The 56,229-nt window shown below is 58.5% G+C and carries 53 protein-coding genes and 2 tRNA genes (2 of these 55 running past the window's edge); 38 read left to right on the top strand and 17 right to left on the bottom strand.

Annotated features, from left to right (window positions below; all coding sequences use genetic code 11):
- Window positions 1-49, bottom strand: partial view of an OapA family protein gene (locus HWW83_RS13230; protein WP_176589357.1) — the beginning only. Its footprint begins 626 nt before the window's first position; 49 of the gene's 675 nt are visible here — the first part of the coding sequence; the start codon lies at window positions 47-49; its stop codon lies beyond the left edge, outside the window.
- Between the two features lie 267 nt (window positions 50-316).
- On the opposite strand from HWW83_RS13230, the gene bamJ reads away from it, so the two are divergent.
- Window positions 317-937, top strand: a complete 621-nt coding sequence (gene bamJ, locus HWW83_RS13225) for a BamJ family beta-barrel-assembly machinery protein (RefSeq protein WP_004933618.1) — start codon at window positions 317-319, stop codon at window positions 935-937.
- 100 nt (window positions 938-1,037) lie between these two features.
- Here bamJ and HWW83_RS13220 read toward each other — a convergent pair whose 3' ends face one another.
- Window positions 1,038-2,990 carry a bifunctional 2',3'-cyclic-nucleotide 2'-phosphodiesterase/3'-nucleotidase gene (locus tag HWW83_RS13220; protein ID WP_176589356.1) on the bottom strand — a complete coding sequence of 651 codons (1,953 nt, stop codon included), beginning with the start codon at window positions 2,988-2,990 and terminating at the stop codon, window positions 1,038-1,040.
- A gap of 255 nt (window positions 2,991-3,245) precedes the next feature.
- Here HWW83_RS13220 and cysQ point away from each other — a divergent pair, with 255 nt between their 5' ends.
- A complete protein-coding gene (gene cysQ, locus HWW83_RS13215; protein WP_168177224.1) occupies window positions 3,246-3,986 on the top strand; it encodes a 3'(2'),5'-bisphosphate nucleotidase CysQ in 741 nt (246 codons plus the stop codon).
- Window position 3,987: 1 nt separating this feature from the next.
- Here the strand turns inward: cysQ and HWW83_RS13210 are convergent, their stop codons facing one another.
- Window positions 3,988-4,545, bottom strand: coding sequence for a YtfJ family protein (locus HWW83_RS13210; protein WP_033641638.1), 558 nt, complete (start codon window positions 4,543-4,545; stop codon window positions 3,988-3,990).
- Between the two features lie 330 nt (window positions 4,546-4,875).
- On the opposite strand from HWW83_RS13210, the gene HWW83_RS13205 reads away from it, so the two are divergent.
- Window positions 4,876-5,082, top strand: coding sequence for a DUF1107 domain-containing protein (locus tag HWW83_RS13205; RefSeq protein ID WP_033641639.1), 207 nt, complete (start codon window positions 4,876-4,878; stop codon window positions 5,080-5,082).
- Window positions 5,083-5,151: 69 nt separating this feature from the next.
- Here the strand turns inward: HWW83_RS13205 and paeA are convergent, their stop codons facing one another.
- Together paeA and msrA are read right to left on the bottom strand one after the other, a co-directional pair.
- Window positions 5,152-6,483: a polyamine export protein PaeA gene (paeA, locus tag HWW83_RS13200; protein ID WP_033641641.1), complete on the bottom strand. Its 1,332-nt coding sequence runs from the start codon at window positions 6,481-6,483 to the stop codon at window positions 5,152-5,154.
- A gap of 180 nt (window positions 6,484-6,663) precedes the next feature.
- Window positions 6,664-7,302 (bottom strand): peptide-methionine (S)-S-oxide reductase MsrA, encoded by a 639-nt coding sequence (gene msrA, locus HWW83_RS13195; RefSeq protein ID WP_089195519.1) that lies wholly within the window; start codon window positions 7,300-7,302, stop codon window positions 6,664-6,666.
- 304 nt (window positions 7,303-7,606) lie between these two features.
- On the opposite strand from msrA, the gene tamA reads away from it, so the two are divergent.
- Genes tamA through HWW83_RS13180 form a run of 3 tightly spaced genes read left to right on the top strand, consistent with a single transcriptional unit; the run spans window position 7,607 to window position 13,490 of the window.
- Window positions 7,607-9,325 (top strand): autotransporter assembly complex protein TamA, encoded by a 1,719-nt coding sequence (gene tamA, locus HWW83_RS13190; protein ID WP_169539905.1) that lies wholly within the window; start codon window positions 7,607-7,609, stop codon window positions 9,323-9,325.
- Window positions 9,322-13,140, top strand: a complete 3,819-nt coding sequence (tamB, locus tag HWW83_RS13185) for an autotransporter assembly complex protein TamB (RefSeq protein ID WP_069100491.1) — start codon at window positions 9,322-9,324, stop codon at window positions 13,138-13,140. Before tamA ends, tamB begins: the two co-directional genes overlap by 4 nt.
- 2 nt (window positions 13,141-13,142) lie before the next feature.
- Window positions 13,143-13,490: a gamma-glutamylcyclotransferase family protein gene (locus tag HWW83_RS13180; RefSeq protein ID WP_025159589.1), complete on the top strand. Its 348-nt coding sequence runs from the start codon at window positions 13,143-13,145 to the stop codon at window positions 13,488-13,490.
- Between the two features lie 53 nt (window positions 13,491-13,543).
- Here the strand turns inward: HWW83_RS13180 and ppa are convergent, their stop codons facing one another.
- On the bottom strand, window positions 13,544-14,074 hold the full coding sequence (ppa, locus tag HWW83_RS13175) for an inorganic diphosphatase (RefSeq protein WP_004933594.1): 531 nt from the start codon (window positions 14,072-14,074) through the stop codon (window positions 13,544-13,546).
- Window positions 14,075-14,334: 260 nt separating this feature from the next.
- Between ppa and HWW83_RS13170 the strand changes: the two genes are divergently transcribed.
- A complete protein-coding gene (locus tag HWW83_RS13170; RefSeq protein WP_033651483.1) occupies window positions 14,335-15,888 on the top strand; it encodes a methyl-accepting chemotaxis protein in 1,554 nt (517 codons plus the stop codon).
- A 45-nt stretch (window positions 15,889-15,933) separates the two neighbouring features.
- Here the strand turns inward: HWW83_RS13170 and fbp are convergent, their stop codons facing one another.
- Window positions 15,934-16,938 carry a class 1 fructose-bisphosphatase gene (gene fbp / locus HWW83_RS13165; protein WP_004933587.1) on the bottom strand — a complete coding sequence of 335 codons (1,005 nt, stop codon included), beginning with the start codon at window positions 16,936-16,938 and terminating at the stop codon, window positions 15,934-15,936.
- Between the two features lie 169 nt (window positions 16,939-17,107).
- Here fbp and mpl point away from each other — a divergent pair, with 169 nt between their 5' ends.
- A complete protein-coding gene (mpl, locus tag HWW83_RS13160; protein WP_033651482.1) occupies window positions 17,108-18,487 on the top strand; it encodes a UDP-N-acetylmuramate:L-alanyl-gamma-D-glutamyl-meso-diaminopimelate ligase in 1,380 nt (459 codons plus the stop codon).
- A gap of 197 nt (window positions 18,488-18,684) precedes the next feature.
- Here the strand turns inward: mpl and yhcN (HWW83_RS13155) are convergent, their stop codons facing one another.
- The 3 genes from yhcN (HWW83_RS13155) to argR all read right to left on the bottom strand — a co-directional run bounded on the left by yhcN (HWW83_RS13155) (window position 18,685) and on the right by argR (window position 20,206).
- Entirely contained in the window at window positions 18,685-18,948 is a 264-nt protein-coding gene (gene yhcN / locus HWW83_RS13155) for a peroxide/acid stress response protein YhcN (RefSeq protein WP_025305042.1), read from the bottom strand.
- 120 nt (window positions 18,949-19,068) lie between these two features.
- On the bottom strand, window positions 19,069-19,332 hold the full coding sequence (yhcN, locus tag HWW83_RS13150; protein ID WP_004933574.1) for a peroxide/acid stress response protein YhcN: 264 nt from the start codon (window positions 19,330-19,332) through the stop codon (window positions 19,069-19,071).
- A gap of 403 nt (window positions 19,333-19,735) precedes the next feature.
- Window positions 19,736-20,206, bottom strand: a complete 471-nt coding sequence (gene argR / locus HWW83_RS13145) for a transcriptional regulator ArgR (RefSeq protein WP_016929335.1) — start codon at window positions 20,204-20,206, stop codon at window positions 19,736-19,738.
- A gap of 464 nt (window positions 20,207-20,670) precedes the next feature.
- Between argR and mdh the strand changes: the two genes are divergently transcribed.
- Entirely contained in the window at window positions 20,671-21,609 is a 939-nt protein-coding gene (gene mdh / locus HWW83_RS13140) for a malate dehydrogenase (protein ID WP_033636811.1), read from the top strand.
- Window positions 21,610-21,680: 71 nt separating this feature from the next.
- Here mdh and HWW83_RS13135 read toward each other — a convergent pair whose 3' ends face one another.
- Window positions 21,681-21,941 (bottom strand): helix-turn-helix domain-containing protein, encoded by a 261-nt coding sequence (locus HWW83_RS13135; RefSeq protein WP_004933567.1) that lies wholly within the window; start codon window positions 21,939-21,941, stop codon window positions 21,681-21,683.
- Between the two features lie 180 nt (window positions 21,942-22,121).
- On the opposite strand from HWW83_RS13135, the gene HWW83_RS13130 reads away from it, so the two are divergent.
- A complete protein-coding gene (locus tag HWW83_RS13130) occupies window positions 22,122-22,478 on the top strand; it encodes a DNA-binding protein (protein ID WP_033651481.1) in 357 nt (118 codons plus the stop codon).
- A gap of 50 nt (window positions 22,479-22,528) precedes the next feature.
- Here the strand turns inward: HWW83_RS13130 and ispB are convergent, their stop codons facing one another.
- Entirely contained in the window at window positions 22,529-23,500 is a 972-nt protein-coding gene (ispB, locus tag HWW83_RS13125) for an octaprenyl diphosphate synthase (RefSeq protein WP_033641648.1), read from the bottom strand.
- A gap of 270 nt (window positions 23,501-23,770) precedes the next feature.
- Here ispB and rplU point away from each other — a divergent pair, with 270 nt between their 5' ends.
- The 4 genes from rplU (at window position 23,771) to cgtA (ending at window position 26,623) form a co-directional block, all read left to right on the top strand.
- Window positions 23,771-24,082 carry a 50S ribosomal protein L21 gene (gene rplU, locus HWW83_RS13120; protein ID WP_004933561.1) on the top strand — a complete coding sequence of 104 codons (312 nt, stop codon included), beginning with the start codon at window positions 23,771-23,773 and terminating at the stop codon, window positions 24,080-24,082.
- Window positions 24,083-24,099: 17 nt separating this feature from the next.
- Entirely contained in the window at window positions 24,100-24,357 is a 258-nt protein-coding gene (gene rpmA / locus HWW83_RS13115; protein ID WP_004933559.1) for a 50S ribosomal protein L27, read from the top strand.
- 105 nt (window positions 24,358-24,462) lie between these two features.
- Complete coding sequence (locus HWW83_RS13110; protein WP_033641649.1) at window positions 24,463-25,434, top strand: DMT family transporter; 972 nt, start codon at window positions 24,463-24,465, stop codon at window positions 25,432-25,434.
- Between the two features lie 16 nt (window positions 25,435-25,450).
- Window positions 25,451-26,623 carry an Obg family GTPase CgtA gene (gene cgtA / locus HWW83_RS13105; RefSeq protein WP_033641651.1) on the top strand — a complete coding sequence of 391 codons (1,173 nt, stop codon included), beginning with the start codon at window positions 25,451-25,453 and terminating at the stop codon, window positions 26,621-26,623.
- 36 nt (window positions 26,624-26,659) lie between these two features.
- Here the strand turns inward: cgtA and pmrB are convergent, their stop codons facing one another.
- The 3 genes from pmrB to dacB are packed head-to-tail and all read right to left on the bottom strand — an operon-like array spanning window position 26,660 to window position 29,822.
- On the bottom strand, window positions 26,660-27,721 hold the full coding sequence (gene pmrB, locus HWW83_RS13100; RefSeq protein ID WP_033641653.1) for a two-component system sensor histidine kinase PmrB: 1,062 nt from the start codon (window positions 27,719-27,721) through the stop codon (window positions 26,660-26,662).
- Window positions 27,718-28,380: a two-component system response regulator PmrA gene (gene pmrA, locus HWW83_RS13095; protein ID WP_033641655.1), complete on the bottom strand. Its 663-nt coding sequence runs from the start codon at window positions 28,378-28,380 to the stop codon at window positions 27,718-27,720. Before pmrA ends, pmrB begins: the two co-directional genes overlap by 4 nt.
- Window positions 28,381-28,388: 8 nt before the next feature.
- Window positions 28,389-29,822 carry a serine-type D-Ala-D-Ala carboxypeptidase gene (gene dacB, locus HWW83_RS13090; protein WP_176589355.1) on the bottom strand — a complete coding sequence of 478 codons (1,434 nt, stop codon included), beginning with the start codon at window positions 29,820-29,822 and terminating at the stop codon, window positions 28,389-28,391.
- A 256-nt stretch (window positions 29,823-30,078) separates the two neighbouring features.
- On the opposite strand from dacB, the gene greA reads away from it, so the two are divergent.
- Complete coding sequence (greA, locus tag HWW83_RS13085; RefSeq protein ID WP_004933539.1) at window positions 30,079-30,555, top strand: transcription elongation factor GreA; 477 nt, start codon at window positions 30,079-30,081, stop codon at window positions 30,553-30,555.
- A 112-nt stretch (window positions 30,556-30,667) separates the two neighbouring features.
- Here the strand turns inward: greA and yhbY are convergent, their stop codons facing one another.
- Window positions 30,668-30,961, bottom strand: coding sequence for a ribosome assembly RNA-binding protein YhbY (gene yhbY / locus HWW83_RS13080; RefSeq protein ID WP_004933536.1), 294 nt, complete (start codon window positions 30,959-30,961; stop codon window positions 30,668-30,670).
- Between the two features lie 143 nt (window positions 30,962-31,104).
- Here yhbY and rlmE point away from each other — a divergent pair, with 143 nt between their 5' ends.
- The 19 genes from rlmE to yedF all read left to right on the top strand — a co-directional run bounded on the left by rlmE (window position 31,105) and on the right by yedF (window position 50,668).
- Window positions 31,105-31,734 carry a 23S rRNA (uridine(2552)-2'-O)-methyltransferase RlmE gene (rlmE, locus tag HWW83_RS13075; RefSeq protein ID WP_004933533.1) on the top strand — a complete coding sequence of 210 codons (630 nt, stop codon included), beginning with the start codon at window positions 31,105-31,107 and terminating at the stop codon, window positions 31,732-31,734.
- A gap of 56 nt (window positions 31,735-31,790) precedes the next feature.
- On the top strand, window positions 31,791-33,722 hold the full coding sequence (gene ftsH, locus HWW83_RS13070; RefSeq protein ID WP_004933529.1) for an ATP-dependent zinc metalloprotease FtsH: 1,932 nt from the start codon (window positions 31,791-31,793) through the stop codon (window positions 33,720-33,722).
- Between the two features lie 92 nt (window positions 33,723-33,814).
- Window positions 33,815-34,651, top strand: a complete 837-nt coding sequence (folP, locus tag HWW83_RS13065; RefSeq protein WP_042783532.1) for a dihydropteroate synthase — start codon at window positions 33,815-33,817, stop codon at window positions 34,649-34,651.
- A gap of 4 nt (window positions 34,652-34,655) precedes the next feature.
- Complete coding sequence (gene glmM / locus HWW83_RS13060) at window positions 34,656-35,993, top strand: phosphoglucosamine mutase (RefSeq protein WP_033648671.1); 1,338 nt, start codon at window positions 34,656-34,658, stop codon at window positions 35,991-35,993.
- 220 nt (window positions 35,994-36,213) lie between these two features.
- The gene (gene secG / locus HWW83_RS13055; RefSeq protein ID WP_004933519.1) at window positions 36,214-36,549 is read left to right on the top strand and encodes a preprotein translocase subunit SecG; all 336 of its coding nucleotides are present in this window, start codon (window positions 36,214-36,216) and stop codon (window positions 36,547-36,549) included.
- A 70-nt stretch (window positions 36,550-36,619) separates the two neighbouring features.
- Window positions 36,620-36,706: transfer RNA gene (locus HWW83_RS13050), tRNA-Leu, on the top strand.
- A 60-nt stretch (window positions 36,707-36,766) separates the two neighbouring features.
- A tRNA-Met gene (locus HWW83_RS13045) sits at window positions 36,767-36,843 on the top strand.
- A gap of 217 nt (window positions 36,844-37,060) precedes the next feature.
- On the top strand, window positions 37,061-37,513 hold the full coding sequence (gene rimP / locus HWW83_RS13040; RefSeq protein WP_033644179.1) for a ribosome maturation factor RimP: 453 nt from the start codon (window positions 37,061-37,063) through the stop codon (window positions 37,511-37,513).
- A gap of 21 nt (window positions 37,514-37,534) precedes the next feature.
- On the top strand, window positions 37,535-39,043 hold the full coding sequence (nusA, locus tag HWW83_RS13035) for a transcription termination factor NusA (RefSeq protein ID WP_004933514.1): 1,509 nt from the start codon (window positions 37,535-37,537) through the stop codon (window positions 39,041-39,043).
- A gap of 23 nt (window positions 39,044-39,066) precedes the next feature.
- A complete protein-coding gene (infB, locus tag HWW83_RS13030; RefSeq protein ID WP_019453339.1) occupies window positions 39,067-41,757 on the top strand; it encodes a translation initiation factor IF-2 in 2,691 nt (896 codons plus the stop codon).
- Between the two features lie 70 nt (window positions 41,758-41,827).
- On the top strand, window positions 41,828-42,238 hold the full coding sequence (gene rbfA / locus HWW83_RS13025; RefSeq protein ID WP_004933508.1) for a 30S ribosome-binding factor RbfA: 411 nt from the start codon (window positions 41,828-41,830) through the stop codon (window positions 42,236-42,238).
- Complete coding sequence (gene truB / locus HWW83_RS13020; RefSeq protein ID WP_025305054.1) at window positions 42,238-43,182, top strand: tRNA pseudouridine(55) synthase TruB; 945 nt, start codon at window positions 42,238-42,240, stop codon at window positions 43,180-43,182. Before rbfA ends, truB begins: the two co-directional genes overlap by 1 nt.
- 124 nt (window positions 43,183-43,306) lie before the next feature.
- On the top strand, window positions 43,307-43,576 hold the full coding sequence (gene rpsO, locus HWW83_RS13015; RefSeq protein ID WP_004933502.1) for a 30S ribosomal protein S15: 270 nt from the start codon (window positions 43,307-43,309) through the stop codon (window positions 43,574-43,576).
- Window positions 43,577-43,832: 256 nt separating this feature from the next.
- Window positions 43,833-45,950, top strand: a complete 2,118-nt coding sequence (gene pnp / locus HWW83_RS13010) for a polyribonucleotide nucleotidyltransferase (RefSeq protein ID WP_016929321.1) — start codon at window positions 43,833-43,835, stop codon at window positions 45,948-45,950.
- Window positions 45,951-46,078: 128 nt separating this feature from the next.
- Window positions 46,079-46,963 (top strand): lipoprotein NlpI, encoded by an 885-nt coding sequence (gene nlpI / locus HWW83_RS13005; protein WP_004933495.1) that lies wholly within the window; start codon window positions 46,079-46,081, stop codon window positions 46,961-46,963.
- Between the two features lie 116 nt (window positions 46,964-47,079).
- On the top strand, window positions 47,080-47,160 hold the full coding sequence (gene yrbN / locus HWW83_RS25795) for a protein YrbN (RefSeq protein WP_099032700.1): 81 nt from the start codon (window positions 47,080-47,082) through the stop codon (window positions 47,158-47,160).
- Window positions 47,150-49,072: a DEAD/DEAH family ATP-dependent RNA helicase gene (locus HWW83_RS12995; RefSeq protein WP_033641661.1), complete on the top strand. Its 1,923-nt coding sequence runs from the start codon at window positions 47,150-47,152 to the stop codon at window positions 49,070-49,072. Before yrbN ends, HWW83_RS12995 begins: the two co-directional genes overlap by 11 nt.
- Before the next feature lie 145 nt (window positions 49,073-49,217).
- A complete protein-coding gene (gene yedE, locus HWW83_RS12990) occupies window positions 49,218-50,432 on the top strand; it encodes a selenium metabolism membrane protein YedE/FdhT (protein WP_016929320.1) in 1,215 nt (404 codons plus the stop codon).
- The gene (gene yedF, locus HWW83_RS12985) at window positions 50,429-50,668 is read left to right on the top strand and encodes a sulfurtransferase-like selenium metabolism protein YedF (protein ID WP_033641662.1); all 240 of its coding nucleotides are present in this window, start codon (window positions 50,429-50,431) and stop codon (window positions 50,666-50,668) included. The genes yedE and yedF overlap by 4 nt, the downstream gene beginning before the upstream one ends.
- Window positions 50,669-50,705: 37 nt before the next feature.
- Here yedF and HWW83_RS12980 read toward each other — a convergent pair whose 3' ends face one another.
- Window positions 50,706-51,719, bottom strand: a complete 1,014-nt coding sequence (locus tag HWW83_RS12980; RefSeq protein ID WP_033633542.1) for a luciferase-like monooxygenase — start codon at window positions 51,717-51,719, stop codon at window positions 50,706-50,708.
- Window positions 51,720-51,951: 232 nt separating this feature from the next.
- Between HWW83_RS12980 and HWW83_RS12975 the strand changes: the two genes are divergently transcribed.
- The 4 genes from HWW83_RS12975 to HWW83_RS12960 all read left to right on the top strand — a co-directional run.
- Complete coding sequence (locus tag HWW83_RS12975; RefSeq protein WP_033638900.1) at window positions 51,952-52,923, top strand: HlyD family secretion protein; 972 nt, start codon at window positions 51,952-51,954, stop codon at window positions 52,921-52,923.
- On the top strand, window positions 52,905-54,059 hold the full coding sequence (locus HWW83_RS12970; RefSeq protein WP_033651473.1) for an ABC transporter permease: 1,155 nt from the start codon (window positions 52,905-52,907) through the stop codon (window positions 54,057-54,059). The genes HWW83_RS12975 and HWW83_RS12970 overlap by 19 nt, the downstream gene beginning before the upstream one ends.
- The gene (locus HWW83_RS12965; RefSeq protein WP_016929316.1) at window positions 54,056-55,195 is read left to right on the top strand and encodes an ABC transporter permease; all 1,140 of its coding nucleotides are present in this window, start codon (window positions 54,056-54,058) and stop codon (window positions 55,193-55,195) included. Before HWW83_RS12970 ends, HWW83_RS12965 begins: the two co-directional genes overlap by 4 nt.
- 568 nt (window positions 55,196-55,763) lie before the next feature.
- On the top strand, window positions 55,764-56,229 hold the 5' portion of the coding sequence (locus HWW83_RS12960) for an alpha/beta hydrolase (protein WP_060660030.1). It continues 323 nt past the right edge of the window; the window shows 466 of its 789 coding nt (coding positions 1-466); the start codon lies at window positions 55,764-55,766; the stop codon falls past the right edge of the window.

The raw sequence follows: 56,229 nt of genomic DNA, 5'->3' as shown, positions 1-56,229 counted from the left end.
GCTGGTAGATGCGGGTGGTTTTCCTTTTCCTGGGCGCGATTCTGCCCATGGTGACCTCTCTTCGACGGCGTAATAATAAGCGCGGCGCGGCAAGCGCGTCGCCTGCCCGATATCCTGCTTTCAGTATAGTCCGCTAACTGATTGAAGTGAAAGGCGGCTGAGCGGCAGGGCCGGGGTTTGCGGCTGCGGGCGTTAACAGAAGGTTATTGTTTCTTTTTCTACGACAAAAGTCATCATTCTCCACACAAGATTTTACCCGGCATTGACGCGCTGTTATGCTGCGCTTTCGACTTTTTACAGACTTAAGGAAAACCCCATGACAACCCCTTCTTTTGACAGCGTTGAAGCGCAAGCAAGTTACGGGATTGGTTTACAGGTCGGCCAGCAGCTGCAAGAGTCCGGGCTGGAAGGTTTGCAACCGGAAGCTTTGCTGGCGGGTCTGCGCGACGCGCTGGAAGGGAATGCCCCGGCGGTTCCGGTAGACGTGGTGCACCGTGCGCTGCGTGAAATCCACGAGCGTGCGGATGCGGTGCGCCGCGAGCGCCAGCAGGCGATGGCCGTTGAAGGCCAGAAGTTCCTGGACGACAACGCCAAGCGCGACGACGTGACGCTGACCGAGTCTGGCCTGCAGTTCTCCGTACTGGAGCAGGGCAACGGCCCAATCCCGTCCCGTCAGGATCGCGTGCGTGTGCACTACACCGGCCGTCTTATCAACGGCGACGTGTTCGACAGCTCGGTTGAACGCGGCCAGCCGGCAGAATTCCCGGTCAGCGGCGTGATCCCAGGCTGGATCGAAGCGCTGACCCTGATGCCGGTCGGTTCCAAATGGCAGCTGTATATCCCGCACAACCTGGCCTACGGCGAGCGTGGCGCAGGCGCGTCCATCCCGCCGTTCAGCGCGCTGGTGTTCGACGTCGAGCTGCTGGAAATCCTGTAATTCCACCGAGGATTACTCTGGGCGCCTTCGTGGCGCCCTTATTTTATGCGCCGCGCAGACGGGCGATGAATGGCCGGGCGAGCCGGCCAGTGACAGTGAGTTACTTACCGCTTAAATCGATGCGATAAACCGCGAAGCCGATGCTGTCGCTGTCTGCGGCGCTCATCGGGTATTGGGCGTGCTCTTTGATAAACTTCGTCGCTTTGTCCGAAGGCGAGGTCTCGAAGCGGATATCCAGCGGCTGCTTGCTGCTGAAGTTAGCCAAACGCCAATTGTTGTCCGCCTGCGGGCGCACCGCGCCATGCCGCTGGGTTTCGGCGGTGATGTAGGCCGCCAGCACCGAGCGGTTTTCATCCGGCGAAGCGAAGGCGATATGTTTGTCGCCGGTGCCGGCAAACTTGCCGCCGTAGGCGCGGTAGTTGTTGGTGGCAACCAGGAAGGTGGCGTTCGGATCGATCGGCTTGCCGTTGAAGGTCAGCTGCTTGATGCGCTCCGCCTTAGCGTTGATCAGCTGGCATTCGCCGTCGTAGCGCGCCGGTTGGCTGACGTCGATCTGGTAGTTGACGCCGTCGATCACGTCGAAGTTATAGGTGCGGAAGCCGTCCCAGTTGATCAAGCCTTGCGGCTTGGCGCTGTTGACGTCGATCTGGTTGAACTGGCCGGCGGAGCACTCCAGCCACTCTTTCACCTCTTTGCCGCTGGCCTTCACCACCACCAGCGTATTGGGATAGAGATAGAGATCGGCGGCGTTGCGGAAGGTGAGCTGGCCTTTTTCCACTTCGACGAAGCTAGCGGGGTCGTTCTTGCGGCCGCCGACCTTGAACGGGGCCGCCGCGGACAGCACCGGCAGATCGGCCAGGTCCGGGTCGCCCTGGATGTAATGTTCGACGTAGGCCTTCTGCGCATTGTTGACGATCTGCACCGTCGGATCGTCCTGCACCAGCGCCAGGTAGCTGTACATGTTGCCGTCGGATTTACCGATCGGCTGGCTGACGAACTCGCGCGTGCCTTTGTGATCGTCCGCCAACACCTTCGCCAGCGCGGCATCTTCCGCCGCCAGCGATTTCTTGTTCTCTTTGTCGTAGATCGGCCGCGCTTCCGCTTTGGCGGCGGTCACTTTCCAACTGCCGCCATCGTTGTTGAGCTGCAGATCGACCACGCCGAGATGGTCGCCCCATTGGCCCGGCATCACCGCCGGTACGCCATTCAGCAGGCCTTTGTCGATATCCGCGCCTTTGATGTTGGCGAAGTCCTTGCTCGGGAACACCGCGTGGGCGTGGCCGAACATGATGGCGTCGATGCCGGGCACCTGGCTGAGGTAATAGACCGAGTTTTCCGCCATCGCCTTGTAAGGCTCGCTGGACAACCCGGAATGCGGGATTGCCACCACCAGATCGGCGCCCTGTTTACGCATCTGCGGCACGTAGCGCTTGGCGGTGGCGGTGATGTCGTCCACCGTCACTTTGCCCTGCAGGTTGGCTTTGTCCCACACCAGGATCTGCGGCGGCACGAAGCCGATGTAGCCGATGCGCAGCGTATGCGCCTTGCCATCGCGATCCTTCACCGGGGTATCGACGATGATGTATGGCGTGAACAGCGGTTTTTGCGTTTTGGCGTCGATGACGTTGGCGTTGATGTACGGGAATTTGGCGCCGGCGATGGCGTTCTTCAGGTAGTCCAGCCCGTAGTTGAACTCATGGTTGCCGATGTTGCCGACCACATAGTCCAGCGTGTTCATCGCCTTATAGACCGGGTGCACGTCGCCCGGTTTCAGCCCCTTGGCCGCCATGTAATCGCCGAGCGGGCTGCCCTGAATGATGTCGCCGTTATCCACCAACACCGCGTTGGCGGCCTGCTGGCGCGCCTGTTGGATCAGGCTGGCGGTGCGCACCAGGCCGAACTTGTCGGTCGGCGTGTCCTTGTAGTAATCGAAGTCCATCATGTTGCTGTGCAGATCGGTGGTTTCCAGCACGCGCAGATCGACGGTGGCCGCCTGCGCCGAGGCGCATACCAGCAGCGCAAGCGCGGACAGCGTTAGTGGATGCTTCATCATTTGGGGTTCTCTCCATTCCATTATTCGAGTGTTATCGCAGAGGGAAATGTAATTAACACTGCTTGCCACAGTAAACTGTGAAGTGTGGCAGAAAACGGCGGCGGGTAACGCGGGGAAGTTCACAGTTGTGCCCAACAAGATCTGAGGAATTCCCGTAGCTTAGCCGGTTGAGATGGATATTCGGCGTAAAAAAAACTAGTCTGCTAGCAGAGACAGAGGGAAATTTCCCACGGAGATGCAGAGTTGAGGTGCATGATGTTAGAGCGAATTTGCCAACTGTCCCGCGAGGCGGGGGCGGCGATCATGGCGGTGTACGACGGTGAACAACCGCTTGATGTCGCAAAGAAAAAAGATGACTCACCGGTGACGGCGGCCGATCTGGCGGCGCATCACATCATCAAGCGCGGCCTGGCGGCGTTGACGCCGGAGGTGCCGCTGCTGTCGGAAGAGGATCCGCCGGCGTGGGAAGAGCGCCGCAACTGGACGCGCTACTGGCTGGTCGATCCGCTGGACGGCACCAAAGAGTTCTTGCATCGCAATGGCGAGTTCACGGTCAATATCGCCCTGATTGAAGACGGGCAGGCGGTGATGGGCGTGGTGTACGCCCCGGCGATCGACGTGTTGTATCTGGCGGAGCGCGGCAAGGCCTGGAAAGAAGAGAAGGGCGTGCGGCAGGCGATCGGCGTCAGCAACGCGCATCCGCCGCTGGTGGTGGTGAGCCGCTCGCATATCGACGACGAATTGAAAGACTATCTGCAGCAGCTGGGCGAGCACCAGACCGTGTCCGTCGGTTCCTCACTGAAGTTCTGCCTGGTGGCGGAAGGCAAGGCGCAGCTCTATCCGCGCTTCGGGCCAACCAATATTTGGGATACCGCCGCAGGACACGCGGTGGCGGTGGCCGCCGGGGCGCAAATTCACGATTGGCAGGGCAAGCCGTTGCTCTATACCCCGCGTGAATCTTTCCTCAACCCCGGCTTCCGGGTTTCGCTGTTCTGAGTCAGTTCGCCAACAGCTGGTGCAGCTTGGACATCACCTGCTGCACCTCTTCCGGCGTCAGCGCGCCGTCTTTGGCGAACTGAATGCGCCCTTGCTTATCCAGCACCACGATGGCGGAACCTTTCGGCTGCAGATCCCAGGCTTTGCGCACGTTGCCGTCGCTGTCGACGATAAACTGCGACCACGGGAACTCTTTCTTGCTGTCTTCGATGCTGCTGCGCACGAACATGGCGGTGCCCATCAGGGCATCGTCGGTGTTGACGATTGTCGTCGTTTGGTAACGATCGTGTGGTAGCTTCGCCTTCTTAATCGCTTCAATCAGTGGGTCGTTCATGTCTTTGGCGGAGCTGCGGCCGGCAATGTGCTGTATCACCCGCACTTTTCCACTGAGCTGCGCGCTGTTCCAATTCTGGTAGCTAAAATTACCGTCAGCGTAATTGAGCTCTCCTTTATCGCTGACGCCAACCGGCGCCACGCGCTGTTGGAGCTGGAAGTTGTGCGCGGAAGCGAAAAGCGGGGCGAGCAGCAGGGTTACCATCAGCATGCGACTTGTTTTCATGCTTTCTCCTTGTAAATGGGGGAATTTGTGCGACAGCACTTCGACAGCCTAAAGCATAGGATGTGATAAGAGGTCTGTCCTGTTAACCGGATCGCAGTTTTTCCCTTGGTTCGCTAATCATCAGATTTTGAAGGGATATCCTGAAAACGTTATAAATCATCATATACAATTCTGTCAAAAAGTGTAAATCCAGTGCAGATCACCGGGCGGAAGTGAACGATCTGGTCTTTACTGGGTCTACTACATGCAATCAAGTTGCGTTCTGAATTTCGAGGCTGCCACCTTTGGCGGCTCGCTGAGCGCATGGATCAACGGGAGGAGCGTAAAAGAATGAGAATCTTCCAGCGTTATAACCCTTTGAAAGTGGCGAAGTACGTTAAGACCCTGTTTCGCGGAAGGCTGTATATCAAGGACGTGGGCGCATTTGAATTCGACGAGGGGAAAATCCTGCCGCCGAAGATTCGCGACAAGCGCCATTTCAGCGTGATGTCCGAAGTGAACCGCCAGGTGCTGCTGCTGCAGGCCGAGGTCGGCTGAACACGGCGCTGACAGCGGTAAAAAAATGCGGCCCCGATGGGGCCGCTGATGTTTTTGTCCTTCGCGCCGTCAGGCCGCAGGCGTGTCGTCCGGCGCTTTCGGCAGCACCGCCGCCGGTTTGTCGCTCAGTCGGGTGACCAGCAGCTGATCTATCTTGTAGCTGTCGATATCCACCACTTCGAACTTGTAGCCGGCGTATTTGACGAAGTCGGTGCGTTTCGGGATCTTGCGCAGCATGTACATCATAAAGCCGCCAATGGTTTCGTAGTTGCCCGCCTGCGGGAACTCGTCGATATCCAGCACGCGCATCACGTCGTCGATCGGCGTGCCGCCTTCAATCAGCCATGAGCTTTCGTCGCGCGCCACGATCTGCTCTTCCTGGCCCTGGCCGACCAGATCGCCCATCAGCGTGGTCATCACGTCGTTAAGGGTGATGATGCCCACCACCAACGCATATTCATTGAGGATCACCGCGAAGTCTTCGCCGGCAGTTTTGAAGCTTTCCAGCGCTTCGGACAGCGTCAACGTGTCCGGCACGATCAGCGCCGAGCGGATCTGCACGCCGCTGCTCAGCACCAGGCTCTGGTTGCCCAGCACGCGGTTCAGCAGGTCTTTGGAATCGACGTAACCCACCACCTGATCGATATGGCCGTCGCACACCAGGAACTTGGAGTGCGGATGGGTCGAGACCTTTTCCTTGATGCTCTCTTCGCTTTCGCGCAGATCGAAGTACACCACGCTTTCGCGCGAGGTCATCGAAGACGGCACGGTGCGCGACTCCAGTTCGAACACGTTTTCAATCAGCTCGTGCTCCTGCTTGCGCAGCACGCCCGCCAGGGCACCGGCTTCCACCACCGCGTAGATGTCATCGGAGGTGATGTCGTCTTTACGCACCATCGGCAGCTTGAACATGCGGAAGATCAGGTTGGCCATGCCGTTGAAGAACCACACCAGCGGGCGGAAGATCATGATGGAGAAACGCATCGGGTTGATGATCCGGACGGCGACCGTCTCTGGTGCAATCATACCGATGCGCTTCGGGGTCAAATCGGCGAACAGGATAAACAGGCTGGTCACCAGCACGAAGGAGCAGATGAAGCTGACCTGTTCCGCCAGTTCGGGCGACAGGAAGCGAATAAAGAACTGTTGGAAGGTGCCGGAAAACGCCGCGTCGCCGACGATACCGCCGAGGATGGCCACGGCGTTCAGGCCGATCTGCACCACGGTGAAGAAGATGCCAGGGGTTTCTTGCAGTTTAAGCACTCTGGCGGCGTTGATGTTGCCTTCGTCCGCCATCAGCTTCAGTTTGATCTTGCGCGAGGCGGCCAGAGAGATTTCCGACAGTGAGAAAAACGCACTCACCGCGATCAGAAAAAGAATCAGTAAAATACTGTTTAACATAATCTATCCATACGTGCCGACGGGATGCCGGCGCTCTTGAGGAAGGGTAGTACATAGTAAAAAAAGCAGCGATAACAACCAGAAGGGAAGCTATCGGGCCGCAGAAGCGGCCCGCACAGTATAGCAGTTGCCCCACAGGGGCCGCCAGCGGTTAAAAAAGTGCCGCCGGCCGGCATCGGATCAGCCCTGCGGCGGCAGGCAAACGCCGATGCCGCCCAGCCCGCAGTAACCTTCCGGATTTTTGAACAGGTACTGCTGGTGATCGTCTTCCGCATAATAGAACGGCAGCGCCGGCGCGATCTCGGTGGTGATGACGCGCTTGTCGCCCGCCGCCGCCATCGCCTGCTGGAAGCGTTGCAGGCTGCTTTCCGCCTCGGCCTGCTGCTCTGGGCTCAGCGTGTAAATCGCCGAGCGGTACTGCGTGCCGACGTCGCCGCCCTGGCGCATGCCCTGCGCCGGATCGTGATTTTCCCAGAACACCTGCAGCAGCTGCTTGTAGCTGACGACCTGCGGATCGAACACCACGCGCACCACTTCGGCGTGGCCGGTCTGGCCGCTGCACACTTCGCGGTAGGTCGGGTTCGGCGTGTAGCCGCCGCTGTAGCCGGCGGCGGTGCTGTAGACGCCCGGCTGTTGCCAGAACAGACGCTCAACGCCCCAGAAACAGCCCATGGCGAAGATCGCCACTTCCATGCCGGCCGGCACCTGAGTCATCGAGTGTTCGGTGACGACGTTGAGCGTTGCGACAGGCATTGGCGTGGTGCGGCCAGGCAGCGCGCTTGCCTTATCGACGGTTTGTGATTTATCAAAAAATGGCACCACGGTTGACTCCTGTTGTCACAGTAAGAATTGACCCTACATGGCGGCGGTTCGGTTGTATCTCACCGCGTCTTTGCCCACAATAAGCGGCAAGTGGGATTTTGTATAAGCTTAACGCAGTATTTTGAGCGCCAAAAGTGAAGAATTCGCCTGTTGCGCGGCGGCAAAGCGCGGCGGGCGGCGTCCGGAAGAAGGTTGAAGAGGGCTGCCGTCATGATAGCGCGGAGTCTGCCCTGGCCCCGGAGCGAACACCATAACAGGAAAGTAAAATCAATAAGGAGAACACGTGCCAAAGTACCCGGTCATGTGCTTGATATCTGTGTTGCTTGCGGCACCTGCAGCCTATGCGGCCAACGTGCGGCTGCAGGTGGAGGGGTTAAGCGGAGAGTTGGAAAAAAACGTCCGGGTGCGGCTGTCGTCGATCACGCCTGAAGAGGTCGGCACCGACGGTCGCTTCCGCGCACGGGTGGATGAGGCGGTGCGCCAGGGGCTGCGCGCGCTCGGCTATTACCAGCCGACCATCGAGTTTACGCTGGACGATCGGCCGGGGATGTCGCGTCCGGTGCTGCATGCCAAGGTCAATCCGGGCGAACCGGTGCGCATCGCCGGCGCCAACATCGTGCTGGAAGGCGGCGCGAAGACCGATGAGGACTACCTGGCGCTGGTAAAGAAGGATCGGCCGACCATCGGCGAGATCCTCAACCACGGCAAGTATGACAGTTTCAAAGGCTCGCTGACCGGCCTGGCGCTGCGCAAAGGTTACTTCGACGCCGATATGACCAAAAGCCAACTCGGCGTGGCAGAAGATCTGCACAAGGCGTTTTGGGATATCGATTTCAACAGCGGCGAACGTTACCGCTTCGGCAAGGTGAAATTCACCGGTTCGCAAATCCGCGAAGACTATCTGCAAAATCTGGTGCCCTTTCATCAGGGGGATTACTACAGTTCGGAGGATTTGGCCGAGCTGAACCGCCGTTTGTCCGCCACCAACTGGTTCAACTCGGTGGTGGTGTCCCCTGATTTCAACGATGCCAAAGAGAACAAGATTTTGCCGTTGGACGCGCTGGTAACGCCGCGTACGCGCAATACCATCGAAACCGGTATCGGTTACTCCACCGACGTCGGCCCGCGGGTGAAAGGCACCTGGAAAAAGCCCTGGCTCAACGATCGCGGCCACAGCCTGGAAACCAGCGCCAGCGTGTCGGCGCCGGAGCAGCAGCTGGATCTGACCTATAAGATCCCGCTGCTGAAGAATCCGCTGGAGCAGTATTACCTGCTGCAGGGCGGGCTCAAGAACGTCGACCTTAACGACACCAAATCCGTGACCTCCAAAGTGGTGGCTTCGCGCAACTGGGATCTCTCCAGCGGCTGGCAGCGGGCGATCAACCTGACCTGGCGCTGGGATAACTTTACCCAGGGCAACGTCAGCAACACCACCATGCTGCTGTACCCCGGCGTCAGCTTCAACCGCACCCGCTCGCGCGGCGGCCTGATGCCGACCTGGGGCGACAGCCAGCGCTACTCCATCGACGTATCCGACACCACCTGGGGCTCGGGCGTGGACTTCGCGCTGATGCAGGCGCAGAACGTCTGGATCCGCACGCTCGCCGACAAGCATCGTTTCGTGGCACGCGGGCAGGTGGGATGGATAGAAACCAACGACTTCGACAAGGTGCCGCCGGATTTGCGCTTCTTCGCCGGCGGTGACCGCAGCATTCGCGGCTACAAGTACAAAGACATTTCTCCGCGCGGCGACGACGGCAAGCTGACCGGCGCCTCCAAGATGCTGACCGGCTCGCTGGAGTATCAATACAACGTGACCGGCAAATGGTGGGGGGCGATGTTCGTCGATTCCGGTGAAGCGGTGAACGATATCAAGCAGAGCAACTTCAAGACCGGCGCCGGCGTAGGCGTGCGCTGGCAGTCGCCGGTGGGGCCGGTGAAGCTGGATATCGCCGCGCCCGTGGGAGACAAGGACACTCACGGGATGCAGTTCTACATCGGTTTGGGGCCTGAACTATGAGCCTGGTTAAAAAGATTTGTCTCGGATTTCTGGTCGTTTTGCTGCTGCTGATCGGCGGACTGGCCTTTCTGGTGGGGACCACCACCGGTTTGCATATGGTCATCAACGGCGCGGCGCGCTGGGTGCCGGGGCTGGAGATCGCCGGCGTCAGCGGCGGCTGGCGCGATCTGACGCTGAAGGGCGTGAAGTATCAGATGCCGGGCGTGACGGTCAACGCCGGGCAATTCCATCTGTCCCTCGATCTCTCCTGCTTTAAACGCAGCTCGCTGTGCGTCAACGCCTTGACCGCTCAGGACGTGGACGTGGCGGTGAACACCAAAGAGATGGCGCCCTCCGCGCCGGTGGAGGAGAGCAGCGAGCCGACCACCAATCTCAGTACGCCTTATCCGATCACCCTGCGCCTGTTGGCGCTGAACAACGTCAAGGTCACCGTCGACGACACCGCCATTTCTCTGGCCGAGTTCCGCACCGGCGCACAGTGGCAAGAGCGTGCGCTGACGCTGATGCCGACCAAGATCGGCTCGTTGCTGATCGCCTTGCCGAAAACGCCGCAAAATCCGTTGCCGGAAGCGGTGCAACCGGCGGTCGAGGTGGCGAAAAAGGTCGGTGAGCAGGTTACCGACGCGGCGAAACCGGCGCCGCAGCCGGAAGAGAAGCCGCTTGGCGAAACGCTGAAGGAACTGTTCGCCAAACCGCTGTTGCCGGATCTGCCGGACATCCGCCTGCCGCTGGATATCACCGTGAAAGAGATCAGCGGCGAACAGCTGCGCTTGACCGGCGATACCGACGTGCTGATCACGAGTCTGTTGCTGCAGGCCAGCACGCAGGATCAGCATATCCAACTGGACAACTTTGACGTGAAGTCGCCGCAGGGTACGCTGTCGGTGCAGGGGCAGGCGACCCTGACCGGCGATTGGCCGGTGGCCCTGACCGCCAACAGCGCGTTGAACATCGACCCGTTGAAGGGCGAGAAGGTGAAGCTGAACATCGGCGGCGGGTTGCGTGATGAGCTGAAGGTCGCGCTGAACCTGTCCGGCCCGGTCGGCGCCCAGCTCGATGTGCAAACCCGGCTGGCCGAAGCCGGCCTGCCGCTGGCGCTGACGCTGCAGAGCAAACAGCTGAAATGGCCGCTGAGCGGCGAGGCGCAGTACCAGGTTAACGATTTCCGCCTGCGCTTTAACGGCAAGGCGACCGACTATGCGTTGTCGACGCGCGCTAATCTGAAAGGTCAGGATCTGCCGCCGGCGGTGCTGACGCTGGACGGCAAAGGCAACGTCGAGCAGTTCAAGCTGGAGCGCCTGCGGCTGGCGGCGCTGCAGGGTAATACCGAGCTCACCGCGCTGGTGGACTGGAGCAAGGCCATCAGCTGGAACTCGCAATTGACGCTGAGCGGCATCAATACCGCCAAGCAGTGGCCGGAATGGCCGGCGAAACTCGACGGCAAGATCACCACGCGCGGCAGCCTGCACGGCGGCAGCTGGCAGCTGCAGGTGCCGGTGCTGCAGCTGGACGGCAACGTGAAGCAGAACAAGGTCACGGCGCGCGGCACGCTGAGCGGCAACGCCGCCGGGCAGTGGAAAATCCCCGGCATCGATCTGACGTTGGGGCGCAACCAGCTGAACGTCAAAGGACAGCTGGACGAGAAGAGCTGGAACCTGGACGCCAACATCGACGCGCCGCGTCTGGACGGCGCGCTGCCGGGCCTGGGCGGCACCGCCAAAGGGCTGCTGAAGCTGCGCGGCAATCTGCAGGCACCTCAGCTGCTGGCGGATTTGACCGCCTCCGGTTTGCAGTGGCAGGCGCTGCGCATCAACCGGGTGAAGATCGACGGTGACGTGCGCTCCACGGATCAGATCCAGGGGCAGTTGGCGGTTCGCGTCGAGCAGCTGAAGCAGGACGCGCTGGAAGTCAGCCTGCTGACCCTGGACGCCAAAGGCAGCGAGAAGCAGCATCAGCTGCAGTTGAAGATCGACGGTAAGCCGGTCTCCGGCCAGCTGGCGCTGCAGGGCAGCTTCGATCGTCAGCAGCAGCGCTGGCGCGGCAATCTGAACAATACCCGCTTCGATACGCCGGTGGGGGAGTGGCGCCTGACGCGCGCCATCGCGCTGGACTACCTGAACACCGCGCAGAAAATCAGCATCGGGCCGCACTGTTGGCAGAACCCGAATGCCGAGCTGTGCGTGCCGAAGACCATCGAAGCCGGCCAGAGCGGCCAGGCCAGCGTGGTGCTCAACCGGTTCGATCTGGCGATGATCAAGCCGTTCCTCGGCCCGGAGACCGCCCTGAGCGGCGTGTTCACCGGCCGGGCCGACGTCAGCTGGAAACCGGGCGGCGCGCTGCCGGAGGCGAAGGTCACGTTGGCCGGCAACGGCGTCAAGGTGGTGCAGCAGGTGCAGGGCAACGCGCTGCCGATCGCCTTCGATACGCTGACCCTCAACGCCGGTCTGAACAACGGCCGCGCGCAGGCCGACTGGCGGATCAAACTGACCAACAACGGCCAGTTCGACGGCAATATCCAGGTGGCGGATCCGCAGGTGCGGCGCACCATCAGCGGCAACGTCAATATCACCAACATTTCGTTGGCGCTGATCAACCCAGCGCTGATGAAGGGTGAAAGCGCGGCGGGCATGCTGAACGCCAACCTGCGTCTGGGCGGCAGCGCGCAGAAGCCGCTGGTGTTCGGGCGTCTGGCGTTGGATCGGGCGAAGGTGCAGGGCCACTGGATGCCGTTCGATATGACCGACGCGCGGCTGGCGGTGAATTTCAATGGCATGACCTCGACGCTGGAAGGGCTGCTCAGCACCACGCGCGGCCAGCTGAATCTGGCGGGCGATGCCGACTGGCGTGACATCAACGCCTGGCGTGCGCGCATTGCCGCCAAGGGCGACAAGCTGCGGGTGACGGTGCCGCCGATGATCCGCATCGACGTGTCGCCGGATCTGGTGTTCGAAGCCACGCCGCAGCTGTTCTCGCTCAACGGCAAGGTCGACATCCCTTGGGCGCGCATCACGGTGCAGGAGCTGCCGGAAAGCGCGGTGGGCGTCTCTTCCGACGAAGTGATGCTGGACGACCAGCTGAAGCCGATTCAACCGAAGACCGCCTCGATTCCGATCAACAGCAACCTGATGATCCACGTCGGCAATGACGTGCGGCTGGACGCCTTCGGCCTCAAAGCCCGCTTGAAGGGTGATTTGAAAGTGGTGCAGGACAAGAAAGGGCTGGGCCTCAACGGCCAGATTGACATCCCTTCCGGTCGCTTCCATGCTTATGGTCAGGATTTGATCGTGCGTAAAGGGCAGCTGATGTTCTCCGGCCCGCCGGATCAGCCGCTGCTCAATATCGAAGCGATCCGCAACCCGGAATCCACCGAGGACGACGTGACCGCCGGCGTGCGCGTGACCGGCCTGGCGGATGCGCCGAAGCTGGAAGTGTTCTCCGATCCGGCCAAATCGCAACAGGAAGCCTTGTCTTATCTGCTGCGCGGCCAGGGCTTGAACAGCTCAGGCGCCGACGGCAACGCCATGACGTCGATGTTAATCGGCATGGGGGTTGCACAAAGTGGTCAACTTGTGGGTAAAATCGGCGAGGCATTCGGCGTGAGTAATTTGGCTCTGGACACTCAAGGGGTTGGCGACAATTCCCAGGTTGTCGTGAGCGGCTATGTCCTCCCAGGCTTACAAGTAAAATATGGGGTGGGCATTTTCGACTCGCTGGCCACGCTGACGTTGCGTTATCGCCTGATGCCTAAGTTGTATCTTGAAGCGGTGTCTGGTCTCGACCAGGCATTAGATTTGCTCTATCAGTTTGAGTTTTAGCGATGCGAATAATTGTCTACGGCAGTTTACGACGCAAACAGGGAAACAGCCATTGGATGACCAACGCCCAATGGCTCGGCGAGCACGAGCTCGAAGGCTATCAGATTTACAATCTGGGCCATTACCCGGCGGCGATCCCTGGAGAGGGCACGATACATTGCGAGGTGTATCGTATTAACTCATCGATTCTGGCAGAGCTGGACGAACTGAAAAGCAACACCAAGGACTATAAGCGCGAGCTGATTCAGACGCCTTATGGGAGTGCGTGGATCTACCTGTACAAACACAGCGTGGACGGTTACCCGCGAATTACCAGCGGTGACTGGCTGAAGCGTCTCGAAGAACAGTAAGAAAAAAAACACCGCTCAATGAGCGGTGTTTTTTCATCGGACGGCGGCTGGAATTACTTCTTGGCAGCGCGTTCGAAGGAGGCGATGATTTCCGCTTTAGCCGCGGCAGCGTCTGCCCAGCCTTCCACTTTCACCCATTTGCCTTTTTCCAGATCTTTGTAGTGCTCGAAGAAGTGAGCGATCTGGGCTTTCAGCAGTTCCGGCAGGTCGTTCACGTCTTTCACGTGATCGTACTCTTTGGTCAGCTTGCTGTGCGGCACCGCAACCAGCTTGGCGTCTTCACCGGCTTCGTCGGTCATTTTCAGCACGCCAACCGGACGGCAGCGGATCACGGAGCCCGGCTGCAGCGGGTATGGGGTTGGAACCAGCACGTCAACCGGGTCACCGTCCAGAGAGAGGGTGTGGTTGATGTAGCCGTAGTTGCACGGGTAGAACATCGCGGTGGACATGAAACGGTCAACGAACAGCGCGCCGGTTTCTTTGTCGATTTCGTATTTGATTGGATCGGCGTTGGCCGGGATTTCGATTACTACGTAGATGTCTTCCGGCAGGTCTTTGCCAGCAGGGACCAGATTCAAGCTCATGTCGGTTTCCTTTAATCATCAAACCAGAAATGGAGTGGCGGCTATTATAGCGGACTCTTTTGCGATTTCCTGCCCTTTTCATCGTCGAAAACCCCGCGCGCCGACGCAGGGATAATTTCCAGATTAATCCCGCCGCGGCATGAAGTTTTGCCTCCGCCTGCCGATAACTTCAACAAACAATAATGAGCCAGCAAAGCTGGCTCCGCGTTTTGCCACCCCTACTACGTCTGATCTCACTATTCTGAAGCCGGGAAGAACTCATGCTAAAAAAGATTACGGTGAAGGCTGGGCTGATCGCCCTGCTGAGCCTGATGACCATGCTGCTGATCATGGTCAGCGTTATTGGCGTCAACGCGATTAACGAAGGATCGCGCTCGATCCATACCTTAAACCAGATCCTCGGCGAAGAGCTGGGCTCGCTGGCCAACAGCTCCAACCTGACGCTGCGCGCCCGAACCGCCGCCTCGCTGGCGGTGCGCCAACGGGAGATCGGCCAGACTGATGTCTCCGACGCCACCGTGGGCCGCATCTACGGCTACCTCGAGCAGTCGAACAAGGAAATGGCGCGCTTTGTCGGCGTCGGCACCGTGACCGAGCGCGGCCGCGAACTCTCCAGCCGCCTGCAAAACAGCTATCGCGCCTATCTGGAGCAGGGCGTGAAGCCGATGGCCGCCGCCATCAAGGCCGGCAAGATCGATGAGTATTACCATATCCAGGAGACGCGCATTTCCGCCTTGAGCATCGCGTTTGAAAAGGATCTCACCGATTTCCGCAGCTTCGCCATGAAGCTCGGCGAGAAGCAGGTGTATGAGGCGGAAAGCAACGCCAGCACCAAGATCTCGCTGATCGTGGTGGCGGGCCTGCTCAGCGTGCTGTTGGCGTTGCTGGCCTGGTTCGCGCTGCGCGTGATCATTTTGCGTCCGCTGGATGAGTCCATCGCGCAGCTGGAACACATCGCCGGCGGCGATCTGACCCACGAGATCCGCGGCGAGGGCGATACCGAGATGGGGCGCCTGGTGCGGGCGATGCAGCGCATGCAGCAGGCGCTGGCCAGTTCGGTCAGCAAAGTGCGCGACGCCAGCAGCCAGATCGACACCGGTTCGCGCGAACTGGCGGCCGGCAACCTGCATCTGGCGCAGCGCACCGAAGAATCGGCCGCGTCGCTGGAAGAGACCGCCGCCAGCATGGAACAGCTGACCTCGACGGTGAAAATGAACGCCGAGAACTGTGAACAGGCCAACCAGCTGGCGCTGAGCGTGTCCGATATCGCCAACCAGGGCAGTGAGGTGGTCAGCCAGGTGATGAGCAAGATGCAGGCGATCACCGACAGCTCGCGCCGCATCGCCGATATCATCAGCGTGATGGACGGCATCGCCTTCCAGACCAACATCCTGGCGCTGAACGCGGCGGTGGAAGCCGCGCGCGCCGGCGAACAGGGACGCGGTTTCGCGGTGGTGGCCGGTGAAGTGCGCAACCTGGCGCAGCGCAGCGCCCAGTCGGCGAAAGAGATCAAAGGGCTGATCGAAGCGTCGCAAAACCGGGTGCAGGAAGGCGAACAGATGGTGGAGTCGGCGGCGCAGACCATGAGCGGCATCACCGGTGAAGTGGGCCGGGTGACGGCGTTGATGCGTGAGATCTCGGCGGCGACGCGCGAACAAAGCAGCGGTATCGAACAGGTGAATCTGGCGGTGGCGCAGATGGATCAGGTGGCGCAACAGAATGCGGCGCTGGTGGAGGAGTCTGCGGCGGCGACGCGCTCGCTGGAAGATCAGGCTCAGCTGCTGGCGCAGAGCATGGCGGCGTTCAAGCTGTAAGGCAATAAGGGTTCGGCAAGGCGCCGAACCCTGGCAAAGAACGCGTTACTCGTCCGGGTTTTCGGCGATGAAGCGTTCTGCGTCTTCCACCATCGACTTGGTGCCGACGAAGAATGGCGCGCGCTGGTGCAGTTTCACCGGCGTGATGTCCAGAATGCGGTTTTTGCCGTCGCTGGCCTTGCCGCCGGCCTGTTCGGCCAGGAACGCCATCGGGTTGCATTCGTACAGCAGGCGCAGCTTGCCTTGCGGGTGGCTGGCGGTGCTTGGGTAGATGTAGATGCCGCCTTTCAGCAGGTTGCGGTGGAAGTCCGCCACCAGAGAACCGATGTAGCGCGAGGTGTAAGGGCGCTGTGTCGCTTCATCCTGCTCCTGGCAGTACTTGATGTATTTCTTCACGCCGAGAGGGAACTTGATGTAGTTGCCTTCGTTGATGGAATACATGTTGCCGCTCGCCGGGAAACGCACTTTCTCGTGAGAGAGACAGAACACGCCCAGAGACGGATCGTACGTGAAGGCGTGGACGCCGTAACCGGTGGTGTACACCAGCATGGTGGACGAACCGTAAACCACGTAACCCGCTGCGACCTGGGCGCTGCCCGGCTGCAGGAAGTCTTCTTCGGTCACCGGCGTGCCGACCGGCGTGATGCGACGATAGATAGAGAAAATCGTACCGACCGAGACGTTGACATCGATGTTGGACGAACCGTCCAACGGATCCATCAATACGACATACTTGGCATTTTCAGCTCGCTCGCCGTCGAATATCACGATTTCATCTTCTTCTTCGGAAGCGATACCCGCAACTTCACCACGCGCTTTCAACGCCGCTTTCAGTTTTTCGTTCGCGTACAGGTCCAGTTTCATCTGAACTTCGCCCTGTACGTTGGACACCCCGCTGGTCCCCAGAATATCAACCAGGCCGGCCTTGTTGATGTCGCGGTGAATGATTTTGGCGCCCAGTTTAATGGCAGAAAGTAACGCGGTCAGCTCGCCGGTGGCGTGCGAGAAGTCGTGCTGTTTCTCGACGATAAATTCGCCTAACGTTTTCATGACACAATCCCTGAATCTACGGATGGATAGCGGCCTGTTAACAAACCGCCAACGTTTTCGCGAGCAGTGTAGCCCAAAGATGCGCGCCATTCATAGGCAAATCCATTTCTTCTGGACGATTCTGAGCGTTAGAATATGCCGACATTCGATGCACTCACATGAGAAACCTATGCGCATTCACATTCTTGGGATCTGTGGCACCTTTATGGGCGGGCTGGCGATGCTGGCGCGCTCACTGGGGCATGACGTCACCGGTTCGGACGCCAACGTCTATCCGCCGATGAGCACGCTGCTGGAGAACCAGGGGATCGATCTTATTCAGGGTTATGATCCGGCCCAGCTGGATCCGGCGCCGGATCTGGTGATCATCGGCAACGCCATGACGCGCGGCAACCCGTGCGTGGAGGCGGTGCTGGAGCGTGGTATCCCTTACGTTTCCGGCCCGCAGTGGCTGCACGACGCCGTGTTGCGCGATCGCTGGGTACTGGCGGTCGCCGGCACCCACGGCAAAACCACCACCGCCGGCATGGCGACCTGGATCCTCGAAGCCTGCGGCTACCAGCCGGGCTTCGTCATCGGCGGCGTGCCGGGCAACTTCGACGTCTCGGCTCGCCTCGGCGGCAGCCCGTTCTTCGTGATCGAGGCCGACGAGTATGACTGCGCGTTCTTCGACAAGCGCTCCAAGTTCGTGCACTACAGCCCGCGCACGCTGATCATGAACAACCTGGAGTTCGACCACGCCGATATCTTCGACGATCTGAAAGCCATTCAGAAACAATTCCACCACCTGGTGCGCCTGGTGCCGGGAAAAGGCAAGATCATCCTGCCGGACAACGACAGCCACCTGAAGCAGGTGATGGCGATGGGCTGCTGGAGCGAACAGGAGCTGGTGGGCGAAGAGGGCACCTGGCGCGCGCAGAAGCTGACGCCGGACGCCAGTCATTACGCGGTGTTCCTCGACGGCGAGCAGGTCGGCGAAGTGAACTGGGCGCTGGTGGGCGAGCACAACATGCATAACGGCCTGATGGCCATCGCGGCGACCCGTCACGTTGGCGTGCAGCCGGCGGACGCCTGCCGCGCCTTGGGCGACTTCATCAACGCCCGTCGCCGCCTGGAGCTGCGTGGCGAAGCCAACGGCGTCACGGTCTACGACGATTTCGCGCACCACCCGACGGCGATCCTGGCCACTCTGGCCGCGCTGCGCGGCAAGGTAGGCGGCACGGCGCGCATTCTGGCGGTGCTGGAGCCGCGATCCAACACCATGAAAATGGGCATCAGCAAAAACGATCTGGCGCCTTCGCTCGGCCGTGCCGATGAAGTGTTCCTGTTCCAGCCGCATCACATTCCGTGGCAGGTTGCGGAAGTGGCGGATGCCTGCGTGCAGCCGGCGCACTGGAGCGCGGATCTCGACACGCTGGTGGAGATGGTGGTGAAAACCGCACAGCCGGGCGACCACATTCTGGTGATGAGCAACGGCGGTTTCGGCGGCATTCACGATCGCCTGTTGGACGCGTTGGCGAAAAAGCAGGAACCGAAGGTGACCTACTGATTGTTCAGCCGCATAAGCCAACCTAAGGGCCGCATTCGCGGCCTTTTTTACGCCCATAAAAAAGCCCTCGCGAGCGAGGGCAACGGGGTTCGTCGGATAGGACGACGAGAGGGTCTCTGGGAAATCGGCGTTTGCGTCAGAACTCGGCAGTGGCAGTGACGAGGGTAATCAGCTCTGCAAAGCCGTTCCCAGAGTTGTTATTTGTAAATCTCGGCGGTGGCGTGGTAGTTGCCTTCGTTACGCGCTTCGATCACGCGGTAGGCGGTCGCGCCTTTAGCATCGGCTTTCTCCGACAGCGCCTGGCGAATGTCGGTCGGTGCGCCGTCGATACCGCTGACGGTAATGGTGCCGATAGATTGCAGATTGGCGGTCTGATCGTTAGTCACCAACTGGGCGGCAGACGCGCCAAAGGAGATGACAGACAGCAAACCGAGTGCAGCGAGAGTAGTTTTCATGTTCATGATAGCGATCCTTGGTCATAACAGCCTGGAAGGGCTTGGCAGCGATTTTTATTCTTGAAGGCCGTTATGACAGCGTTTGATTCCAGAGATGTATTGCCCGTTGCCGGGTAATGCCGGTACTTATTTGTAAATTTCAGCGGTCGCGTGGAAGTTGCCGTCGTTGCGCGCTTCGATCACGCGGTAAGCGGTCGCCCCTTTGGCGTCGGCTTTATCGGACAGCGCCTGACGAATGTCGGAAGGCGCAGCGGCGACGCCGCTCACGGTGATCACACCGGCGGGCTGCAGTTTTGCGGCCTGGGTTGCATCAACAGATTGTGCTGCGAATGCGCCAAAGGAAAGCATGGACAGAACGCTCAGGGTTGCAACGGTAGCTTTAATTTTCATCATCTCACCTCATCGTATTCTTTTATCAGTTCCAACGAACTGTGATTCAGTTCACGAAAATGAGTATACAGCTAGTAACGCCAAAAATTAATAGTTCGCTAACAGTTGCTAGTGAAACTTTAAACCGATGAACCTTATTTTTTATAACTACAAGGAATAAAAAACGCTCATAAAACGATCTTTCGATGTTAAATTTATGTAATTTCAATAAGGTAAGTGCTTTTGACCAAAAGTGCGGAAGATCACAGTGGGTACTGCTGGTTACATGGATATGTCATGGAAATGTGTTGTTGCGGGATAAAAAAGCAGTGTTAAACGCGGTTGAAGGCCGGAAAGGTAACGCGAGGGTTAAAGAAGCGCTAACAAAATGCGGGCGGTAGCCGCACTTTGTTAGCGCCAGGTTTCACAGCTCTTGCTCGAACACGCCCAGGATCGCTTCATGCAGCTTCTGAGCGGTAAAGCCGCTGGACGGCGTGACGAAAATCGTGTCGTCGCCGGCGATAGTGCCGAGGATGCCCTGGGATTTGCCCAAGGAGTCAAGCAGGCGGGCGATCAGCTGTGCGGCGCCCGGACTGGTGTGGATCACCACGACGGCGTCGTTATGGTCGACGTCCAGCACCAGGTTCTTCAGCGGGCTGGTGGTGGTCGGCACGCCGAGTTCGGCAGGAAGGCAATACACCATTTCCATTTTGGCATTGCGCGTACGTACCGCACCGAACTTGGTCAGCATGCGCGATACTTTGGATTGGTTAATGTTTTCGAAGCCTTCTTCTTGCAGCGCCAAAACGATCTCGCCTTGAGAACTGAATTTTTCTTCTTTCAATAACGCTTTGAACGTCTTGATCAGATCTTCCTGTTTTGCGGGATTACGCATTTTGCACCGTGGAATGTTGATAATGGAAGTCATGATTATGCATATAGATGAATTTTTATGCAACAAAGGCCGACCCAAAGAAAATAAACATGACCGGGCGGCGAGGAAAGGGCGGCATTTTAACAAAATCCGGCCGTGATGAATATGCCCTTTTGACGTCGGAAAATCGGCCTGCGCTAGTAAATAAAATGTTATTAAAATGATGTTGTTCTGATGTTGCGTAAGGGTGTAATGTAACGGCCGGTTAACTTGCTCGTGAATAACCTCGCACTATTTTTGATTAGTGTGCGCTATGCCCTTCATGCGTAAGCGATTTAATCTAAAATGGGCGCGACAGCGGTCATTTTATTGCACCTGCAGGCAACAATTAGCTAATTTATTGTTTTTAAAGGTGTAATAATTTAAGGTCCGTCACCAACACATTCACGGCGCTTTATATATTTAAGACAATAAAGGAGTATAGGATGAAAGTTGCAGTTCTCGGTGCTGCTGGCGGTATCGGCCAGGCCCTCGCCCTTCTACTCAAAACCCAGCTTCCTTCAGGTTCTGAACTCTCTCTCTACGACATTGCCCCCGTTACCCCAGGCGTTGCCGTCGACTTAAGCCACATCCCAACCGCAGTTAAAATCAAAGGCTTCAGCGGCGAAGACGCGACCCCGGCTCTGCAGGGTGCGGACGTGGTGCTGATTTCCGCCGGCGTGGCCCGTAAGCCAGGCATGGATCGCTCTGACCTGTTCAACGTTAACGCCGGCATCGTGCGTAACCTGATTGAGCAAGTGGCGAAAACCTGCCCGAAAGCCTGCATCGGCATCATCACCAACCCGGTTAACACCACGGTCGCCATCGCGGCGGAAGTGTTGAAAAAAGCCGGCGTTTACGACAAGAACAAACTGTTCGGCGTGACTTCGCTGGATATCATCCGTTCCAACACCTTCGTGGCCGAGCTGAAAGGCAAGCAGCCGGAAGAGCTGAATGTGCCGGTCATCGGCGGCCACTCTGGCGTGACTATCCTGCCTCTGCTGTCGCAGATCCCTGGCGTGAGCTTCACCGATCAGGAAGTGGCGGATCTGACCAAACGCATTCAGAACGCCGGCACCGAAGTGGTGGAAGCCAAAGCCGGTGGCGGGTCTGCTACGCTGTCCATGGGCCAGGCGGCCGCGCGTTTCGGTCTGTCTCTGGTGCGCGCACTGCAGGGCGAGAAAGGCGTTGTGGAATGCGCTTACGTTGAAGGCGACGGCAAATACGCTCGCTTCTTCGCACAGCCGCTGGTGCTGGGTAAAAACGGCGTTGAAGAACGCAAGGATATCGGCACGCTAAGCGCCTTCGAACAGAAAGCGCTGAATGAGATGCTGGACGTGCTGCACAAAGATATCGAACTGGGCGAGAAGTTCATCAATAACTGATCGTCTCGTCGCCGATAGTCAGCCGATAAACGCCGCCGGACGCTGTTCCGGCGGTTTTTTTTGCCCCGCGTTCACGATTTGATGCGGGCTTTTCGATCCAGCAGGCAATCGCTGTGCGGATCATAATAGCGGCTTGGCCAGATCTCCGATGGGTGGATGCCGATTGCTTCGGCGATCAGCCATTCCCCCTTCGGCCAGGGACGCGACAGCGCGTTGGCCAGCGTTGATGAGCTTAATCCGGCCTTGCGCGACACCGCCGCCAGCGTGGTGCCCTGTTTGCGTAACGCCGCGATGATATCTGCCGGATGCCAATCTGGGTTCCTTGAATTCATGTTTACATTCCTTTTCTGATTAGCCAAAGTTGCGTTAGTGGTATAACTAACGGATCAGGGTTAGGCGTTTGAACAACGTGAAACGCTTATTCGGAAACAAGAATACCATTAAATTTCCTAAAAAATACCCAAGTAATTTCCAAAAATGACTTTGCCCACTATTGCCCAGAGATGATGGCTATGAAAAACGAGTGGTTTGCCGCCAAGGAACTGACAGGCATCGCAGGATTACCTTCCTCACCACAGGGAATCAATCTGATGGCCCGGCGCGAAGGCTGGATAAGCCGCAGGCGTAAAGGCGTGCAGGGAAAAGCGTTGGAGTATCATATCGACAGCCTGCCGCCTGGTGCACGCAACCTGCTGATGCTGAAAGAAGATGGGGCGGCGTATGACGTAGAACGCCAGGATCCGTTAGCGGTATGGATCGAGTATTACTACCATTTGACGGAGAGCGAGCGCGAGAAAATGGTGGCTTTCCTGATGCGGGAAGGGATAGGCGGCCTGCTAGCGCGTATTGACGAAGAGAACAATACCTAGACAGGCCCGCCTCAGCGGGCCTGATAAGAATGTTAAGAAACTTTTATTTCTTAAAAATCGCGTTGCACTGCCAGATGCGCCAGGCCTTCCAGCGCCGTGCGGTGCTCCGAGGCCGGCAAGACCTGCAGCGCGGCGATCGCCTTGTCGGCTTCTTCCTCGGCGCGTTGGCGAGTGTATTCCAGCGAACCGCATTGTTGCATCGCCTGCAATACCGGCTCCAGCAGATGACGACCGTTGCCTTGCTCAATCGCGCCACGGATCATCTCACGCTGTGCGTCGTCGCCGTTGTGCATCGCGTGCAGCAGCGGCAGGGTCGGTTTCCCTTCATTCAGATCGTCACCGGTGTTTTTGCCCAGGGTGCTGCCGTCGGCGCTGTAGTCGAGCAGATCGTCGATCAGCTGGAAAGCGGTGCCGAGGTAGCGGCCATAATCTTGCAGCGCCTTCTCTTGCTCGGCGTTGGCGCCGGACAGGATCGCCGACGATTGCGCCGCCGCCTCAAACAGACGGGCGGTTTTGCTGTAGATCACCCGCATATAGCTTTCTTCGCTGATGTCAGGATCGTGCACGTTCATCAACTGCAGCACTTCGCCTTCGGCGATGACGTTGACCGCCTCCGACATCAGCGCCAGCACGCGCAGCGATTCCAGGCTGGTCATCATCTGGAAGGCGCGGGTATAGATAAAGTCGCCGACCAGCACGCTGGCGGCGTTGCCGAACGCGGCGTTGGCGGTGGCTTTGCCGCGGCGCATGTCCGATTCGTCGACGACGTCGTCATGCAGCAGCGTGGCGGTATGGATGAATTCGATCAGGGCGGCGACGGTGACGTGCTTGTTGCCTTCATAGCCCAACGCTCGCGCCGCCAGGACGGCGATCATCGGCCGGATGCGTTTACCGCCACCGCTGATAATGTAATAGCCAAGCTGATTGATGAGCGTGACATCGGAATTCAGCTGTTCGAGAATTGTTGCGTTCACGGCCGCCATATCTTGCGCGGTTAACTCGGTAATTTGCTCTAGGTTCATTGTGTTTTTTTCAGCTGTGTTTCTCTTCACCGCGTTGAGATCGCTGCTCACATCGGTACATGGCGGTAACTGTCCCTATGATTGTACTTGAAAAACGGTTCAGATAAACGCCACGAAAGAAACTGTGTTTTTTTTCTTCTTTTTTGTACATCTGGTCTTATTCTGCTCTTGTCATGCGCCGCTTTTTTGCGTAGAATTCGCGCCCTATTGTGAATATTTATAGCGCGCTCTGAACTAACACAGTCGGGCACGCGGAAAGCGGAGTTTTATATGTACGCGGTTTTCCAAAGTGGTGGTAAACAACACCGAGTAAGCGAAGGTCAGACCGTTCGCTTGGAAAAGCTGGACATCGCAACTGGTGAAGCGGTTGAGTTTGACCAGATTCTGATGATCGCTAATGGCGAAGATATCAAAATCGGCGTTCCTTTCGTCGATGGCGGCAAGATCAAAGCTGAAGTCGTTGCTCACGGTCGTGGCGAGAAAATTAAAATTGTTAAGTTTCGTCGTCGTAAACACCACCGTAAGCAGCAGGGCCACCGTCAGTGGTTCACTGACGTTAAAATCACCGGCATCAGCGCTTAAGTTAGGAGAGCGGATTAATGGCACACAAAAAGGCTGGCGGCTCGACTCGTAACGGTCGCGATTCAGAAGCTAAACGTCTGGGCGTAAAACGCTTTGGCGGCGAAGCAGTACTGGCAGGCAGCATCATCGTTCGTCAGCGCGGCACCAAATTCCACGCTGGTACCAACGTGGGTTGCGGCAAAGACCACACTCTGTTTGCTTTGAAAGACGGTAAAGTCAAATTCGAAGTTAAAGGCCCGAGCAATCGTAAATTCATCAGCATCGAAGCTGAATAATTTTTCGAGCCTTACGAAATAGATGTAAGCCCCGCAATTCGTTGCGGGGCTTTTTACATTTATGGGTTGCCTGCGGGCAGCCCTGTCAGCGTTGGCGAAGGTAATATGGATACGAAGCAGCAGGTCGGCGTGGGTATTTCCCTGGCGTTAACCACGGCGGTTTGCTGGGGCGCGTTGCCGATCGCGATGAAAGAAGTGTTGGCGGTGATGGAGCCGTTTACCGTCGTTTGGTATCGCTTTACCATGGCCGCCATCGGTTTGGGCGTGATCCTCGCGGTGCGCGGCAAGCTGCCGCCGCTGAAGATGTTCCGTCAACCGCGTTGGCTGCTGCTGTTGGCGATCGCCACGGCGGGGCTGTTGGGCAACTTTGTGTTCTTCAGTTCCTCGCTGCAATACCTGAGCCCGACGGCGTCGCAGGTGATTGGCCAGCTGTCGCCGGTGGGCATGATGTTCGCCAGCGTGCTGATTTTAAAAGAGCGCATGCGCATCACCCAGGTCATTGGCGCCTTGATGCTGATTTGTGGACTGATGCTGTTTTTCAACGTCAGTCTGATAGAGATCTTTACCCGGCTGACGGACTACACGCTGGGCGTCATGCTGGGCGTGTGTGCGGCGATGGTCTGGGTGAGCTACGGCGTGGCGCAGAAGGTATTGCTGCGACGGCTGGCTTCGCCGCAGATCCTGGTTATGTTGTACACTTTATGTGCGATGGCGTTGTTCCCTCTGGCCAAACCCGAGGTGATTTTCCAGCTTAGCGGCTGGCAATTGGCGTGCCTGCTGTTTTGCGGCGCCAACACGTTGATCGGCTATGGCGCGCTGGCGGAAGCGATGGCGCGCTGGCAGGCGGCGCAGGTGAGTGCGTTGGTGACGCTGACCCCGCTGTTTACCCTGCTGTTTTCTGATTTATTGGCGCTGGCCTGGCCCCAGGCATTCGCCGCGCCGACGTTAAATCTCGTCGGCTATGTTGGCGCGTTTGTGGTCGTGGCGGGCGCTATGTTTTCCGCAATTGGTCACCGGTGGTGGCCGCGACGGGCAGAACCCCCCCAGGTTGCTCCTTTGAAGCAGCCCGGTGAATGATTTACGGAGACGGTAAATGAAGTTTGTAGATGAAGCAGCGATTCTGGTCGTTGCAGGCGATGGCGGAAACGGATGCGTCAGCTTCCGCCGCGAAAAATATATCCCTAACGGTGGGCCTGACGGCGGCGACGGCGGCGACGGCGGTGACGTCTACCTGCTGGCGGACGAGAACCTCAATACCCTGATCGACTACCGCTTTGAGAAGTCTTTCCGCGCCGAGCGCGGTCAGAATGGCCAGAGCCGCGACTGTACCGGTAAACGCGGTAAAGACGTCATCATCAAGGTGCCGGTCGGCACGCGCGTGAAGGATCAGGGCACCGGCGAGATCCTCGGCGACATGACCCGTCACGAGCAGAAACTGATGGTCGCCAAAGGCGGCTGGCACGGTCTGGGTAACACCCGTTTCAAATCGTCGGTCAACCGTGCGCCGCGTCAGAAGACGCTGGGCACCGCCGGCGAAGCGCGCGATCTGTTGCTGGAGCTGTTGCTGCTGGCCGATGTGGGCATGCTGGGGCTGCCGAACGCCGGCAAATCGACCTTCATCCGCGCGGTGTCCGCCGCCAAGCCGAAGGTGGCCGATTATCCGTTTACCACGCTGGTGCCAAGCCTGGGCGTGGTGCGCATGGACCACGAGCAGAGCTTTGTGGTCGCCGACATTCCGGGGCTGATCGAGGGCGCCTCCGAAGGCGCTGGCCTGGGCATTCGCTTCCTGAAACACCTGGAGCGTTGCCGCGTGCTGTTGCACCTGGTGGACATTGCGCCGATCGACGAATCCGATCCGGTGGAAAACGCCAAAGTCATCATCAACGAGTTGAACCAATACAGCGAAAATCTGGCGCAGAAGCCACGCTGGCTGGTGTTCAACAAAATTGATGTGATTGGTGAGGAAGAAGCTGCCGAACGCGCCAAGGCGATTGTGGAAGGCATGGGCTGGGAAGGAAAGTACTACATGATCTCCGCCGCCAACCGCGAAGGCGTCAACGCGCTGTGCTGGGACGTGATGAACTTCATCAACACCCAGCCGAAAGCGATGGCGATCGAAGAAAGCGCGCCGGAAAAAGTCGAATTCATGTGGGACGACTATCACCGCGAACAGCTGGCGGAGATGGAATCGGAAGCGGATGACGACTGGGATGACGACTGGGACGAAGACGACGACGAAGGCGTCGAAATCATTTACCAGAAGTAATTCGATGATAAAGGGCTCAGCAACGCTGGGCCCTTGTTATTTGAGCGCCTTTTCCGGCAGCCAACACTGGGCATTCAGGCCGCGCGCATCGCGGCGGTTTTCCAGCGTCAAGCGCCCCTGGTGCAGCTGCACGATGCGGATCACGATATTCAAGCCCAGTCCGCTGCCGCCGTAGCGTTGATCCATGCGGCGAAACGCCTGCGTCAGCTCCCCGACCATCTCTTCCTTGATCCCCGGGCCATCGTCGATGACCTGCAGCAGATAACCGCGGTCCTGCGGCGTTAACCGCACCTGTATCGCGCCACCTTCCGGGCCGTATCGGTGGGCGTTTTCGACCAGGTTGCGCAGCAGCAGCCGCAGCAGCACCGGATCGCCGTTCACCGCGGCGGCGGCCGGCAATTGCCAGGCCAGCGTTTGCCCGCGTTGGGCGGTCATTTCGTCGAGCTCTTCACGCAGCGGCTGGATCACATCGGCTACCCAATCGAAATGCTGGTAATGGCCGCTGGCAAAGTCTTGCCCGGCGCGCGACAGCATCAGCAGTTGCTCGACGGTGTGCATCAGTTGATCGATGCGGGCGATCAGCGCCTGGCTGCCCTTGACGCCCTGTTTTTCCATCAGTTCCAGATGCAGGCGGATGCCGGCCAGCGGCGTGCGCAGCTCGTGGGCGGCGTCGGCGGTGAACAGGCGTTCCTGCTGAATGGTGTTGTCCAGCCGCGAGAATAGCTGATTGAGCGCATTGGTGACCGCCACCATTTCCTGGCTGTCGCTGGTGATGGGCAGCGGCGTCAGGTTATCGGCAGAGCGCTTTTCCAGCCGCTGCTGCAATTGGTTGAGCGGGCGGGTGATCCAGCTGATGGCCCAGAAAGACGCCAGCAGGGTCACGATCATCATGATCAGCGAAGGCGCCAACAGCGAGGCGATGGCTTCGGCGATCTCGGTATCGACGCGCTCGCTGCGCACTTTGGCGGACAGGGTTTCGTCCACCAGGAAGCTGATCTGTTCCTGGCTTTCGTGCCACAGCCAGAAGGCGCTGATGAGCTGCGTGACCAACAGGATCAGCGCCAACATCAGCAGCAGGCGGCGGCGCATGCTGATCATGAGGAAGGTTCCAGGCGGTAGCCGATGCCGCGCACGGTGCGGATGCGATCCTTGCCCAGTTTACGGCGCAGGTTGTGGATGTGCACTTCCAGCGTGTTGGAGCCCAGGTCGTCTTGCCAGGTGTAGAGATCTTGTTGCAGGAGCTCACGGTTGACCGTCTGCCCGGCACGCATGATCAGGCGCGACAGAATGGCGAACTCTTTTGGCGTGACTTCCACCGGCTGTTGCTGCAGGTAGACCTGCTGGCTGGAGAGGTTCAACTGCAGGTCATCCACCTGCATCAGGTTGTCGCTGTGGCCCTGGTAGCGCCGCAGGAGGGCGCGCACGCGCGCTTGCAGCTCAACCAGCGCGAAGGGTTTGACCAGGTAGTCGTCGGCGCCGGCGTCCAGCCCGTCGACGCGATCTTCCAGGGCGTCGCGGGCGGTCAGGATCAGCACCGGCAGATCGATCTGCTGGCGGCGCCACTGCCGCAGCAGCGCCGCGCCGTCCATATCCGGCAGGCCGAGATCCAGGATCACCATGCTGTATTGGCTGGTGATGAGCAGGCTGTTGGCCTCCGCCGCCGTGGCGGCGCAGTCGCAGACGTAACCCTCGCCGGTCAGCGCCAACGCCAGCCCCTGTTGCAGCAGTTCATCATCTTCAACGACCAGCAGCTTCATGATGACCCTCAGTTGTTTTGGTAAATATCCCGATACAGGCGGCTTTCGAAGCGCACCAGCGGCGCGCGGCGCTGTTTCTGATCTTCCGGCGGCACGGCGTAGCCGGAGAGATACTGCACGAAGGCCATGCGCTGGCCGCTGGCTGTCGTGATGAAGCCCGCCAGGTTGTAGACGCCCTGCAGCGCGCCGGTCTTGGCCGACACCTTGCCGTCGACGCCAGCTTCATGCAGGCCGCCGCGGTAGCGCAGGGTGCCGTCATAGCCGGACAGCGGCAGCATCGAGATAAAGTTCAGCTCGTTGTCGTGCTGCGCGATGTACTGCAGCGCCTGCATCATGGTCGCCGGGGCCAGCAGGTTGTGGCGCGACAGGCCGGAACCGTCGGCGATGATGGTATTGCCCAGATCGATGCCGGCCTTTTGGCGCAGCACCTGGCGCACCGCATCGGAGCCCGCTCGCCAGGTGCCCGGCACGCCGAAGCGCTCATGGCCGATGGTGCGGAAGACGGTATCGGCAATCATGTTGTCCGACTTTTTCAGCATGATCTTCAACAGATCGTGCAGCGGTGCCGACTGGGTTTGCGCGATCACCGTGCCGGTAATGCCGGGACGCGTCTGGCGTTTCAAATGCCCGTCGATCTGGATGCCGGCCTGCGTCAGCTCGTCTTTCAAGATGGCGCCCGCATAGCTGGCGCCGTCCTGGATGGCGAAGGCCAGCGGCAACGGCTCGCTGCGCTGCGTCAGGCAGCCGGTCAGGGTAAAGCGGTTCAGCTCGCCCGGCACCACGTCCAGCTCGCAGTACTGCGCGTCTGCCGAGCCGCGCGCCAGGGTGCGCACCTGGCTAAACATATTAACCGGATAATAGGAGGCGACGCGGATAAACGCCATGTCGCCCGGATTCGGCGCGCTGTACAGCGAGACCGAGAAACAGTTGCGATCGACGATGGCGGCGGCCGGCGGCGCGCTGAAGCACTGCGTCAGATCGTTCCACGGCCAACCGGGCGCTTTGTCATGGCTGGCGAAGACCGAGGTATCGACCAGCACGTCGCCGCTGATTTGGCGCACGCCTTGCTTTTTCAGGACGGCCACCATATTGCGCAGGCTCTGGCGTTTGAAGGTCGGATCGCCGCTGAAGCGAGCGATCAGGTTGCCGCGCAGCACGCCGTCGCGGATATCGCCCTGGCTCTCCAGCGTGGTGGTGAAACGGTAATCGGGCCCGAGTTGCAGCAATGCCGCCAGCGCCGTCAGCACTTTTTGGGTACTGGCCGGCAGCGCCATTTGCTGAGAGTGGTAATCGATCGTCGGCGTGCCGGCGCCGATCTTCTGAACGACCAGGGCAAGGTTGGCCCCATCAGGCAGATATTGTGTGTACTCTTCAACCGGGGCCGCATTCGCATTCAGAATAAATGCGCAAGCCAATGCACTGACAATTCGTGAAAAACGCATAATCTCGGGATAACAGCTGGATAACGTGCCGTCATACTACGGTGCAATCAGGGAAAAAGTAAACGATGACCCTCAAGGAACTCTAGGCTAAAATGCGTATCAAAATGCAAAACCGATCTTGGCTTGGGCTCCGTTCCGAGTCAGGTTTCTTTTGTTTGTCGCCTGGAGGCGGGGGGCAGTATGCCAACCGTGTTTTCATACGAATACGTCAGGATGACGGTTATTTGAACAGGAAAGATTTAGAGGTATTTATACGATGAACCAAATTCCGATGACCTTGTTTGGCGCTGAAAAACTGCGCGAAGAGCTCGAATATCTGAAAAGCGTGCGCCGCCCGAAAATCATTGCGGATATCGCTGAAGCGCGTGAACACGGCGACCTGAAAGAAAATGCCGAGTACCATGCCGCCCGCGAACAGCAGGGTTTCTGTGAAGGCCGCATTCAGGAAATCGAAGCCAAGCTGTCCAATGCTCAGGTGATCGACATCACCAAGATGCCGAACACCGGTCGGGTGATCTTCGGCGCCACCGTATCGGTGATGAATCTGGACAGCGAAGAAGAAGTGACTTACCGCATCGTTGGCGACGATGAGGCCGATTTCAAGAAAAATCTGATTTCGGTAAACTCGCCGATGGCGCGCGGCCTGATCGGCAAAGAGCAAGACGATGTGGTGGTGATCAAAACCCCAGGCGGCGACGTGGAATACGAGATCCTGAAGGTCGAGTATCTCTGATCGGGACCGTTGGTCATTAATGCGCCAACGTTTTGTAAAGATAGGAAAAAGGCCGCAAGCGGCCTTTTATCTTGGTCAGGCGCATGGCACCTTTTCGTTAACCTGATGGTTATTAACGCGGTAGACTGATCTTGCGCTCTTTCGACGGGCGGTAAAGAATAAGCGTACTGCCGATAACTTGCACATTGCAGGCGCCCGTTTCACGCACGATAGCGTCGGCGATCAGGGTCTTGGTTTCGCGATCTTCAGCGGCGATTTTTACCTTGATCAGCTCATGATGCTCCAGAGCCTGTTCAATTTCAGCCAGCACCCCTTCGGTAAGACCGTTATTGCCCAGCATCACCACCGGTTTTAACGGATGCGCCAGGCCTTTCAGGTGCTGTTTTTGTTTATTATTCAGATTCATTGTCTTTTTTGCTTAAGTTGGGATTGAAAACGGTACATTCTACCGCCATCTCATGTATATCACCAAATCGGTCTTCACCGGTGTGAGTCTACGTGAGCAGCGACCCTGACATAAGACTCTTTTTATGATAGTTGGAAAACGAGATGGCTAATAAAAAGCGTTCGGCTAGCTCCAGTCGCTGGTTACAAGAACACTTTAGCGATAAATATGTACAGCAGGCGCAGAAAAAGGGACTGCGTTCCCGTGCCTGGTTTAAACTTGATGAAATACAGCAGAGCGACAAACTGTTCAAACCGGGCATGACCGTGGTTGATCTGGGCGCCGCACCGGGCGGCTGGTCGCAGTATGTGGTCACCCAAATCGGCGGTACCGGGCGCATCATCGCCTGTGATATTTTGCCAATGGATCCTATCGTTGGCGTCGATTTCCTTCAGGGCGATTTTCGTGATGAACTGGTGCTGAAGGCACTGTTGGAACGAGTAGGCGAGAGTAAGGTTCAGGTGGTCATGTCCGATATGGCCCCGAATATGAGTGGCACCCCGGCGGTCGATATTCCAAGGTCGATGTATCTGGTGGAGTTGGCGCTGGATATGTGTCGTGATGTCCTCGCACCAGGCGGAAGTTTCCTGGTGAAGGTGTTCCAGGGAGATGGCTTTGACGAGTACCTACGGGAAATTCGCTCCCTGTTTACGAAGGTTAAGATTCGTAAGCCAGACGCTTCCCGCGCCCGTTCGCGCGAAGTGTACATTGTAGCGACAGGGCGCAAACTGTAGTACCCTAACGCTGTTTGTTAACACAGTTGTAAGATGAGGTTAATCCCTTGAGTGACATGGCGAAAAACCTAATTCTCTGGTTAGTCATCGCGGTAGTGTTGATGTCTGTATTCCAGAGCTTTGGGCCCAGCGAGTCGAATGGCCGTAGGGTGGATTACTCTACCTTCATGTCCGAACTGACCCAGGACCAGGTTCGCGAAGCGCGAATCAACGGACGTGAAATTAACGTTACCAAGAAAGACAGTAACAAATACACGACCTACATCCCTGTCAACGATCCTAAGTTGCTGGATACGTTGTTAACGAAGAATGTGAAAGTTGTCGGCGAGCCGCCTGAAGAGCCGAGCCTGCTGGCTTCTATCTTTATCTCTTGGTTCCCGATGCTGTTGCTGATCGGGGTCTGGATCTTCTTTATGCGGCAAATGCAGGGCGGCGGCGGCAAGGGCGCGATGTCCTTCGGCAAGAGCAAGGCCCGCATGCTGACGGAAGACCAGATCAAGACCACTTTCGCCGATGTCGCCGGGTGTGACGAAGCGAAAGAAGAGGTGAGCGAACTGGTGGAATACCTGCGCGAACCGAGCCGTTTCCAGAAGCTGGGCGGCAAGATCCCGAAAGGCGTGCTGATGGTTGGCCCGCCGGGGACCGGTAAAACGCTGTTGGCGAAAGCGATCGCCGGCGAAGCGAAGGTACCGTTCTTCACCATTTCCGGTTCCGACTTCGTCGAAATGTTCGTCGGCGTGGGTGCATCCCGCGTGCGCGACATGTTCGAACAAGCGAAGAAAGCCGCGCCGTGCATCATCTTCATCGATGAAATCGACGCCGTCGGTCGCCAGCGTGGCGCCGGCCTGGGTGGCGGTCACGATGAGCGCGAGCAGACCCTGAACCAGATGCTGGTTGAGATGGACGGTTTCGAAGGCAACGAGGGCATCATCGTCATCGCGGCGACCAACCGTCCGGACGTGCTTGACCCCGCGCTGCTGCGCCCGGGCCGTTTCGACCGTCAGGTCGTGGTCGGGCTGCCGGATGTGCGTGGCCGTGAGCAGATCCTGAAGGTGCACATGCGCCGCGTGCCGTTGGCGGCCGACATCGACGCCTCCGTCATTGCGCGCGGCACGCCGGGCTTCTCCGGTGCCGATCTGGCCAACCTGGTCAACGAAGCGGCGCTGTTCGCAGCCCGCGGCAACAAGCGCGTGGTGTCGATGGTGGAGTTCGAGAAAGCCAAAGACAAGATCATGATGGGTGCGGAACGTCGCTCCATGGTGATGACTGAAGCGCAGAAAGAGTCGACCGCGTATCACGAAGCGGGCCACGCCATCATTGGCCGCCTGGTTCCTGAACACGATCCGGTGCACAAGGTCACCATCATTCCTCGTGGTCGGGCGCTCGGCGTGACCTTCTTCCTGCCGGAAGGGGATGCGATCAGCGCCAGCCGTCAGAAGCTGGAGAGCCAAATCTCCACCCTGTACGGCGGTCGTCTGGCGGAAGAGATCATCTACGGGCCGGAAAAAGTCTCTACCGGTGCGTCGAACGACATCAAAGTGGCGACCTCCATCGCCCGCAACATGGTGACCCAATGGGGCTTCTCCGAGAAGCTGGGGCCGCTGCTGTATGCGGAAGAAGAGGGCGAAGTGTTCCTGGGCCGTTCCGTGGCCAAGGCGAAGCACATGTCGGATGAAACCGCGCGTATCATCGACCAGGAAGTGAAGTCGCTGATCGAACGCAACTACACGCGTGCTCGCTCGCTGCTGATGGAAAACATGGACATCCTGCACTCGATGAAGGATGCGTTGATGAAGTATGAAACCATCGATGCGCCGCAGATCGACGATCTGATGAACCGCAAAGACGTGCGTCCGCCGGCGGGCTGGGACGATGCGAACAAAGGCAACAGCTCCGACAACGGTGGCACCCCGAAAGCCCCGACGCCGGTAGATGAGCCGCGCACCCCAACGCCGGGCAACACCATGTCCGAACAGCTCGACAAGTAACAGCGGCTGTGTAATAACATCAAACCCCGGCATGCCGGGGTTTTTTTTTGCCCGGCGGGCAGTGAACCAGGCAACAGTAAGGTGGACCAACCATGCAGTTAACCGTGCGCGACATGACGCTCAATCTCTCCCATCCTCAGGTGATGGGCATCCTCAACGTGACGCCGGATTCGTTTTCCGACGGCGGCCGCCACAACACCCTGAACCAGGCGCTGGTACATGCGCATGCGCTGATTTCGGCCGGCGCCACGATGATTGATATCGGCGGCGAATCGACAAGGCCGGGTGCGGCGGAAGTGAGCGAAGAGGAGGAGCTTGAGCGGGTCGTGCCTGTGGTGGAAGCGCTGGCGCAGCGCTTTGAAGTCTTTATCTCGGTCGATACCTCGAAAGCGGGTGTGATCCGCGAATCGGCGCACGCCGGCGCACACTTGATCAACGACATCCGTTCGCTGCAGGAGCCGGGCGCCCTGGCGGCGGCGGCGGAAAGCGGTTTGCCGGTCTGCCTGATGCACATGCAGGGGCAGCCGCGCACCATGCAGCAGGCGCCCCACTACGACGATCTGATCGCCGACGTTCAGACGTTTTTCGAGCACCATATCCGGCGCTGTAACGAGGCGGGGATAACAAATCAGAAATTGCTGCTCGACCCAGGCTTCGGTTTCGGTAAAAATTTGGCGCACAACTATCAGCTTCTGGCCCGGTTGTCGGAATTTCATCGTTTCGGTTTGCCGCTGTTGGTCGGCATGTCGCGCAAATCGATGATTGGACAACTGCTGAACGTGCCGCCGGATCAACGGGTTATCGGCAGCGTGGCCTGCGCGGTGATCGCGGCGATGCAGGGGGCGCAGATTGTCAGAGTGCATGACGTTAAAGAAACCGTCGAGGCGATGCGTGTCGTCGAGGCAACACTTTCAGCTAAAGGACAGTAGAGACATGAGCGAGCGCAAATATTTTGGCACCGACGGCATCCGAGGCAAGGTCGGGGACAGCCCCATCACGCCGGACTTCGTGCTGAAACTGGGCTGGGCGGCCGGTAAAGTGCTGGCGCGTCACGGTTCCCGCAAGATCATCATCGGTAAGGATACGCGCATCTCCGGTTATATGCTGGAGTCCGCTCTGGAAGCCGGCCTGGCGGCCGCCGGATTATCCGCCTCCTTCACTGGGCCGATGCCTACGCCGGCGGTGGCCTACCTGACGCGCACCTTCCGCGCGGAAGCGGGCATTGTCATCTCCGCTTCGCACAACCCGTTCTATGACAACGGCATCAAGTTCTTCTCGATCGACGGCGCCAAATTGCCGGACAACGTCGAAGAGGCGATCGAAGCCGAGATGGAAAAACCGCTGACCTGCGTAGAGTCCGCCGAGCTGGGTAAAGCCAGCCGTATCATCGACGCCGCCGGCCGCTATATCGAATTCTGCAAAGGCACTTTCCCGAGCGAGCTGAGCCTGAAGGGGCTGAAAATCGTGGTTGACTGCGCCAACGGCGCGACTTATCACATCGCGCCGAGCGTGCTGCGCGAGCTGGGCGCCACGGTGATAGCCATCGGCGTTGAGCCGGACGGGATGAACATCAACGAAAAATGCGGCGCTACCGATGTGCGTCAGCTGCAGGAGCGCGTGTTGCAGGAAAAAGCGCACGTCGGCCTGGCGTTCGACGGCGACGGTGACCGCGTGATGATGGTGGATCACCTGGGCAACAAGGTGGACGGCGACCAGATCCTGTACATCATCGCCCGTGAAGGCCTGCGTCAGGGCCAGCTGCGCGGCGGCGCGGTCGGCACCCTGATGAGCAATATGGGGCTGGAGCTGGCGCTGAAACAGCTGGGCATTCCGTTCGCTCGCGCCAAAGTGGGCGACCGCTACGTGCTGGAGAAGCTGCAGGAGTTGGGCTGGCGCATCGGCGCGGAAAACTCCGGCCATGTGATCCTGCTGGACAAAACCACCACCGGCGACGGCATTGTGGCCGGGCTGCAGGTGCTGACCGCCATGGTGCGCAACCACATGAGCCTGCATGACCTGTGCAGCGGCATGAAGCTGCTGCCGCAGATCCTGGTCAACGTGCGCTTCGCCGGCGAGCACAATCCGCTGGAGTCTGATGCAGTGCGCAAAGTCACCGAGCAGGTGGAGGCCGAGCTGGCCGGCCGCGGCCGGGTGCTGCTGCGCAAATCGGGCACCGAGCCGCTGATCCGCGTGATGGTGGAAGGCGAAGACGAGCAGCAGGTGACCGCGCTGGCGCATCGCATCGCCGACGCGGTGAAATCCGCAGGTTAAAACAGACAGTTAGCCGCCGGGCTTGGCATCGCTGAGCCCGAACAGGCGATTGTTGGCGTTTTTTTCCGCAAACGCGCCGGCGGCTGCAAATTGCCCTTGCGCGGGTTGGCGGCTTTGGTTAGTATTCACACCCGCTTCAGTAGGCAGTTTATAAAAACGCCTGCTTGATGAGTGTGAAGCATTTGGCATGCGGTAAGGCCGCAAGGATACGGGTACTACTATGTACGAAGCTCTTCTGGTAATTTTCCTGCTGATCTCAATCGGGCTGGTTGCTCTGATTATGTTGCAGCAAGGTAAAGGCGCTGATATGGGAGCCTCTTTCGGAGCAGGTGCATCAGGCACATTGTTCGGTTCGAGTGGTTCCGGTAACTTTATGACCCGCATGACTGCTGTGCTGGCGACGTTGTTCTTCGTCATCAGTCTGATTCTGGGCAACCTCAGCAGCAACCAGAGCAAGAAAGGCAGCGAGTGGGAAAACCTGGGTCAGCCAGTGAAAACTGAGCAGACGACCGCGCCGGCGGCACCAGCCAAGCCGAGCAGCGATATCCCGCAGTAAGCCGCAACAAAGTTTGAAAACGGTGGTTGTGAACTCGAAAGAACAACGGCCGTTAGCAGTAAGAATCAGTACCGAGGTGGTGGAATTGGTAGACACGCTACCTTGAGGTGGTAGTGCCCTAACGGGCTTGTGGGTTCGAGTCCCATCCTCGGTACCAAATCCCAGAGATAACTTGCAATTTTGCGATTATCGGCGTAGTATTTGCCACGTTTTCGGACGCGGGGTGGAGCAGCCTGGTAGCTCGTCGGGCTCATAACCCGAAGGTCGTCGGTTCAAATCCGGCCCCCGCAACCACTTTCCTTTAAGTGTTTATTTTCAAATACACTTTTCGATTGAAACCCGCTTTTCTCGATCAACATTTGAAAATGACACTTGCTCGAAAGTTGTACCGAGGCCGCCTAGCGGCAAACAGGGTCCAGTTGCATAAAGCCCCGATTTTTCGGGGTTTTTTGTTATTTGGCAACAGAATCACTGGGCTATTTAGCCCTTTTTTTATGTCTTGGGGGTGGGCTTGTCCACATTAGAGCAAAAGTTAACAGAGATGCTTTCGGCACCGGTAGAAGCGTTGGGCTTTGAGCTTGTAGGCATCGAATTCATTCGTGCGCGCCAATCGACGCTCCGCATCTATATTGATAGTGATAACGGCATCAATGTTGATGATTGCGCTGATGTCAGCCACCAGGTCAGCGCTGTATTGGACGTCGAAGATCCAATCACGGTCGCTTACAACTTGGAAGTCTCCTCTCCTGGCCTTGATCGCCCGATGTTCACCGCAGAACACTATACGCGTTACCTCGGTGAAGAAGTCAGCCTGGTCCTGCGCATGGCGGTACAGAACCGTCGCAAGTGGCAGGGTATTATCAAGTCTGTCGAAGGCGAGATGATCACGGTTACTGTGGAAGGGAAAGATGAAGTGTTCGCGCTGAGCAACATCCAGAAAGCGAACCTGGTACCCCACTTTTAAAGTTTGGAAGAGGCAACTAGGATGAACAAAGAGATTCTGGCTGTTGTTGAAGCAGTTTCCAATGAAAAATCCCTTCCGCGCGAGAAGATTTTCGAAGCGCTGGAAACTGCATTAGCCACCGCAACCAAGAAAAAATACGAGCAGGAAATCGACGTGCGCGTCAGCATTGACCGCAGAACCGGCGATTTCGATACCTTCCGCCGTTGGGTCGCCGTAGACGAAGTGACTCAGCCGACGCGTGAAATCACGCTGGAAGCCGCTCAGTTTGAAGATCCGAGCATCGAGCTCGGCGGATACGTCGAAGATCAGATCGAATCCGTGACCTTCGACCGCATTACCACCCAAACCGCCAAGCAGGTTATCGTGCAGAAAGTGCGCGAGGCCGAGCGTGCGATGGTGGTCGACGCTTTCCGTGAACACGAAGGTGAGATCGTCACCGGCGTGGTGAAGAAAGTGAACCGTGACAGCATCGCGCTGGATCTGGGCAACAACGCCGAAGCGGTCATTGGCCGTGAAGACATGCTGCCGCGCGAAAACTTCCGTCCGGGCGACCGCATTCGCGGCGTATTGTATGCCGTACGTCCCGAAGCTCGCGGCGCGCAGCTGTTCGTCAGCCGTTCCAGCCCGGAAATGCTGAAAGAGCTGTTCCGCATCGAAGTGCCGGAAATCGGCGAAGAAGTGATCGAGATTAAAGCGGCAGCCCGCGATCCAGGCTCCCGTGCGAAAATTGCAGTGAAAACCAACGACAAGCGCATCGATCCGGTCGGCGCCTGCGTAGGTATGCGCGGTGCGCGCGTTCAGGCCGTGTCGAGCGAGCTCGGCGGCGAACGCATCGATATCATCCTGTGGGATGATAACCCTGCGCAATTCGTCATCAATGCCATGGCGCCGGCCGACGTCGCGTCGATCGTGGTAGACGAAGATAACTGCACCATGGATATCGCCGTTGAAGCCAGCAACCTGGCGCAGGCGATCGGCCGTAACGGCCAAAACGTGCGTTTGGCTTCCCAACTGCTGAAACAACACCGCGGCGACGATCGTTGGGAACTGAACGTGATGACGGCGGACGACCTGCAGGCCAAGCACCAGGCCGAGGCTCATGCCGCTATTGATACCTTCACCAAGTATCTTGATATCGACGAAGATTTCGCCACCGTACTGGTTGAAGAAGGCTTCTCCACGCTGGAAGAGCTGGCCTACGTGCCGATCAAAGAGCTGTTGGAAATCGACGGTCTGGATGAAGATACGGTTGAAGCATTGCGCGAACGCGCCAAAGCTGCATTGACCACGCTGGCCCTGGCACAAGAAGAAAGCCTGGGCGACAACAAACCGGCCGACGATTTGCTCAACCTGCCGGGTCTTGAGCGCAGCATGGCCTTTAAACTGGCCGCGCGTGGGGTTTGTACGCTGGAAGATCTTGCCGAGCAGGGTGTTGACGATCTGGCTGATATTGAAGGGCTTAGCGATGAGCAAGCCGGCGAGCTGATCATGGCTGCACGCAATATCTGTTGGTTTGGCGACAACGCGTAATAACTGTAGCAGGAAGGAACAGCATGACGACAGATGTAACCGTAAAATCGCTGGCAGCAGAGATTCAGACTCCGGTTGATCGCCTGGTACAGCAGTTTGCTGATGCAGGGATCAACAAGTCCGAGTCGGACTCTGTTACCCAGCAAGAAAAAGAAACATTACTGGCGCACCTGAACCGTGAACACGGCAGCGCGCCGGGTAAACTCACTTTGCAGCGCAAAACGCGCAGCACCTTGAATATCCCGAGCACCGGCGGTAAAAGTAAATCGGTGCAAATTGAGGTCCGCAAGAAACGCACTTATGTAAATCGCGATACGCAGGAAGCCCAGTTGGCTGAAGCGGCAGAGCAGGCACAGCGTGAAGCGGAAGAGCAGGCACGGCGCGAAGCGGAAGAGCTCGCAAAACGCGAAGCGGAAGCGAAGCGCGCAGCCGAAGAGCAAGCCAAACGTGAGGCCGCGGAGATTGCTAAGCGTAATTCAGCGGAAAAAGAAAAAGTGACCAATCAACATACCGACGAAATGACCAAGCCAGCTCAGGCGGAAAAAGCACGCCGTGAAGCCGAAGCCGCTGAACTGAAACGTAAAGCGGAAGAGGAAGTGCGCCGCAAGGTTGAAGAGGAAGCCAAGCGCGTGGCGGAAGAAGCCCGTCGCATGGCCGAAGAGAACGGCGAGAAGTGGGCCCAGGCCGACGCGGCTAGCGCTGCGGTTGAAAGCGCCGACTATCACGTGACCACCTCTCAGCACGCCCGTGCCGCTGAAGACGAAAACGACGCCAAAGTTGAAGGCGATCGTCGCAGCCGCACCCGCGGCGGCAAAGCCACCAAGCAGAAGAAAGGCAACAAGCTGTCCGAATCCAAAGCGGATCGCGAAGAAGCGCGTGCCGTTACCCGTGGCGGCAAAGGCGGCAAACGCAAGCCTAGCGCTCTGCAGCAGGGCTTCAACAAGCCGGCGCAGGTGGTTAACCGTGACGTGGTGATCGGTGAAACCATCACCGTGGCCGAGCTGGCCAACAAGATGGCGGTCAAAGGTTCTCAGGTCATCAAAGTGATGATGAAACTGGGCGCCATGGCCACCATCAACCAGGTTATCGACCAGGAAACCGCACAGCTGGTTGCCGAAGAGATGGGCCACAAAGTTATCCTGCGTCGTGAAAACGAGCTGGAAGAAGCGCTGATGAGCGACCGTGATACGGGCGCTGCGGCCGAGCCGCGCGCGCCGGTCGTGACCATCATGGGCCACGTTGACCACGGTAAAACCTCTCTGCTGGACTACATCCGCTCCACCAAAGTGGCGGCGGGCGAAGCTGGCGGCATTACCCAGCACATCGGTGCCTACCACGTAGAAACCGAGAACGGCATGATCACCTTCCTGGACACCCCGGGCCACGCCGCGTTTACCTCGATGCGTGCTCGCGGTGCTCAGGCGACTGACATCGTGGTTCTGGTGGTGGCGGCCGACGACGGCGTGATGCCACAAACCATCGAAGCTATCCAGCACGCGAAAGCGGCGCAGGTGCCATTGGTGGTTGCGGTGAACAAAATCGACAAACCGGAAGCCGATCCGGATCGCGTTAAGCAGGAACTGTCTCAGTACGGCGTTATGCCGGAAGAGTGGGGCGGCGAAGCGCAGTTCGTTCACGTGTCCGCGAAAGCCGGTACCGGTATCGACGAGCTGCTGCAGGCCATCCTGCTGCAGGCCGAAGTGCTGGAGCTGAAAGCGGTTCGCAGCGGCATGGCGAGCGGCGTAGTGATCGAGTCCTTCCTGGATAAAGGCCGTGGCCCGGTTGCTACCGTGCTGGTTCAGGAAGGTACGCTGAACAAGGGCGATATCGTCCTGTGCGGCTTCGAATACGGCCGCGTGCGTGCGATGCGCGACGAGCTGGGTCGTGAAGTGACCTCCGCCGGTCCGTCTATCCCTGTGGAAATCCTGGGTCTGTCCAGCGTGCCTGCAGCGGGTGACGAAGCGACCGTGGTGCGTGACGAGAAGAAAGCGCGTGAAGTGGCGCTGTACCGTCAGGGCAAGTTCCGCGAAGTCAAACTGGCGCGTCAGCAGAAGTCCAAGCTGGAAAACATGTTCGCCAACATGACCGACGGCGAAGTGTCCGAGCTGAACATCGTACTGAAATCCGACGTACAGGGTTCTTGCGAAGCGATCAGCGACTCGCTGCTGAAACTCTCCACCGACGAAGTGAAGGTGAAGATTGTCGGCTCCGGCGTAGGTGGGATCACCGAAACCGACGCGACGCTGGCTGCGGCTTCCAACGCCATCATCCTGGGCTTCAACGTGCGTGCCGACGCTTCTGCGCGCCGCGTGATCGAAGCGGAAAGCCTGGATCTGCGTTACTACTCCGTGATCTATAACCTGATCGACGAAGTGAAGCAGGCGATGAGCGGTATGCTGGCGCCGGAATACAAGCAGCAGATCATCGGCCTGGCCGAAGTGCGCGACGTGTTCAAATCGCCTAAGTTCGGCGCTATCGCCGGCTGTATGGTTACCGAAGGGACCATCAAGCGTCACAACCCAATCCGCGTACTGCGCGACAACGTGGTTATCTATGAAGGCGAGCTGGAATCCCTGCGTCGCTTCAAAGATGACGTTAACGAAGTCCGTAACGGCATGGAATGTGGTATCGGCGTTAAGAACTATAACGACGTGCGCGTCGGCGACATGATCGAAGTGTTCGAAATCATTGAGATCCAACGCACCATCGCTTAACGATTGCACATCTGCTTATATCTGTTTACGGGGGGCCTTTGTGCCCCCCGATTTGTCTGGAGAATCCAAAATGGCAAAAGAATTCAGCCGCGGTCAACGCGTGGCGCAAGAGATGCAGAAAGAGATTGCGATCATTCTGCAGCGTGAAGTGAAAGATCCGCGCGTCGGCATGGCGACCGTTTCCGGCGTGGAAGTGTCCCGCGACCTGGCGTATGCCAAGGTTTACGTCACCTTCCTGAACGTGCTGACCGAGAACCACGATCCGGATCTGGTCACCAACGGCATCAAAGCGTTGCAGGACGCTTCCGGCTATATCCGCACCCTGCTGGGCAAAGCGATGCGCCTGCGCGTGGTGCCGGAGCTGACCTTCGCTTACGACAACTCCCTGGTGGAAGGCATGCGCATGTCCAACCTGGTGACCAACGTGGTGAAGAACGACGCAGAGCGCCGTTCCGCCTCAGGCGATGACAAGGAGGATTAATGAGTCGCCCTCGTCGCCGCGGCCGTGACATCCACGGCGTGCTGTTGCTGGACAAGCCGCAGGGGTTGTCGTCCAACGATGCGCTGCAAAAAGTAAAACGTCTGTACAACGCCAACCGAGCGGGCCATACCGGCGCGCTCGATCCGTTGGCGACCGGCATGTTGCCTATCTGTCTGGGCGAAGCGACCAAGTTTTCGCAATACCTGCTCGATTCCGACAAGCGCTATCGGGTGATCGCCAAGCTGGGGCAGCGTACCGATACCTCCGACGCCGACGGGCAGATCGTGCAGGAACGCCCGGTGAACTTCACCCAGGCGCAGCTCGACGCGGCGCTGGACACCTTCCGCGGCGACATCCAGCAGGTGCCGTCGATGTATTCGGCGTTGAAATACCAGGGCAAGAAACTCTACGAGTATGCGCGCCAGGGGATTGAAGTGCCGCGCGAAGCGCGCAGCATCACGGTGTACGAGCTGCAGTTTATCCGCTGGGAAGGGGATGAGCTGGAACTGGAGATCCACTGCTCGAAAGGCACCTACATCCGCACCATCACCGACGATCTCGGCGAGCTGCTGGGCTGCGGCGCGCACGTGATCTATCTGCGCCGCCTGCAGGTGGCGACTTATCCGATCGCGCGCATGGTGACGTTGGAACAGCTGAACGCTTTGCTGGCGCAGGCGCAGGAACAGGAAATCGCGCCCGGCGAGTTGCTCGATCCGCTGCTGATGCCGATGGACAGCCCGGTTGAGAACTATCCGGAAGTGAATTTGCTGCCGGTGGTTGCGGGTTACGTCAAGCAGGGGCAACCGGTGCAAGTGGCCGGCGCGCCGGCTTCCGGCCTGGTGCGCATCACCGAGGGTGAAGAGCGAAAATTCATCGGCGTTGGCGACATCGCCGAGGATGGTCGCGTGGCGCCGCGCCGCCTGGTGGTCGAGCATTTCGACTGACGGCGGGGCACTGCGTCGCCTTGCGATCGCACTGCGCTAAGAGTAGAATGGCGCAGCTTATGCATTGGGTTGCTGAATTAGAGATCGGCGCCTGTTTTTATTATCTATAATCTGGAGTATTACAATGTCTCTAAGTGTTGAAGCTAAAGCTCAAATCGTAGCTGATTTCGGTCGTGGTACTAACGACAGCGGTTCTACCGAAGTTCAGGTTGCCCTGCTGACTGCGCAGATCAACCATCTGCAAGGCCACTTCTCCGAGCACAAAAAAGATCACCACAGCCGTCGTGGTCTGCTGCGTATGGTTTCTCAGCGTCGTAAGCTGCTGGACTACCTGAAGCGTAAAGATGTAGCACGTTACACCAGCCTGATCGAGCGTCTGGGTCTGCGTCGCTAATCTAGCAAGTTTCAGTGGAAAGGGGCCTATTTTGGCCCCTTTCTTCTAGGAAGCATAAGCAAATCAGGTTAATGTATTACTGATGTTTCCAAACAGGTTCTTCCGTTACAGAGGTTCGCGCGGCTAATGAGAGGCTTTATCTCCCGCCTGAGATAAGGATTGTCATTAGTCGCGAGGATGTAGTGAGAAGGCAAATCGAGTCACAGGCGTGTCGAGTCGTCAATGCGATTGCGCGCCGTTAATCAAGGATATAATTTTGCTGACACCGATCATTCGCAAATTCCAGTATGGCCAGCATACCGTCACCATCGAAACCGGTATGATGGCGCGTCAGGCCACCGCCGCCGTTATGGTGAGCATGGATGACACCGCCGTATTCGTTACCGTCGTTGGCCAGAAAAAAGCCAAGCCGGGCCAGAGCTTCTTCCCGCTGACGGTGAACTACCAAGAGCGTACCTACGCCGCCGGCCGTATCCCGGGCAGCTTCTTCCGCCGCGAAGGCCGTCCGAGCGAAGGCGAGACGCTGACTTCCCGTCTGATCGACCGCCCGATCCGTCCACTGTTCCCGGACAGCTTCCTGAACGAAGTTCAGGTGATCGCGACCGTGGTTTCCGTTAACCCGCAGGTGAACCCGGACATCGTTGCGATGATCGGCGCCTCTGCCGCCCTGAGCCTGTCCGGTATTCCGTTCAACGGCCCAATCGGCGCCGCGCGCGTAGGTTACATCAACGATCAGTACGTACTGAACCCAACGACCGACGAACTGAAAGAAAGCCGTCTGGATCTGGTGGTTGCCGGTACCGCCGGCGCGGTGCTGATGGTGGAATCCGAAGCTGACGTGCTGAGCGAAGATCAGATGCTGGGCGCCGTGGTGTTCGGCCATGACCAGCAGCAAGTGGTTATCGAAAACATCAACGCGCTGGTTGCCGAAGCCGGCAAGCCGAAGTGGGATTGGCAGGCGCCTGCGGTCAACGAAGCGCTGCACGCGCGCGTGGCTGAACTGGCTGAAGCTCGCCTGGGCGACGCTTACCACATTACCGAAAAACAAGAGCGTTACGCTCAGGTTGACGCGATCAAAGACAGCGTGGTTGAAACCCTGCTGGCGCAGGACGAAACGCTGGACGCCGGCGAAATCCAGGACATCCTGGGCACCGTCGAGAAGAACGTGGTGCGCAGCCGCGTATTGCGTGGCGAGCCGCGTATCGACGGCCGTGAAAAAGACATGATCCGTGGCCTGGATGTGCGCACCGGCGTACTGCCGCGCACCCACGGTTCCGCGCTGTTCACCCGTGGCGAAACTCAGGCGCTGGTTACCGCGACCCTGGGCACCGCGCGCGACGCACAGAACCTGGACGAGCTGATGGGCGAGAAGACCGACAGCTTCCTGTTCCACTACAACTTCCCTCCGTACTCCGTAGGCGAAACCGGCATGGTCGGTTCTCCTAAGCGTCGTGAAATCGGTCACGGTCGCCTGGCGAAACGCGGCGTATTGGCTATGATGCCTAAACCGGAAGATTTCCCGTACACGGTTCGCGTGGTGTCTGAAATCACCGAATCCAACGGTTCTTCTTCCATGGCTTCCGTGTGCGGCGCGTCTCTGGCGCTGATGGACGCCGGCGTGCCAATCAAGGCTGCCGTTGCGGGTATCGCGATGGGCCTGGTGAAAGAAGCCGACAACTATGTGGTTCTGTCCGACATTCTGGGTGACGAAGATCACCTGGGCGACATGGACTTCAAAGTGGCCGGTAGCCGCGACGGTATCACCGCGCTGCAGATGGACATCAAAATCGAAGGCATCACCCGCGAAATCATGCAGGTGGCTCTGAACCAGGCCAAGGGCGCGCGTCTGCACATCCTGGGCGTAATGGAACAGGCTATCAGCACTCCGCGCGGCGATATCTCCGAATTCGCACCGCGTATTCATACTATCCGCATCAACCCGGATAAAATCAAAGACGTGATCGGTAAGGGCGGTTCCGTTATCCGCGCGCTGACCGAAGAGACTGGCACTACCATCGAAATTGAAGATGATGGTACAGTTAAAATCGCTGCGACCGACGGTGAGAAAGCGAAATTCGCTATCCGTCGCATCGAAGAGATCACGGCAGAGATCGAAGTGGGCCGTATCTACCAGGGTAAAGTGACCCGTATCGTTGATTTCGGCGCATTCGTCGCTATCGGCGGTGGTAAAGAAGGCCTGGTGCACATTTCTCAGATCGCCGACAAGCGCGTTGAGAAAGTGACCGACTATCTGCAGATGGGTCAGGAAGTGCCGGTTAAGGTACTGGAAGTTGACCGTCAGGGCCGCGTGCGTCTGAGCATCAAAGAAGCGATGGCGCCGGAAGCAGGTTCACCTGCGCCTGAAGCAGAATAACTGTATAGATAGTTTTACAGCTCCCCGCCACGGGGTTGGGAGCTGTTCGTATCGCGCGGGTAGGATGCCCGCGTTTTAGCAAACGGAGGACAGGACGTTCATCCAATGTTTGTCTTCGGGAGTGGGAAATGAAGCCTTTCTTGCGCTGGTGTTACGTTGCGACAGCACTCATGCTGGCAGGATGCAGCAACCATGATTGGCGTAAAGACGAAGTTTTGGCAATCCCGTTGCAGCCTACGTTGCAGCAGGAAGTGATCCTGGCGCGCATGGAACAAATTCTTGCCAGCCGGGCACTGACGGATGACGAACGCGCACAGCTTTTATATGAGCGCGGTGTGCTGTATGATAGCCTCGGGTTACGTGCATTAGCGCGCAATGATTTCTCGCAGGCGCTGGCGATACGTCCCGACATGCCGGAAGTTTTCAACTACCTGGGCATTTACTTAACGCAGGCAGGCAATTTTGATGCTGCCTATGAAGCGTTTGATTCTGTACTAGAGCTTGATCCAACTTACAATTACGCGCGTTTAAACCGGGGCATCGCACTGTACTATGGCGGCCGCTTCCCGTTGGCGCAGGATGATCTGCAGGCGTTTTATCAAGACGACCCAAACGATCCCTTCCGTTCGTTATGGCTGTATCTGGTGGAGCGAGAAATCGATCCCAAGAAGGCCGAGGTAGCGCTTCAGCAGCGCTATGACAAAGCGGACAGAGGGCAATGGGGATGGAATATTGTCGAATTCTACCTGGGCAAGATCAGCGAAAAAACGCTGATGGAACGCCTCAAGGCAGATGCAACGGATAACACTTCGCTCGCTGAGCATCTCAGTGAAACTGACTTCTATTTGGGTAAACACTACCTGAGTCTGGGGGACAAGGACACCGCTTCGGCGCTGTTCAAACTGACGGTGTCTAACAACGTTCACAACTTCGTTGAGCACCGCTATGCATTGTTGGAATTGGCGCTTTTGGGCCAAGAGCAAGACGACCTATCGGAATCGGACCAGCAATAGCTGACGAACACCTATCAGCCTGATGAACATTGGTTTTTAACCAAAGTTATCGCCTTAACGGGCGAGGGCTTTTTTGTTCGTTTTATAATCTAATTTGAGCCGGTTCACACTTTTCAATGAAAATGACTGAAAATTTTCTCGACGAGTTATGTAGACTGGCTGCCATTATTAATGAGGCACGTGTACATGACGACTGAGTTTGAAACCTCTTTTGCTGATCTGGGGCTGTCTGCTCCAATCATTTCCGCCCTGAACGATCTGGGCTATGAAAAACCATCTCCGATCCAGGCTGAGTGTATTCCTCACCTGTTGAACGGCCGCGACGTGCTGGGCATGGCACAGACCGGTAGTGGTAAAACTGCAGCGTTCTCGCTGCCGCTGCTGCACAACCTGCAGGCAGACCTGAAAGCACCTCAGATCCTGGTGCTGGCACCGACCCGCGAACTGGCGGTTCAGGTTGCTGAAGCGATGACCGATTTCTCCAAACACATGAACGGCGTCAACGTGGTAGCCCTGTACGGCGGCCAGCGTTACGACGTGCAGCTGCGCGCTCTGCGCCAGGGCCCGCAAATCGTTGTGGGTACCCCAGGCCGCCTGCTGGACCACCTGAAGCGCGGCACCCTGAACCTCTCCAACCTGAGCGGTCTGGTGCTGGATGAAGCCGACGAAATGCTGCGCATGGGCTTTATCGAAGACGTAGAAACCATCATGGCTGAGATCCCGGCTGAACATCAGACCGCGCTGTTCTCCGCCACCATGCCGGAAGCGATCCGTCGCATTACCCGCCGCTTCATGAAAGAGCCGCAGGAAGTGCGCATCCAGTCCAGCGTCACCACCCGTCCGGACATCAGCCAGAGCTACTGGTCGGTCTACGGCATGCGTAAAAACGAAGCGCTGGTGCGTTTCCTGGAAGCTGAAGACTTTGACGCGGCGATCATCTTCGTCCGTACCAAGAACGCGACCCTGGAAGTGGCCGAAGCACTGGAGCGCAGCGGTTACAGCAGCGCCGCGCTGAACGGCGACATGAACCAGGCGCTGCGTGAGCAGACCCTGGAGCGCCTGAAAGACGGTCGTCTGGATATCCTGATCGCGACCGACGTTGCGGCCCGTGGCCTGGACGTCGAGCGCATCAGCCTGGTTGTCAACTATGACATCCCGATGGACTCCGAGTCTTACGTTCACCGTATCGGCCGTACCGGTCGTGCGGGTCGCGCCGGCCGCGCGCTGCTGTTCGTGGAAAACCGCGAACGCCGCCTGCTGCGCAACATCGAACGCACCATGAAGCTGACCATCCCTGAAGTGGAGCTGCCGAACGCAGAACTGCTGGGCGAGCGTCGTCTGGCCAAGTTTGCCGCGAAAGTTCAGCAGCAGCTGGAAAGCAGCGATCTGGATCTGTACCGCGCACTGCTGACCAAACTGCAGCCGGAAGAAGAGCTGGATATGGAAACCCTGGCCGCAGCGCTGCTGAAAATGGCTCAGGGCGAACGTCCGCTGATCCTGCCGCCGGATCCGGTCTTCAAGCCGCGTCAGCGTCGTGAGTTCAACGACCGTGACGATCGCCGCGGCGACCGTCGTGACAGCCGCGACAGCCGTGACGGCGATCGTCCGCGTCGCGAACGTCGTGACGTTGGCGAAATGCAGCTGTACCGCATCGAAGTGGGCCGTGACGATGGCGTAGAAGTCCGTCATATCGTTGGCGCTATCGCTAACGAAGGCGACATCAGCAGCCGTTACATCGGCAACATCAAGCTGTTCGCTTCCCACTCCACCATCGAGCTGCCAAAAGGCATGCCGGGCGAGATCCTGAATCACTTCACTCGCACTCGCATCCTGAACAAGCCGATGAACATGCAGCTGCTGGGCGATGCACAGCCGTTCGAACGTCGCGAGCGTCGTGACGGCGGCAACGGCGGCGAGCGTCGCGGCAACGGTCGTCCGTTCAACGGCGAACGTCGCGAAGGCGGCCCACGTCGTTCCTTCGGCGAACGTCGTGAAGGCGGTAACGGCGGTGAGCGTCGTGGCGGTAACTACAACCGTGACGGCAAGCCGGCGCCACGCCGTGATGACGGCGCCCCGGCGGCACCACGTCGTCGTTTCGGCGACGCGTAATCGCCGATTCACCGTTCGCGGTGAGCGCTCTGAAAAACCAGCCTGCGGGCTGGTTTTTTTATGCCTGAAAATTGCCGTCAAACGCCCCTGAATGGCGTATCATTCATAAGGTTTTTTCTTACGGATGATATGCACGGGAGATGCCATGAGTTGGCAGCAGTTCAAATCTCAATACCTGGTGCGCTTTTGGGCACCGCTGCCGGCGGTGATCGCCGCCGGGATCCTCTCTACCTACTACTTCGGCATGACCGGCACCTTCTGGGCAGTGACCGGCGAATTCACGCGCTGGGGCGGCCATGTGCTGCAGTGGTTCGGTCTGCACCCTGAACAGTGGGGCTATTTCAAGGTGATCGGTTTGCAGGGCACGCCGCTGGAGCGCATCGACGGGCGCATGATCATCGGCATGTTCGCCGGCTGCATCGCCGCCGCGTTGTGGGCCAACAACATCAAGCTGCGTCAACCGCAGCATCGCATTCGCATCGTCCAGGCGCTGCTGGGCGGCATCATCGCCGGTTTCGGCGCGCGCCTGGCGATGGGGTGCAACCTGGCGGCCTTCTTCACCGGCATTCCTCAGTTCTCGTTGCACGCCTGGTTTTTCGCGCTGGCGACCGCCGCCGGCTCTTACTTCGGCGCCAAATTCACGCTGCTGCCGATGTTCCGCATCCCGGTCAAATTGCAAAAGGTGAAGGCCGCCGCGCCGCTGACGCAGAAGCCTGAGCAGGCGCGCCGCCGCTTCCGGCTGGGCATGGCCGTCTTCGGCCTGGCGGTGGCCTGGTCGCTGTGGACACTGTTCGATGCGCCGAAGCTCGGCATCGCCATGCTGTTCGGCATCGGCTTTGGCCTGCTGATCGAGCGCGCGCAGATCTGCTTCACTTCGGCGTTCCGCGATCTGTGGATCACCGGCCGCACCCACATGGCGAAAGCCATCATCATCGGCATGGCGGTGAGCGCCATCGGCATCTTCAGCTATGTGCAGCTCGGCGTGGCGCCGAAGATCATGTGGGCCGGCCCGAATGCGGTGCTGGGCGGTTTGCTGTTCGGCTTCGGCATCGTGCTGGCCGGCGGCTGCGAGACCGGTTGGATGTACCGCGCCGTGGAAGGGCAGGTGCACTACTGGTGGGTGGGGCTGGGCAACATCATCGGCGCTACGCTGCTGGCCTATTACTGGGACGACCTGGCGCCGGCGCTGGCGACCGACTACGACAAGATCAACCTGCTCGATACCTTCGGCCCGATCGGCGGCCTGCTGGTGACTTACCTGCTGCTGGCGCTGGCCTTCGCCGCCATGCTGTGGTGGGAGAAACGCTTTTTCCGCGCCCGGCCTGAGGCGCAGGTGGTGAATTTGAGGAGCATGCCATGAAAGCGACAACGATAGTGCCGGACTACCGGCTGGACATGCTGGGCGAGCCTTGCCCATACCCGGCGGTGGCGACGCTGGAGGCGATGCCGCAGCTGAAGCCGGGGGAGATCCTGGAGGTGATCAGCGATTGCCCGCAGTCGATCAACAACATCCCGCTCGATGCGCGCAACCACGGCTACAAGGTGCTGGATATCCAGCAGGACGGGCCGACCATTCGCTACCTGATCCAGCGTTAACGCCAAGGCGGTGGGGTTCCCACCGCCTTTTCGCTTTTTAGCCCTTCACGATGTCGCCCTTCACGCCGGCGACGATCTCGAACGAACGCAGTCGCGCCTGGTGATCGAAAATCTGGCCGTTGACCATGATCTCGTCGGCATCGGTTTCACGCAGCAGCGTTTGCAGCCCGTGGCGCACCGTTTTTTCATCGCCGACGATCGACATCCGCAGCGCCTGCTCGACGCCGTACTGCTCGCCGGCGGTCCACAGCGCGTGAATGTTATCCACCGGCGGCGGCAGCGGGCCGGGCGAACCGCGGCGCAGATTGATGAACTGCTGCTGCATCGAGCTGAACAGGAAGCGCGCGTCGCGGTCGCTGTCGGCGGCGATCACGTTGACGCAGACCATGGCGTGTGGCTGCGCCAGCTGTTTGGACGGTTTGAAGTTCTCGCGGTACAGCTGCAGCGCCTGGAACAGCATATCCGGGGCGAAGTGTGAAGCGAAGGCGAACGGCAGGCCAAGCTGCGCCGCCAGCTGTGCGCTGTAGAGGCTGGAACCGAGCAGCCAGAGCGGCACATGCAGCCCCTGGCCCGGCACCGCCTGCACCGGTTGCCCGGGCTGCGCGTCGCAGAAGTAGTTTTGCAGTTCCTGCACGTCGCGCGGGAAAGTATCCACGTCGCCGGACAGGTGGCGGCGCAGCGCCATCATGGTGCGCTGATCGGTGCCGGGCGCGCGGCCCAACCCCAAATCGATGCGCCCCGGGTAGAGCGACTCCAGCGTGCCGAATTGTTCGGCGATCACCAGCGGCGCATGGTTCGGCAGCATCACGCCGCCGGAGCCGAGGCGAATGCTCTGGGTGCCGGCGGCCAGATAGCCCAGCAGCACCGAGGTGGCGGCGCTGCCGATGCCGGTCATGTTGTGGTGCTCGGCCAGCCAGTAGCGCTGGTAGCCCCAGCGTTCGGCGTGCTGCGCTAAGTCCAGCGAACAGTGGAAAGCGTCGCGTGCCTTGGCCCCTTGCGGGATTGGCGATAAATCCAGTACCGAAAGCGGTACGGCAGTGTGTTCAGTCATGACATCGTCCATCAGAGAGTGGATCGCTTAAAGGGCGATTGCAGGAGTCTGCATACTAAAAGGCCGAAAAAAAGATGCTTTTTAGTGTTAAAAGCATAATCCAATTTATAGTTATAAAAGAGGAGATATGTGCTTGTGATATCCTCATGAGTGCAATGGTGTTTTTTGGAGCAATTTGAGACATGGAAATGATTATCCCCGCCCGCCGCTTACCGTTCCGGGAGCTGACATAATGAAAAAAAAGACGCTGTTTACCCTGTTGCTGATGTTGGCGGCGATCGCATTGGCGATCCTGTTCCGCGCGCACAATCAGGATCTGTTGCTGCAGGGTGAAGTGGATGCCCCCGAAGTGATCGTCGCATCCAAGGCGAAAGGCCGGGTCGTTGAACGCCTGATCGAACGCGGCGACGACGTGAAAAGCGGCCAACTGATCATTCAACTCGATAGCCCCGAACTGATGGCGCAACTGCGTTCCGCACAGGCGACGCGCGACGAGGCCAAGGCGCAGCTCGAGCTGTCGCTGCACGGCACCCGTGAAGAGAGCATCCGCAACCTGCGCGCCAACCTGGCGCAGGCCGAGGCGCAGTACCGCAATGCGCAAAACGACTACAACCGGAACCTGAGCGTGGCCGGCAAAGGCTATATCTCGAAGTCCGAGCTGGACGCTTCGCGCCGGTCGCGCGACACCGCCTTCCAACAGGTGCAGGCCGCCAAGGCCAATCTGGATGAAGGCATCAACGGCGACCGCGTCGAGCAGCGGCAGCAATATGCGGCGGCGCTGCGGGCGGCGGAAGAGAACCTGCTGCAGATCCAGGCGCAGAGCGACGATCTGCAGGTGAAAGCGCCGGTAGACGGCGAAGTGGGGCCGATCCCGGCCGAAGTGGGCGAATTGCTGAACGCCGGCAGCCCGCTGGTGACGTTGATCCGGGTGCCGGACGCCTACTTCGTGTTTAACCTGCGTGAAGACATCCTGGCCCACGTGCGCAAAGGCGACAAGGTCAAGCTGAGGGTGCCGGCGCTGAAGGACAAAATGATCGACACCGAGGTGCGCTACATCGCGCCGCTGGGGGATTACGCCACCAAACGCGCCACCCGCGCCACCGGCGACTTCGACCTGAAAACCTTCGAAGTGCGCCTGTATCCGTCACAGCCGGTGGACGGCCTGCGTCCGGGGATGAGCACCTTATGGCAATGGAAAGAGTAAGGGCCGGCTGGCGCTGCTTCAGTCACGCGTTCGACAAAGAGTGTCGCGTCGCCTTTCGCAGCCCGGTGGTGCACTGGCTGAGCTGGATCTTTCCGCTGATCCTGTTTGCGCTGATCAGCAGCAACTTCTCCGAAGGCACGCTGCTCGATCTGCCGGTCTCAGTGGTGGACAGCGATCACAGCCCGCTGTCCAAATCGCTGACGCGGCGGCTGGACGCCGGTTCGCACGCCCACGTCGAGGCTTACGGCGGCGGGTTGCCGGAGTCGCTGAGCCGCCTGCGCAGCGCGCAGGATTACGCGTTGCTGTATATCCCGCCGGATCTTGAGGCCAACGCGCTGTCGGGCAAACAGCCGAGCGTGGTGATGTACTACAATGCGTTGTTCTACGGCGCCGGGCTGTACTCCACCCAGGACTTTGGCGGCCTGATGAACGAAATCAACGCCAGCACCCGCAGCATCATCGCCACCGAGATGGGCAAGACGCTGCCGCCGTTGGCGGACGTGACGCTCTCCTACGGCAGCCTGTTCAACGCCAGCGGCAGCTATATCTATTACCAGCAGTTCGCCGCCACCATCCATCTGCTGCAGCTGTTCGCGGTGACCTGCATGATCTACGTGCTGGCGCGCAGCAAGTCGCTGCTGCAGGCCAAGCCGTTCAGCCTGGCGCTACTCGGCAAGCTGGCGCCGTACACGCTGTGTTTCACCACCCTGCTGATGGTCGAGATCGCGGCGCTGGTGGGCATCTTTGACGCCCGCGTCAGCGGCAACCCGCTGTTTATGTTGATGATTGGCCTGTTCTACGTGATGGCGGCGCAGAGCATCGGCCTGCTGCTGTACACCTTTACCGGCAGTACCATTACCGCGTACAGCCTGATCGGTATTTTGGTCAGTATCGCGATGACCTTCTCCGGCATGGCGGTGCCTGAGCTGTCGATGCCGCTGCCGGCGCGCATCATTTCCAACATCGAACCGCTGACCCACGCGCTGTACGCGATGTTTGACGTGTTCCTGCGGCAGGTGCACGCCAGCGCCATCTTCAGCGTGTGCGCGCTGCTGGCGGTCTATCCGCTGGTGGCCGCGCTGCTGGTGCGCAATCGCCTGCCGGCGCGGCTGGAAAAAGAGGGGAACGCCGGATGAAGCTCTATTGGCAAACCTTCGTTAAAGTGCTGCTCGGCATGCTGGAGCGGCCGGTGTGGCTGATGCTGATCTTGTCGCTGTGCATCATGAGCCTGGTGTACGCCAACCGCACGGTCTGGGATCTGCCGGTGGGAGTGGTCGATCAGGATCACAGCACCGCCAGCCGGCAGCTGATCCGCCAGCTGGACGCCACGTCCAAGATAGCGATTGAAACCTACGACAGCCTGGAACAGGCGCAGCGCGATCTCAGCTGGCGCAAGCTGTTTGCGGTGATCATCATGCCGGTGGATCTGGAGAAGAAGATCCTCAGCGGGCAGAACATCGTGGTGCCGGTCTACGGCGACGCCACCAACCGCCTGGCTAACGGCCAGATCCAACAAGACGTGGTGGCGGCCTATCAGCAGCTGCTGACGGAGTACAACAACGGGCTGCTGCTGCGCAGCGGCTTCAGCGAACGGCAGGCGCAGATACTGCTGACGCCGATACTGGGACAAACGCTGGACGTGTTCAACCCCGGCATCAGCTTTGCGGCGATCATCTTCCCCGGGCTGTTGGTGATGCTGTTGCAGCACTCGTTGCTGATCGCCTGTATCCGCGTCAATATCGCCATGAAAAGCATGCCCGGCGGCAAAGCGCCGCTGGCGGCGCACCTCGGCGGGCTGACGGCGCTGCTGCCGATCTGGCTGTTCCTGTCGATCGTGCTGTTCGTGCTGTGGCCGTGGGTATTGGGCTATAGGCAGACGGCGAACATCGCCGAACTGCTGCTGCTGACCTTCCCGTTCCTGCTGGCGGTATTGGGGCTGGGCAAGCTGGTGACCGAGTGCCTGCGCAGCGTCGAGATGATCTACCTGACGCTGGCGTTCATCACTACGCCGGTCTTCTACCTGTCCGGCACCATCTGGCCGCTGCAGTCGATGCCGGCCTGGGTGCGCGCCATCTCGTACAGCATTCCCTCCACCTGGGGCACCAAGGCGATCGCCGGCGTCAACCAGATGGGGCTGTCGCTGAATGAAGTGTGGGGCGACGTGGTGATGATGCTGATACTCGGCGTGGTCTACACCCTGCTGGGCTTCGGCGTGGCCTTCTTGCGCAACAGCGTGGCGCTGCGCGGGATGTTCAGGAAGCGGCGGGCGTAAGGGGAGGCATTGATGCCTTTCCCGGTGACGTCAAAAGATAATTAATCCAATGGGTTATTGCGTTATTCCCGCGGCCGGCGGGGATAACGCAAAGCGACCACAACCCGGCAATCGGGTTTCGGCCGAGCATAAACTCTCCTCGTTAGCGGCACGCAGCAACCCCTTCTTGAAATTCGGTCTGGCCCGCCGACAATCACGCACGCCTTCAATCACGCCTGTTTGTGTTGCAGTGTTATGTTCTCTTTTTGATAAGGCTATTCCTAATTCTTTCAACCTTATCATCCCTAAAAAATAACCCTTCGACTATTTAGCCAAAAGTGATATTTGCCGGGATAGAACATTGCTTATCCAATTTTAATTGTTATATTTCTATTTCGCCCAAAATGATTAAGTTTTCTTAATTGTTTATGTGTGTGATGAACTCCTCGGAATTTACGATCTTAGCGTGCGGAAATCATTAATTGTAGGATAATTAAATGGATTGCTCGCTCATAGTCATGAGATTGGTCTGTAAACGGGATGTTTCAGATAGGTGCCGTTATGTAACAAATATGAAGGAGCATGATGTATGACGGGTAAATTAAGCGTTCAAACGGTTCTGTTTGAATATCATGGACAAAAATATAAGGTCTTCCTGGCATGCGATAAACGGCATGTTGGGTGCAACGAATTAAATCCGTTGTATTTTTTAGATGCCAACAGACACTTTGAGACCCTAATTAAGGCGGGTTATCACGGTGATGATGTATCCCCTGTGCTTTATATTGGAATCGGTTATCAGGAGGGGGTCGATATTAAGGCGGCTCGCACATTCGACTATACGGTGAGCGATGGCAGCGAACGCTTTAAAGACGGGGGCGGAGCGGAGCAATTTTATCGATTTATTCAGGATGTCGTCAAACCGTGGGTCGAATGTCGTTTTAAGGTCAATAAGCAAATGCAAACGCTGGCGGGGCATTCGTTTGGCGGGCATTTCACCTTATACGTGGCGTTTCATCATCAAACGGCTTTTCAGCGCTATGTTGCCGCCAGTC

This window comes from Serratia ureilytica (genome assembly GCF_013375155.1).
GTDB lineage: Bacteria > Pseudomonadota > Gammaproteobacteria > Enterobacterales > Enterobacteriaceae > Serratia > Serratia ureilytica.
The sequence above is the reverse complement of the archived record's forward strand: the minus strand, read 5'-3'. Positions and strand labels throughout refer to the sequence as shown.

What these genes read in the sequence shown, in the direction of transcription:
- bamJ (WP_004933618.1), top strand. Translation starts at nt 317, where the DNA reads ATGACAACCCCTTCTTTTGACAGCGTTGAAGCGCAAGCAAGTTACGGG.
- HWW83_RS13220 (WP_176589356.1), bottom strand. Translation starts at nt 2,990, where the DNA reads ATGATGAAGCATCCACTAACGCTGTCCGCGCTTGCGCTGCTGGTATGC.
- cysQ (WP_168177224.1), top strand. Translation starts at nt 3,246, where the DNA reads ATGTTAGAGCGAATTTGCCAACTGTCCCGCGAGGCGGGGGCGGCGATC.
- HWW83_RS13210 (WP_033641638.1), bottom strand. Translation starts at nt 4,545, where the DNA reads ATGAAAACAAGTCGCATGCTGATGGTAACCCTGCTGCTCGCCCCGCTT.
- HWW83_RS13205 (WP_033641639.1), top strand. Translation starts at nt 4,876, where the DNA reads ATGAGAATCTTCCAGCGTTATAACCCTTTGAAAGTGGCGAAGTACGTT.
- paeA (WP_033641641.1), bottom strand. Translation starts at nt 6,483, where the DNA reads ATGTTAAACAGTATTTTACTGATTCTTTTTCTGATCGCGGTGAGTGCG.
- tamA (WP_169539905.1), top strand. Translation starts at nt 7,607, where the DNA reads ATGTGCTTGATATCTGTGTTGCTTGCGGCACCTGCAGCCTATGCGGCC.
- tamB (WP_069100491.1), top strand. Translation starts at nt 9,322, where the DNA reads ATGAGCCTGGTTAAAAAGATTTGTCTCGGATTTCTGGTCGTTTTGCTG.
- HWW83_RS13180 (WP_025159589.1), top strand. Translation starts at nt 13,143, where the DNA reads ATGCGAATAATTGTCTACGGCAGTTTACGACGCAAACAGGGAAACAGC.
- ppa (WP_004933594.1), bottom strand. Translation starts at nt 14,074, where the DNA reads ATGAGCTTGAATCTGGTCCCTGCTGGCAAAGACCTGCCGGAAGACATC.
- HWW83_RS13170 (WP_033651483.1), top strand. Translation starts at nt 14,335, where the DNA reads ATGCTAAAAAAGATTACGGTGAAGGCTGGGCTGATCGCCCTGCTGAGC.
- fbp (WP_004933587.1), bottom strand. Translation starts at nt 16,938, where the DNA reads ATGAAAACGTTAGGCGAATTTATCGTCGAGAAACAGCACGACTTCTCG.
- mpl (WP_033651482.1), top strand. Translation starts at nt 17,108, where the DNA reads ATGCGCATTCACATTCTTGGGATCTGTGGCACCTTTATGGGCGGGCTG.
- yhcN (WP_025305042.1), bottom strand. Translation starts at nt 18,948, where the DNA reads ATGAACATGAAAACTACTCTCGCTGCACTCGGTTTGCTGTCTGTCATC.
- yhcN (WP_004933574.1), bottom strand. Translation starts at nt 19,332, where the DNA reads ATGAAAATTAAAGCTACCGTTGCAACCCTGAGCGTTCTGTCCATGCTT.
- argR (WP_016929335.1), bottom strand. Translation starts at nt 20,206, where the DNA reads ATGCGTAATCCCGCAAAACAGGAAGATCTGATCAAGACGTTCAAAGCG.
- mdh (WP_033636811.1), top strand. Translation starts at nt 20,671, where the DNA reads ATGAAAGTTGCAGTTCTCGGTGCTGCTGGCGGTATCGGCCAGGCCCTC.
- HWW83_RS13135 (WP_004933567.1), bottom strand. Translation starts at nt 21,941, where the DNA reads ATGAATTCAAGGAACCCAGATTGGCATCCGGCAGATATCATCGCGGCG.
- HWW83_RS13130 (WP_033651481.1), top strand. Translation starts at nt 22,122, where the DNA reads ATGAAAAACGAGTGGTTTGCCGCCAAGGAACTGACAGGCATCGCAGGA.
- ispB (WP_033641648.1), bottom strand. Translation starts at nt 23,500, where the DNA reads ATGAACCTAGAGCAAATTACCGAGTTAACCGCGCAAGATATGGCGGCC.
- rplU (WP_004933561.1), top strand. Translation starts at nt 23,771, where the DNA reads ATGTACGCGGTTTTCCAAAGTGGTGGTAAACAACACCGAGTAAGCGAA.
- rpmA (WP_004933559.1), top strand. Translation starts at nt 24,100, where the DNA reads ATGGCACACAAAAAGGCTGGCGGCTCGACTCGTAACGGTCGCGATTCA.
- HWW83_RS13110 (WP_033641649.1), top strand. Translation starts at nt 24,463, where the DNA reads ATGGATACGAAGCAGCAGGTCGGCGTGGGTATTTCCCTGGCGTTAACC.
- cgtA (WP_033641651.1), top strand. Translation starts at nt 25,451, where the DNA reads ATGAAGTTTGTAGATGAAGCAGCGATTCTGGTCGTTGCAGGCGATGGC.
- pmrB (WP_033641653.1), bottom strand. Translation starts at nt 27,721, where the DNA reads ATGATCAGCATGCGCCGCCGCCTGCTGCTGATGTTGGCGCTGATCCTG.
- pmrA (WP_033641655.1), bottom strand. Translation starts at nt 28,380, where the DNA reads ATGAAGCTGCTGGTCGTTGAAGATGATGAACTGCTGCAACAGGGGCTG.
- dacB (WP_176589355.1), bottom strand. Translation starts at nt 29,822, where the DNA reads ATGCGTTTTTCACGAATTGTCAGTGCATTGGCTTGCGCATTTATTCTG.
- greA (WP_004933539.1), top strand. Translation starts at nt 30,079, where the DNA reads ATGAACCAAATTCCGATGACCTTGTTTGGCGCTGAAAAACTGCGCGAA.
- yhbY (WP_004933536.1), bottom strand. Translation starts at nt 30,961, where the DNA reads ATGAATCTGAATAATAAACAAAAACAGCACCTGAAAGGCCTGGCGCAT.
- rlmE (WP_004933533.1), top strand. Translation starts at nt 31,105, where the DNA reads ATGGCTAATAAAAAGCGTTCGGCTAGCTCCAGTCGCTGGTTACAAGAA.
- ftsH (WP_004933529.1), top strand. Translation starts at nt 31,791, where the DNA reads ATGGCGAAAAACCTAATTCTCTGGTTAGTCATCGCGGTAGTGTTGATG.
- folP (WP_042783532.1), top strand. Translation starts at nt 33,815, where the DNA reads ATGCAGTTAACCGTGCGCGACATGACGCTCAATCTCTCCCATCCTCAG.
- glmM (WP_033648671.1), top strand. Translation starts at nt 34,656, where the DNA reads ATGAGCGAGCGCAAATATTTTGGCACCGACGGCATCCGAGGCAAGGTC.
- secG (WP_004933519.1), top strand. Translation starts at nt 36,214, where the DNA reads ATGTACGAAGCTCTTCTGGTAATTTTCCTGCTGATCTCAATCGGGCTG.
- nusA (WP_004933514.1), top strand. Translation starts at nt 37,535, where the DNA reads ATGAACAAAGAGATTCTGGCTGTTGTTGAAGCAGTTTCCAATGAAAAA.
- infB (WP_019453339.1), top strand. Translation starts at nt 39,067, where the DNA reads ATGACGACAGATGTAACCGTAAAATCGCTGGCAGCAGAGATTCAGACT.
- rbfA (WP_004933508.1), top strand. Translation starts at nt 41,828, where the DNA reads ATGGCAAAAGAATTCAGCCGCGGTCAACGCGTGGCGCAAGAGATGCAG.
- truB (WP_025305054.1), top strand. Translation starts at nt 42,238, where the DNA reads ATGAGTCGCCCTCGTCGCCGCGGCCGTGACATCCACGGCGTGCTGTTG.
- rpsO (WP_004933502.1), top strand. Translation starts at nt 43,307, where the DNA reads ATGTCTCTAAGTGTTGAAGCTAAAGCTCAAATCGTAGCTGATTTCGGT.
- nlpI (WP_004933495.1), top strand. Translation starts at nt 46,079, where the DNA reads ATGAAGCCTTTCTTGCGCTGGTGTTACGTTGCGACAGCACTCATGCTG.
- yrbN (WP_099032700.1), top strand. Translation starts at nt 47,080, where the DNA reads ATGAAAATGACTGAAAATTTTCTCGACGAGTTATGTAGACTGGCTGCC.
- HWW83_RS12995 (WP_033641661.1), top strand. Translation starts at nt 47,150, where the DNA reads ATGACGACTGAGTTTGAAACCTCTTTTGCTGATCTGGGGCTGTCTGCT.
- yedE (WP_016929320.1), top strand. Translation starts at nt 49,218, where the DNA reads ATGAGTTGGCAGCAGTTCAAATCTCAATACCTGGTGCGCTTTTGGGCA.
- yedF (WP_033641662.1), top strand. Translation starts at nt 50,429, where the DNA reads ATGAAAGCGACAACGATAGTGCCGGACTACCGGCTGGACATGCTGGGC.
- HWW83_RS12980 (WP_033633542.1), bottom strand. Translation starts at nt 51,719, where the DNA reads ATGACTGAACACACTGCCGTACCGCTTTCGGTACTGGATTTATCGCCA.
- HWW83_RS12975 (WP_033638900.1), top strand. Translation starts at nt 51,952, where the DNA reads ATGAAAAAAAAGACGCTGTTTACCCTGTTGCTGATGTTGGCGGCGATC.
- HWW83_RS12970 (WP_033651473.1), top strand. Translation starts at nt 52,905, where the DNA reads ATGGCAATGGAAAGAGTAAGGGCCGGCTGGCGCTGCTTCAGTCACGCG.
- HWW83_RS12965 (WP_016929316.1), top strand. Translation starts at nt 54,056, where the DNA reads ATGAAGCTCTATTGGCAAACCTTCGTTAAAGTGCTGCTCGGCATGCTG.